General features: G+C 43.9%; 48 protein-coding genes and 1 pseudogene (1 of these 49 running past the window's edge). 27 read left to right on the top strand and 22 right to left on the bottom strand.

Annotated elements, in window-relative coordinates:
• From CWO27_RS19360 to CWO27_RS19380, 5 genes and pseudogenes are all read right to left on the bottom strand, one after another.
• Positions 1-132 (bottom strand): annotated as a pseudogene (locus CWO27_RS19360) (alpha-ribazole phosphatase); the annotation flags it as partial.
• Between the two features lie 9 nt (positions 133-141).
• The gene (cobU, locus tag CWO27_RS19365) at positions 142-744 is read right to left on the bottom strand and encodes a bifunctional adenosylcobinamide kinase/adenosylcobinamide-phosphate guanylyltransferase (RefSeq protein ID WP_102433230.1); all 603 of its coding nucleotides are present in this window, start codon (positions 742-744) and stop codon (positions 142-144) included.
• A gap of 9 nt (positions 745-753) precedes the next feature.
• Complete coding sequence (locus CWO27_RS19370) at positions 754-1,560, bottom strand: adenosylcobinamide-GDP ribazoletransferase (protein WP_107899391.1); 807 nt, start codon at positions 1,558-1,560, stop codon at positions 754-756.
• Positions 1,560-2,606 (bottom strand): nicotinate-nucleotide--dimethylbenzimidazole phosphoribosyltransferase, encoded by a 1,047-nt coding sequence (gene cobT, locus CWO27_RS19375; protein WP_107899392.1) that lies wholly within the window; start codon positions 2,604-2,606, stop codon positions 1,560-1,562. The genes CWO27_RS19370 and cobT overlap by 1 nt, the downstream gene beginning before the upstream one ends.
• A 43-nt stretch (positions 2,607-2,649) precedes the next feature.
• On the bottom strand, positions 2,650-3,261 hold the full coding sequence (locus tag CWO27_RS19380) for a flavin reductase family protein (protein ID WP_102433227.1): 612 nt from the start codon (positions 3,259-3,261) through the stop codon (positions 2,650-2,652).
• 637 nt (positions 3,262-3,898) lie between these two features.
• Here CWO27_RS19380 and CWO27_RS19385 point away from each other — a divergent pair.
• The 7 genes from CWO27_RS19385 to CWO27_RS19415 all read left to right on the top strand — a co-directional run bounded on the left by CWO27_RS19385 (position 3,899) and on the right by CWO27_RS19415 (position 13,620).
• Positions 3,899-4,594, top strand: a complete 696-nt coding sequence (locus CWO27_RS19385; RefSeq protein WP_107899393.1) for an NAD-dependent epimerase/dehydratase family protein — start codon at positions 3,899-3,901, stop codon at positions 4,592-4,594.
• A gap of 185 nt (positions 4,595-4,779) precedes the next feature.
• Positions 4,780-6,153, top strand: a complete 1,374-nt coding sequence (locus tag CWO27_RS19390; RefSeq protein WP_048611859.1) for an L-cystine transporter — start codon at positions 4,780-4,782, stop codon at positions 6,151-6,153.
• Between the two features lie 314 nt (positions 6,154-6,467).
• On the top strand, positions 6,468-7,229 hold the full coding sequence (locus CWO27_RS19395) for a YdcF family protein (protein ID WP_107899394.1): 762 nt from the start codon (positions 6,468-6,470) through the stop codon (positions 7,227-7,229).
• Between the two features lie 462 nt (positions 7,230-7,691).
• Complete coding sequence (locus tag CWO27_RS19400; protein ID WP_102480592.1) at positions 7,692-9,164, top strand: aerolysin family beta-barrel pore-forming toxin; 1,473 nt, start codon at positions 7,692-7,694, stop codon at positions 9,162-9,164.
• 175 nt (positions 9,165-9,339) lie between these two features.
• A complete protein-coding gene (locus CWO27_RS19405) occupies positions 9,340-11,619 on the top strand; it encodes a hypothetical protein (protein ID WP_107899395.1) in 2,280 nt (759 codons plus the stop codon).
• A 4-nt stretch (positions 11,620-11,623) separates the two neighbouring features.
• Positions 11,624-13,243: a M91 family zinc metallopeptidase gene (locus CWO27_RS19410; protein ID WP_107899396.1), complete on the top strand. Its 1,620-nt coding sequence runs from the start codon at positions 11,624-11,626 to the stop codon at positions 13,241-13,243.
• A 194-nt stretch (positions 13,244-13,437) separates the two neighbouring features.
• Positions 13,438-13,620, top strand: a complete 183-nt coding sequence (locus CWO27_RS19415) for a hypothetical protein (RefSeq protein ID WP_102433221.1) — start codon at positions 13,438-13,440, stop codon at positions 13,618-13,620.
• A 273-nt stretch (positions 13,621-13,893) separates the two neighbouring features.
• On the opposite strand, the gene CWO27_RS19420 is transcribed toward CWO27_RS19415, so the two are convergent.
• Positions 13,894-14,415, bottom strand: a complete 522-nt coding sequence (locus CWO27_RS19420; RefSeq protein WP_004734880.1) for a DUF2058 domain-containing protein — start codon at positions 14,413-14,415, stop codon at positions 13,894-13,896.
• Positions 14,416-14,817: 402 nt separating this feature from the next.
• On the opposite strand from CWO27_RS19420, the gene CWO27_RS19425 reads away from it, so the two are divergent.
• The gene (locus tag CWO27_RS19425) at positions 14,818-16,152 is read left to right on the top strand and encodes a sphingomyelin phosphodiesterase (protein WP_107899397.1); all 1,335 of its coding nucleotides are present in this window, start codon (positions 14,818-14,820) and stop codon (positions 16,150-16,152) included.
• A 39-nt stretch (positions 16,153-16,191) separates the two neighbouring features.
• The gene (locus tag CWO27_RS19430) at positions 16,192-17,142 is read left to right on the top strand and encodes a chromosome partitioning protein ParA (RefSeq protein WP_107899398.1); all 951 of its coding nucleotides are present in this window, start codon (positions 16,192-16,194) and stop codon (positions 17,140-17,142) included.
• 24 nt (positions 17,143-17,166) lie between these two features.
• On the opposite strand, the gene CWO27_RS19435 is transcribed toward CWO27_RS19430, so the two are convergent.
• Entirely contained in the window at positions 17,167-18,201 is a 1,035-nt protein-coding gene (locus CWO27_RS19435) for an AraC family transcriptional regulator (protein ID WP_107899399.1), read from the bottom strand.
• Between the two features lie 170 nt (positions 18,202-18,371).
• Between CWO27_RS19435 and CWO27_RS19440 the strand changes: the two genes are divergently transcribed.
• Positions 18,372-19,385: a DUF2804 domain-containing protein gene (locus tag CWO27_RS19440; protein ID WP_107899400.1), complete on the top strand. Its 1,014-nt coding sequence runs from the start codon at positions 18,372-18,374 to the stop codon at positions 19,383-19,385.
• A gap of 90 nt (positions 19,386-19,475) precedes the next feature.
• Positions 19,476-20,324, top strand: coding sequence for a sterol desaturase family protein (locus tag CWO27_RS19445; protein WP_107899401.1), 849 nt, complete (start codon positions 19,476-19,478; stop codon positions 20,322-20,324).
• Positions 20,325-20,379: 55 nt separating this feature from the next.
• On the opposite strand, the gene CWO27_RS19450 is transcribed toward CWO27_RS19445, so the two are convergent.
• Positions 20,380-22,209 (bottom strand): ricin-type beta-trefoil lectin domain protein, encoded by a 1,830-nt coding sequence (locus tag CWO27_RS19450; protein ID WP_102433215.1) that lies wholly within the window; start codon positions 22,207-22,209, stop codon positions 20,380-20,382.
• 281 nt (positions 22,210-22,490) lie between these two features.
• On the opposite strand from CWO27_RS19450, the gene CWO27_RS19455 reads away from it, so the two are divergent.
• On the top strand, positions 22,491-23,237 hold the full coding sequence (locus CWO27_RS19455) for an ADP-ribosyltransferase (RefSeq protein ID WP_107899402.1): 747 nt from the start codon (positions 22,491-22,493) through the stop codon (positions 23,235-23,237).
• 50 nt (positions 23,238-23,287) lie between these two features.
• Here the strand turns inward: CWO27_RS19455 and CWO27_RS19460 are convergent, their stop codons facing one another.
• From CWO27_RS19460 to CWO27_RS19475, 4 genes are read right to left on the bottom strand one after another with little or no spacing between them, the layout of a single operon-like run.
• Positions 23,288-25,738 (bottom strand): carboxypeptidase-like regulatory domain-containing protein, encoded by a 2,451-nt coding sequence (locus CWO27_RS19460; RefSeq protein ID WP_107899403.1) that lies wholly within the window; start codon positions 25,736-25,738, stop codon positions 23,288-23,290.
• A 54-nt stretch (positions 25,739-25,792) separates the two neighbouring features.
• Positions 25,793-26,503, bottom strand: coding sequence for a fimbrial biogenesis chaperone (locus CWO27_RS19465; RefSeq protein WP_102433212.1), 711 nt, complete (start codon positions 26,501-26,503; stop codon positions 25,793-25,795).
• Positions 26,500-26,937, bottom strand: coding sequence for a DUF4402 domain-containing protein (locus tag CWO27_RS19470; RefSeq protein ID WP_102433211.1), 438 nt, complete (start codon positions 26,935-26,937; stop codon positions 26,500-26,502). Before CWO27_RS19470 ends, CWO27_RS19465 begins: the two co-directional genes overlap by 4 nt.
• 52 nt (positions 26,938-26,989) lie before the next feature.
• Positions 26,990-27,424 (bottom strand): DUF4402 domain-containing protein, encoded by a 435-nt coding sequence (locus CWO27_RS19475; RefSeq protein WP_017104493.1) that lies wholly within the window; start codon positions 27,422-27,424, stop codon positions 26,990-26,992.
• 885 nt (positions 27,425-28,309) lie between these two features.
• Between CWO27_RS19475 and sbcB the strand changes: the two genes are divergently transcribed.
• From sbcB to purT, 5 genes are all read left to right on the top strand, one after another.
• Positions 28,310-29,734, top strand: coding sequence for an exodeoxyribonuclease I (gene sbcB / locus CWO27_RS19480; RefSeq protein WP_107899404.1), 1,425 nt, complete (start codon positions 28,310-28,312; stop codon positions 29,732-29,734).
• Positions 29,735-29,758: 24 nt separating this feature from the next.
• Complete coding sequence (locus CWO27_RS19485; RefSeq protein WP_017080643.1) at positions 29,759-30,130, top strand: CidA/LrgA family protein; 372 nt, start codon at positions 29,759-29,761, stop codon at positions 30,128-30,130.
• 2 nt (positions 30,131-30,132) lie between these two features.
• Entirely contained in the window at positions 30,133-30,810 is a 678-nt protein-coding gene (locus CWO27_RS19490) for an LrgB family protein (RefSeq protein WP_107899405.1), read from the top strand.
• 286 nt (positions 30,811-31,096) lie between these two features.
• On the top strand, positions 31,097-31,984 hold the full coding sequence (cdd, locus tag CWO27_RS19495; protein ID WP_048664862.1) for a cytidine deaminase: 888 nt from the start codon (positions 31,097-31,099) through the stop codon (positions 31,982-31,984).
• 167 nt (positions 31,985-32,151) lie between these two features.
• Positions 32,152-33,327: a formate-dependent phosphoribosylglycinamide formyltransferase gene (gene purT / locus CWO27_RS19500; RefSeq protein WP_102479947.1), complete on the top strand. Its 1,176-nt coding sequence runs from the start codon at positions 32,152-32,154 to the stop codon at positions 33,325-33,327.
• Positions 33,328-33,457: 130 nt separating this feature from the next.
• Here purT and CWO27_RS19505 read toward each other — a convergent pair whose 3' ends face one another.
• On the bottom strand, positions 33,458-34,111 hold the full coding sequence (locus CWO27_RS19505) for a thiopurine S-methyltransferase (protein ID WP_102479949.1): 654 nt from the start codon (positions 34,109-34,111) through the stop codon (positions 33,458-33,460).
• A gap of 324 nt (positions 34,112-34,435) precedes the next feature.
• Between CWO27_RS19505 and CWO27_RS19510 the strand changes: the two genes are divergently transcribed.
• The gene (locus CWO27_RS19510; protein WP_102431769.1) at positions 34,436-35,215 is read left to right on the top strand and encodes a RelA/SpoT domain-containing protein; all 780 of its coding nucleotides are present in this window, start codon (positions 34,436-34,438) and stop codon (positions 35,213-35,215) included.
• 272 nt (positions 35,216-35,487) lie between these two features.
• Here the strand turns inward: CWO27_RS19510 and ihfA are convergent, their stop codons facing one another.
• Positions 35,488-35,784, bottom strand: coding sequence for an integration host factor subunit alpha (ihfA, locus tag CWO27_RS19515; protein ID WP_004734853.1), 297 nt, complete (start codon positions 35,782-35,784; stop codon positions 35,488-35,490).
• 639 nt (positions 35,785-36,423) lie between these two features.
• Between ihfA and CWO27_RS19520 the strand changes: the two genes are divergently transcribed.
• The 4 genes from CWO27_RS19520 to CWO27_RS19535 all read left to right on the top strand — a co-directional run bounded on the left by CWO27_RS19520 (position 36,424) and on the right by CWO27_RS19535 (position 39,946).
• Positions 36,424-36,897, top strand: a complete 474-nt coding sequence (locus tag CWO27_RS19520; RefSeq protein WP_048664859.1) for a Fur family transcriptional regulator — start codon at positions 36,424-36,426, stop codon at positions 36,895-36,897.
• Between the two features lie 68 nt (positions 36,898-36,965).
• Positions 36,966-38,348, top strand: a complete 1,383-nt coding sequence (locus tag CWO27_RS19525) for a dihydroorotase (RefSeq protein ID WP_107899406.1) — start codon at positions 36,966-36,968, stop codon at positions 38,346-38,348.
• A gap of 37 nt (positions 38,349-38,385) precedes the next feature.
• Complete coding sequence (locus tag CWO27_RS19530; RefSeq protein ID WP_107899407.1) at positions 38,386-38,946, top strand: carbonate dehydratase; 561 nt, start codon at positions 38,386-38,388, stop codon at positions 38,944-38,946.
• Entirely contained in the window at positions 38,936-39,946 is a 1,011-nt protein-coding gene (locus CWO27_RS19535) for a CobW family GTP-binding protein (protein ID WP_107899408.1), read from the top strand. Before CWO27_RS19530 ends, CWO27_RS19535 begins: the two co-directional genes overlap by 11 nt.
• Before the next feature lie 188 nt (positions 39,947-40,134).
• On the opposite strand, the gene CWO27_RS19540 is transcribed toward CWO27_RS19535, so the two are convergent.
• Positions 40,135-41,031 carry an EamA family transporter gene (locus tag CWO27_RS19540; RefSeq protein WP_107899409.1) on the bottom strand — a complete coding sequence of 299 codons (897 nt, stop codon included), beginning with the start codon at positions 41,029-41,031 and terminating at the stop codon, positions 40,135-40,137.
• A 103-nt stretch (positions 41,032-41,134) separates the two neighbouring features.
• On the opposite strand from CWO27_RS19540, the gene CWO27_RS19545 reads away from it, so the two are divergent.
• Entirely contained in the window at positions 41,135-42,523 is a 1,389-nt protein-coding gene (locus tag CWO27_RS19545; protein WP_107899410.1) for an aminotransferase-like domain-containing protein, read from the top strand.
• A gap of 244 nt (positions 42,524-42,767) precedes the next feature.
• Entirely contained in the window at positions 42,768-43,949 is a 1,182-nt protein-coding gene (cqsA, locus tag CWO27_RS19550; protein ID WP_102480589.1) for an alpha-hydroxyketone-type quorum-sensing autoinducer synthase, read from the top strand.
• A 150-nt stretch (positions 43,950-44,099) separates the two neighbouring features.
• Here the strand turns inward: cqsA and CWO27_RS19555 are convergent, their stop codons facing one another.
• The 4 genes from CWO27_RS19555 to CWO27_RS19570 form a co-directional block, all read right to left on the bottom strand.
• The gene (locus CWO27_RS19555) at positions 44,100-46,148 is read right to left on the bottom strand and encodes an ATP-binding response regulator (protein WP_107899411.1); all 2,049 of its coding nucleotides are present in this window, start codon (positions 46,146-46,148) and stop codon (positions 44,100-44,102) included.
• Between the two features lie 413 nt (positions 46,149-46,561).
• Positions 46,562-48,331 (bottom strand): ABC-F family ATP-binding cassette domain-containing protein, encoded by a 1,770-nt coding sequence (locus CWO27_RS19560; protein WP_107899412.1) that lies wholly within the window; start codon positions 48,329-48,331, stop codon positions 46,562-46,564.
• A 311-nt stretch (positions 48,332-48,642) separates the two neighbouring features.
• The gene (locus CWO27_RS19565; protein ID WP_102431760.1) at positions 48,643-49,458 is read right to left on the bottom strand and encodes a TauD/TfdA dioxygenase family protein; all 816 of its coding nucleotides are present in this window, start codon (positions 49,456-49,458) and stop codon (positions 48,643-48,645) included.
• A 469-nt stretch (positions 49,459-49,927) separates the two neighbouring features.
• The gene (locus tag CWO27_RS19570; protein WP_102431759.1) at positions 49,928-51,520 is read right to left on the bottom strand and encodes a S8 family peptidase; all 1,593 of its coding nucleotides are present in this window, start codon (positions 51,518-51,520) and stop codon (positions 49,928-49,930) included.
• A 477-nt stretch (positions 51,521-51,997) separates the two neighbouring features.
• Between CWO27_RS19570 and CWO27_RS19575 the strand changes: the two genes are divergently transcribed.
• Entirely contained in the window at positions 51,998-52,399 is a 402-nt protein-coding gene (locus CWO27_RS19575) for an ACT domain-containing protein (protein ID WP_102431758.1), read from the top strand.
• A gap of 5 nt (positions 52,400-52,404) precedes the next feature.
• On the opposite strand, the gene CWO27_RS19580 is transcribed toward CWO27_RS19575, so the two are convergent.
• Positions 52,405-53,292, bottom strand: coding sequence for a LysR family transcriptional regulator (locus CWO27_RS19580; protein WP_102431757.1), 888 nt, complete (start codon positions 53,290-53,292; stop codon positions 52,405-52,407).
• Between the two features lie 98 nt (positions 53,293-53,390).
• On the opposite strand from CWO27_RS19580, the gene CWO27_RS19585 reads away from it, so the two are divergent.
• On the top strand, positions 53,391-54,239 hold the full coding sequence (locus CWO27_RS19585) for an alpha/beta fold hydrolase (RefSeq protein ID WP_102431756.1): 849 nt from the start codon (positions 53,391-53,393) through the stop codon (positions 54,237-54,239).
• 120 nt (positions 54,240-54,359) lie between these two features.
• Here the strand turns inward: CWO27_RS19585 and CWO27_RS19590 are convergent, their stop codons facing one another.
• A complete protein-coding gene (locus tag CWO27_RS19590; RefSeq protein WP_102431755.1) occupies positions 54,360-56,246 on the bottom strand; it encodes a methyl-accepting chemotaxis protein in 1,887 nt (628 codons plus the stop codon).
• Positions 56,247-56,588: 342 nt separating this feature from the next.
• A complete protein-coding gene (locus CWO27_RS19595; protein WP_107899413.1) occupies positions 56,589-57,305 on the bottom strand; it encodes a DUF1826 domain-containing protein in 717 nt (238 codons plus the stop codon).
• Positions 57,306-57,537: 232 nt separating this feature from the next.
• Here CWO27_RS19595 and CWO27_RS19600 point away from each other — a divergent pair, with 232 nt between their 5' ends.
• A protein-coding gene (locus CWO27_RS19600; protein WP_107899414.1) for a YceI family protein crosses the window boundary here: on the top strand, positions 57,538-57,671 show its 5' end (the start). The gene runs 439 nt beyond the window's last position; the window shows 134 of its 573 coding nt (coding positions 1-134); its start codon is at positions 57,538-57,540; its stop codon lies beyond the right edge, outside the window.

Genomic DNA, 57,671 nt, shown 5'->3' on the forward strand with positions numbered 1-57,671 from the left:
AGCAAGCGCCTGACATATCTGTTCTTGAAGCTCAGGGCTCACCAATACATCAGATACACCATTCAGTGCAGCTTTTCCTTCGACTTTGCCATGTCTTAGCAGATAGATGTTTTTGGTTGTTCCATTGACCATGTGCGTGACCTAGGCTTGAGTATCAAGCAAGTGATTGGATGGTTTTAAGCTCAGTGGTAACCCTGCTGCGACCAGAGTGACTCGTTCAACAACGCGAGCTAGTGATTGGTTCATGCGTCCCGCATTGTCTACAAACAAGCGCGACACTTTACCCAGCGGCACGACACCTAAGCCGACTTCGTTAGAGACCATGATAATTTGCGCCGGACTGTGCTCGACGCTTTTGACCAATACTTCAACCACGGCTTCAACCTGTTCATTGGTTGCATCTTCGCCGAGTTCAAAGATGATGTTGTTCAACCACAATGTTAGGCAGTCAATCAACACCACATCTTCTTTCTCAAAAGACTGCAGTTTTTCGGCTAACTCAACGGGTACTTCATGCTCGATCCACTGTTCTCCACGACGTTGTTGATGGTGCGAGATTCGTTCTCGCATTTCGTCATCAAGATACGTCGCTGTCGCAATATAATTGAGGCGTCCATTTGAACATGCTTCAAACGCACATAATGCTTGTTGCTCTGCAAAACTCGACTTACCTGAACGAGCCCCGCCCAATACCAGATAGCTGTTTCGCTGTCTTGTTTGACTAATTTGATTCGTGTTTGTCATAGGAAACCGTTATAGAAAGCCATTGTAAAATGCAGTAATGAATACCAGGTAAATCAATAACTCCATCAATTGCTGTGCTGCCCCCAAACAGTCGCCAGTAAAGCCACCTATTCGAGCCGTTAACCACTTTTTGAAACCTGCTCTGAACAGATAGGCGACGACCGATAAAACCATAGCGAATTCAAGACCAAACCACAGGCTAGGTAGTACGCCCACAAACAATAAAAAGACAAGTTCACCTTTAGTTTGCTTGTTGGCCAATGGCTTACTCTTGCTCGTGTCCAAATCACTGACATAAGGCATGTCGTAAATCAGCGATGCTGCGATCGCTCGGCTAAAGGTGTAGCTCGTCACGATGACCATAAACAACCCAGTCGAGCTGACGAGTTCATGCAGCAGAACCCACTTACCAAGCAATGCCATGATCAGCGCAGACGCACCATATGTACCAATTCGGCTGTCTTTCATGATGGTCAAGCGGCGTTCAAGTGTCATACCGCCACCGATGCCATCCGCCATGTCAGTCAAGCCGTCTTCATGGAAAGCGCCAGTGAGCATTAAGCTGAAACTCATCATCAAGAAGATGGCAATCGAACTCGGTAATACTGTATTAAGCAGCAAGAACACACCGCCACACAACAGACCAAGTAACAAACCAACCGTTGAAAAGTAGCGACCAGAACGATTCATTCGCTCTGTTGAATAAGGCGTGTTCTTTGGCATTGGCAATCGAGAAAAGAAACCCATCGCCAGCGCAAACAGCTCCCATTGATAAGTGACTCGATCTTTCAACGATCCTTCTGGAGTATCACTCATTAAACCGTGACTCCAGCGCTTTCGAAGCTCGCCATGTTGTTATAGAACTCGGCCGCCGCACGAATAATTGGCATCGCCAAAGCTGCACCAGTGCCCTCGCCCAATCTCAACCCAAGATCAAGCAACGGCTCAGCGTCTAGTAGCTCTAACAGAATTTTGTGCCCTGACTCTTCAGAGCGATGTGCAAAAATCATATAGTCACGGCAGTTCGGTTCAATTAAGGTCGCGACATACGCCGCAACCGACACGATAAAGCCATCGACTAATACTGGTGTTCTGTTTTGGTAAGCACCAAGGAAACCACCGACCATTTGAACGATTTCATAACCGCCGACTTGTGCTAGTACCTCTTTAATATCTTTAACTTCAGTCGCATCTAAACCTTTGCAACGCGCAACACCTTGCTCAACCACAGCCACTTTACGTGTAAGCTGTTCATTGTTGATGCCAGTTCCGAGGCCAACACATTCATCTGCAGAGCGATTCGCTAACACACTTAAAATCGCTGACGCGCTGCTGGTATTGCCGATGCCCATTTCACCAAACATGATGATATTAGTGCCATTCGAAATGGTTCTAGATACAAGCTCGCTACCTAGGCCAATCCCACGTTCCACCGTTTCTAAACTCATTGCCGCTTCATTGGCAAAGTTATTGGTTCGCGTACCTAAACGCTGAGAGATCAACATGTCACTGTCAGATTCCACAGGCAACAATATCCCCGTGTCGACTACTGTGATATCGATGTTATTCACCGCACAGAAGCAATTGATCGCCGCGCCACCGCTTAAGAAGTTCAACACCATCTGTTGTGTGACGGCACTTGGAGCAATACTCACACCTTCATCTGCTATGCCATGGTCGCCAGCAAAAATGATGATACTTGGCTTATTTAATTCAATGTGTTCAACCGCAGCTTGTTTGCCTTGGCTCTGAATCAATGCCAGTTGATGTGCGACTTTTTCGAGTAAGCCAAGCGCACCGAGCGGCTTGGTTTTTTGGTCAATACGGTGTTGGATGTACTGCGAGTATTGGGTATCTAACATAGTTTTAAAAACGCTTATTCTGGGTACGGTTTAGTTAGGAAAGCTATTTAGGGCGTGCTACAGAGAACACATTAGAAAGCGTCGCGTATTCACCGCCGCCCAGTCGAGATAAAGGATCAAGTGCTAGTGCATCAATCTTCAAGCGATCGCTCTCTTTATCGATCACACCTTCAGAGATATACACCTGTTCAACTTGAGCAAAGATAAGGCTTTGCGGTACTTCACCGACTTCTTTAACTTCATACAATGTGCAGCCAAAAGCCACGGCGCACTCTTTCACTCTCGGTAAAGAAAAGCCCTCAAATTCAACCAGCTCAATATTATTCGCGGTTACTTCAGAATCACCATGATCGAGAGTGGCAGCTGTTGCCGTCATTATTTCTGCAGAACTTGAAGAGGCGATATGGATCACCAGCTTACCCGTTTCAAGGGCGTTACGAGTGGTATCTTTGATTTCGCCCGTTGGCTTCTTCCCGACCGACAACATCAGTAGCGGTGGATTGCTGGAAACGGGTGTGAAATAAGAGAAAGGCGCTAGGTTGTACTCTTGGTCAGAAGATTCCGTCAATGCCCACGCAATAGGGCGAGGAACAACGGTTTGTGTCATCAGGTGATAAATCTGAGTGGGAGCAAGAGTATCAAGCTTGAAGTTCATAGCACGTCCTTGGTCTATGTGAATTACGACTCAGTTTACGTGTTAAGAAGAGTCGTATCTATGGCTAAGTACTAGAAACCGCAGAGAGTGTTCTTAATTTAGACAGATCACGTTAGTTTTTTCTCAAATTGACAATCAAATTGACGAACCCTATAACACCAACAATTCTGATAATAGATTTATCAATAACTTACATTTTGGCATCGTTTATGCTTTATCTAAAACACTTGTTAATCTCTCCATTGATAAGTACCCATACAGTGAATTCCCACAACACTGACGCTACACAAAGAAACACAAGCGATAGAAATACTCAACAGAACAGCGATTTAGGAGGTGTAATGATTCCGAACTCAAGTAAAAGAAAGCCAAATAAATCAAATAAGAAAACCAGCAAAAAGGTAAGGAAAATCCCACTGTCCTTCACCTAGTAAGCAGCAAAGCAAGTAACAAAGCCCGTCGCCCAGCGGGCTTTGTTATGTTTGAGACTCAACCAATACCGGATTCAGATCCCTACTATATTAAATACGTCATTAGCCACTCAGCATTCGCCCCTCATTTATCAAACTTTTATTCGCTTAAAATTCAAACACTGTTTATATTAAACAAGCACTTGTGAAGCGAGTAAGGGGTTAGGATGAGCATTTCTGGAGACAAAACATCGGTCGTAGTGGCTGGTGCTACTGGGCTAATTGGCCAACATGTGATGAAACTGCTCACCGACGAACCTGCCGTCGAGCATATCTATGCCCTATCTCGAAGAGCACTAAATTCACAGTTTGACTCCAACAAGCTCCACACGCTTATTCACAGCGACCTGCAAGTCACCAGTTGGGACGATAGCCAAGCCACGCCAAATCTTGGCGTTATCTGCTTAGGTACGACTAAGAAAAAGGCAGGATCAAAAGAAGCACTGCGCAAAATCGATGTGGAGCTGGTTAGCCAAGTCGCTCAGTCGATGAAATTTCTTGGGGTTCAACGCGTCGCGGTCGTTTCTAGCTATGGCGCTTCACCAGATTCCTATTCGCACTACCTTCGTTGCAAGGGGCAAATGGAGCAAAACTTAAAACGTATTGGCTTCAAGCAACTTTTCATCGCACGCCCCGGACCGCTGGTTGGTGAGCGTGATGAACCAAGAGCTGATGAAAAACTCCTGCAAAGTGTCTTTCCTCTGCTGTCTCCATTTATGTTTGGTAAGTTCAAAAACCTACGCCCTATTCAGTCGGAAGACGTAGCTAAAGCAATGTTGTTCCGATTATTCGAAAATAATTTCCAAAATATCGAAATTTACTCGTCAAGTGACATGCTCAATTTATTGGCAAAATATCGCTAAAAAGCTCACCTATTCATCACAATGTTGAATATCCACCCATCCTATTGAGTGGATATTACTAATCGTTCTATTAAATTACTTTTCCTTATTTTACGTTTTGTTACAGGTCGCTACTGTAGCTAACAGTATTTGCGCCCATATATCTAAGCGCCCTATCGATTTAAAGAAATTCATAAGGAAAACAAATGTCATTTTCAGCTATCGCTGCCTTAGCGGTATTCACTGGTATCCTCTTCTTTCTCTACGGACAGCAGAAAAAAGAAAACACGTTATCGCGCTTAGTTCTATTAGGTTTAGTTTTTGGTAGTGCTTTCGGCCTTGGTCTTCAGCTGCTATTTGGTGAAGGCAATCCTGTTATTAACGAAACGCTAGACTGGGTAAACATTGTTGGTCGTGGTTACGTTGGCTTACTGAAAATGGTCATCATGCCATTAGTACTAGTTTCAATGATTGCGGCGGTAGTTAAGCTTGAGAAAGGCGGTTCACTGGGCAAGATTTCTGGCATCACCATTTCTGTCCTGCTAGCAACCACAGCAATCTCTGCGATTGTTGGTATTGTTGTTACGCAAGCATTCGGCTTATCTGCGGAAGGCTTAACAGAAGGCGCTCGCGAAACAGCACGTATCGCAACACTAGAAAGCCGCATTGGCAGCGTTTCAGACCTAACAATTCCGCAGATGCTGATTAGCTTTATTCCGACTAACCCATTTGCAGACCTAACGGGCGCTCGCTCTACGTCTATTATCGCAGTGGTTATCTTTGGTGTGCTAACGGGTATCGCTGCTCGTAAAGTGATGGCAGAGAAAGAAGAACTAGAATCTCCAATCCGTACCTTCGTTGAAGCGGCTCAATCTATCGTGATGCGCTTAGTTAAGATGATCATGGCACTAACACCATATGGCATCGCAGCGTTAATGGCGAAAGTAGTGGCAACATCAAGCGCTTCTGACATCTTAAGCCTACTAGGTTTCATCGTAGCGTCTTACGTAGCGATTCTACTGATGTTCGTTGTACACGGTGTGTTGGTTTCTTTTGTTGGTGTGAACCCGAAAGAGTACTTCCAAAAGATCTGGCCAGTACTGACGTTCGCTTTCACGTCTCGTAGTTCTGCAGCAACGATTCCACTGAACGTTGAAGCTCAAATCACTAAGCTTAACGTACCACCAGCGATTGCTAACCTGTCTGCCTCTTTCGGTGCAACGATTGGTCAAAACGGTTGTGCGGGTATCTACCCTGCAATGCTTGCAGTTATGGTTGCACCTACGGTTGGTATTGACCCAATGGACATCAACTTCATTCTGTCTCTGATTGCTATTATCACAGTGAGCTCTTTCGGTATTGCTGGTGTGGGTGGCGGTGCAACATTCGCGGCGCTTATCGTACTGCCAGCGATGGGGCTTCCTGTAACTATCGCAGCACTGCTTATCTCTATCGAGCCACTTATCGATATGGCACGTACAGCGCTTAACGTATCTGGTGCAATGACAGCCGGTACTATCACAAGTCGCCTATTGGGTAAGAAAGACAAGCAACAAGATCTGGAACAAGCGAACGCTTAATTCTGAATCAAACAGCTCGACCAACAAAAAAACCGATGCATGTGCATCGGTTTTTTATTATTACCGTTTTTATATGGAGTGAATTAGATTTAAATAACCCTATTAATTTATATGCCAATATTTAGAAAGGTGTTGTCGAACAATAAACAAGCGATTTTTAGAATGATCTCATTGATAATTGTGTTTAATAGAAAAAATCGTGCATTTGTTCAATAAAACAATGAGTTAGCTATGAACGATTAACATAACTGATATATCATGCACCGCTTCAGTATGTCACATCATTTTGGCACCAGTTCGATAACAGGATCCTCATGAGCTTTATTATACTTTTACTTCTTCTACTCTTCGTTTTCATAACACGCTTACTTCAATGGCGAGCAACTTCCACTTTTTTATCTCTTGTTCTTATATCGTCATTTGTGTTGATTGGTTCAGGTTTTATCCCTCGTTATTTATTAGATGACCTGCAAGCAAATTACGAAAGTAAGCCTGAGATCCAATGGTCGGATAATAATTCGATTGTTCTTCTGGGTGCAGGCACGCAGCTAATTAAAAGCAGACAAGAGTTCGAGCCTGCCTTTTTCTCTTATGGCCGAATCAGCGAAACAGCCAGCCAATATAAAGATTGTTCGGAAACGCAAGCCACTTGCAAAGTGATCATCAGTGGTGGCGATGCACAAAACAACGGTGTCACCGAAGCAGAAGTTTATCAACAACAATTGCTGAGACTTGGCGTTCCGATGGGTGACATCATTCAAGAGCCAAATAGCGTCAACACTTGGAAGAATGCACAGCTTACTAGTGACCTAATGAAGCATCATAAATTCGACAACATTGTACTGGTTTCATCTGGCCTACATATTCGTCGCAGCGAGCTCTACTTCAACCACTTCGGCTTGAATGTTGTTCCAGTGAGAGCCGATTATATGGCGGCTCAAATTTCATGGCTGCCATTGTGGTACAACTTTGCGGTCACAGATTTTGCTATGCATGAACAGATAGGATTTGCTCGTTACAACATCTACAACTTTATGGGCTGGAACAGCAAACGCGAAAAGCCAGGTGATGCGTAATAAGACACTTGCCGATTACCGAGGGCTGCTCTAAGTAAGGTAGTCAAATCACTATAAATGAAAATGCAGCGATAACCCTTGGGTTATCGCTGCATTTTTGTATCTGTTTTGTCTATGTTCTTTACCAACTATGCAAAACAATCAGTATCAACCTGTTTGTTGAACTCGCCACCTTTCATCATTTCATCGAAAGCTTTACACACACCTCAAAAGGTATCCCGTACCTGAGTACGCACCGCTCAATAAAAAAGACAGAGAATAAAGAGAAAAATCTTTATCAAATGATACTTTAATCATTAAATGAGCCTGAAATTAAAGAGAATTTCTTTTCAATTCAATTCAGTATTTTTGCGATCGTTTTATATGACAGAGTACACGCCGCTAGGAGCCCTCGGCTTCAAAATAACACATATAAATAATATCTAATAAAAAAGCCAAACAATGGCAATTAGGAACTCATTAATGTTCAACGTCAGTAAAACTGCGCTCTTTATCGCTGCCACATCATTAACGTCTTATTCTGTTAATGCCAAAATCTATTCAGACCAAGTCGTGTTGGATAACCTCGGTGAAGATATCTGCCGTTCCGATTATCGTCCGCTCAGCAATACAGAAGCTCAAGAACACAAAACCTCCCTACTATCTCGCATGAATGTATGGGACATTATTGGCCTTCAAAATGACTGGGTGATCATGGGGTCTGGCTACCACGGGCTCATCAAACATGGGCAACCAAGCGACAATACTTGGTGCTACCCCAACACCCCAGACGCAGGCCTGCCATACTACGAAGCGCAAGCCATTGAAACGAACAACAACCTTGATGTTCAAAACGCTTTAGTCAGCGACAACACGAACTTTATCAGACCACTGAGTTACTTAGCCCATAACCTGGGTTACGCTTGGGTTGGAGGCGATAGCGCGCGTTATGTGGGTCAAGATATGGCGATTAAACCGCTTAACAATGGTTGGGAGATTAAAGGCAATAACGATGGAAGCTGTGCCGGTGATCGCTGTAATGAGAAGGCAAGCATCACTGTAGATAACTTCGCTTACACGCTCGATAACACATCGTTTTTACACGGCTCTATCACAGAGACCGACCAAGAGCTGATTGAAACCGTCTCGGCTTATGCGATCAATGATGGAGATCAGCCTAAACAAATCATCGTTGACCTTCATTTTCAGCAATCCACACAATGGCGTAAAACACAGCGCTTCGACCTTGCTGATTCAGTCGTCATTGATGAAACCTTTCACTGGCCACAAGTTGGCAAAACAGAGGTAAGAGTCGCGCTAGAAGAAGGCCAACGTTTCTCTGATACCAATAGTGGCGCTCATTTTGAGCCGACGGATCTACAAGCCATCATTACCGTCCCTGCTCATTCCGTGCTGCCTTTTCAAGTCGAGTTCTTACGCTCTACCATCTCTTACCCATACCGTATCAAGACAAACATGAGTTACGACGTGAACTTTACAGGTTTCCTTCGTTATAGCGGCAACGCGCTAAGCTCACACCCAACCAACCGCCCTACTGTCTCACACACCTTCACCATGGGAGCCACCAGCGAAGATCAAGCCAATATCCGTTACCAGTGGGATCACCGCTATATTCCTGGAGAGATGAAATGGTGGGATTGGAGTTGGGCAATCAACACCAATGGCTTGAATAGCATGCAGTACGCCGCAGGTGCCAGTGTGCGTCCTTTCTACACCTATGTTTCAGGCCAGTTTAGTGCGGAGTCACAATATTCTGGAATGATAGATATCGGCGCTGAGCACGCTGCTAATTCATTTGATGTCATAGAGGTATTAACTAACCACACAACCTACTACGCGGGTGATATTAAAGTGGTTACTGATTTTAACCCTGCGACTCTTGCTCGACTTGGGTATGAAGATGCTCAGCTTGTGATAAACCCTTTACAGCAGTAAACAAACTCATATCTCCCCCCTTACCTAAGCTCATCACTCTGGTGGTGAGCTTTTTTTGTAATACCTCTATCAACACAACCAAACCTATCTTGAATCTCAGAAACCAAACAAGGCTCGTACCAGTTGGTGAGAAGCTATCTCGATAGATACAGCTAACTATCCAAAAAGAAATACTATGAAAAACAAAAACACGTTATGGCGGTTCGCTGCGATTATATATAGCCCCATATCTGTCGCATTTTGTCTTAGTGACGACGTCCAAGATACTCAATCATTAGATGCGATTAACCAGAATCGTATAACGTCATGGGCTCGGAACGAAGTTTATTCAGAGCCACAGTTTGGGATTGCACTAGGCGAACTCGAGCAAGATGCTCATACGAACTCTTTTTCGGCAGCTTGGCCACAAACAGAACAAGCACTAGCGAGCGTCCCTCAAACTTTTGAAAGTCCACTAAGCGAACAAAGTCTATTCAGTCGCCTCGGTAAAGCGGGCTCTTCTACGTTGGAAGTTTTAGGGCCAGTTGGAGATGCGGTCGCTGTGGGCTTTTGGCTAGACAACATGGTAAGTACATTCTCTAAGGAATCCTCTACCCGTCTTGATGAAGCCGCTTCTGTTTTTTCCATCATTCCTCTCGTTGGTGACGAGTTAAACCTATTGTCGAATGATATTAAGTACTTCGCAGCGAAAGAAAAAATTGAAGAGTTTGAAAGCCAATCACATTACGTGTTTAGTGACCACTCGTCAGAGTTTTATCGCTTCCATCACAAAAAAGAGGACGCAATTACTCTACTTAACAAATACGACAATCACGTATTACAGAGTGCCAAAATGTATGTCGACCACTTACTTCTTGAAGCTAACACAGAATATCGCCGACTGACCGCTGCATACGATAGGCAACTTTCTAAGCAAATGGCACGCATTGATTTAGAAATGTTGAAATCTATCGCGCATGTATCGCCTGAATCAAATCTGCACCAACCTATATGCCACAACGTTCACTCCTCTTTAACAGAACTAGAACGCTGTATTCGCACTGAAGGGCCCTCACGTATTGGCAATTTAGTTAATAACCTAAACGAAGATGACTACCACGCGCTCGCTTTAAAATTACATAGCAAGAAAAGAGAGCTCGTTGAAATCGCTTTACGCCGACTATCCACGCACAGAATGAACATAGTTAAAAGGCTAATAGAAAGGTCAAAACCTCACGTCGCATCGATCATAACACACAGCAAAATCAACCGAAGTACATTGGAATTTCAAGTCAGGCAAAGTGGACTGAGAGAGTATGCAAACGAAGTTTGGGGACTTGATTATCTCAGTGAAGAGCAACTTAAAACTGCTACCTTACTGATACGCCCAGCCAGAGAATGTTGGGGAGTTCCTGCCATTGTACCAGGAGGCATTAAAGCCTCTGTCGATGCGTGTAAAGACTCTGGTGCATTATACGATACTTACCACCCTAAAAAGGACCCAGAGTTATCAGAAGTGTTGCTAAGAAAGGTTGAACTTAATGTCGAACAGTATATTGCATCAAGAGTTATTGATGGTTGGCCAGCTGGCTTATTTAAAACTCACTTAATCAACACTGCTAACGCCTACATATCAGGCCAGTCGTCGAACAAACTATTTGAAGAGCTCCTGTCCAAGTTAGCAAACCAGGAGGCTCTCCCCTACCAAACGTCTTTCAATGATTACCTAGAGAGCAAAGGAGTTGACAGCTCTGACCCCAATAATCGCAACAGTTGGTATCAGATTAGCCGTTGGTACGAGTTGCTGCTAACAGAACGACCAAGTGGTGGGGTATTAGATCAAATCAAACAATATGAAATTTTTAAACACTTTATTCAGCCTCAATTCAAGATAGCTATTACCCTTTCTTACATACGCTCTCTCAATTACTCAGTACCCTACCCAAGCGTATACTCTGCAGCAAACCTTAGGTTTTATGCCCCTCAAATGGCAGACATACTCGATAACGTGATGTCGCAACCTGGCGCTCACTTTGAGCGAAACTTTCAAAGCGCCATTGACAGCATAACGGAAAAGGCGATGAAAGCGACAAATGCCAACCAACTTCAGTATTTATTGGGCGATCTTTCTCTCTATCTTCAAATCGCACAGCATCAACAGTCAGAATCAAATATATCAACCAACAGTAAACATCAACTGTTCAACAGCACGCTATCACCTCTTCATCTGAGCTACCTATCACAAGACCATCAAGACACCATTGCGTTTCAAATTGGGGAGATCTCTACCCACCAGCTTTGGTCACAACTTGCCGATATCAAGAGCACGTTAAGCCAAGGGGATATTCAAACGGCAGTTACACAACTAGGAGTCATCGTAAAGGAGGATGACTTTACTATGCTTCCACACATCAACCATCTGCTGCTTAGAGAGCTAGAAGATTGGATTGAAATCCAATTGGCACTAGAGGAATAAGTCTATGAAACATAACATTACACGAATCTTCTTGGTCTTGTTGCTGATCATTAATTCAAGCGGTGCATTTGCTGGAAAAGGTTCTGAATTTGGACTCTTTTATGATGATCCAGACGGCGTAAAAGTCATCGAAGGATACAATTCCACGGCTTATGGAAACCTCTATCGCATGTCCAGAAATCTATACGTGCAAACCAAGAGTGACGCCTACCTTGCAGACATGAGCGTGTTAATTCGCAACCTGCAACTATCGCCAACAGGGCGTGAGATTTTGCGACAAATCGCGACCTACGAACCAGTAAATGCACCCGATGATGCTGTTGAACCGTTAGTTGAACATACGGTTGGAGTCGATCAATCAAAGGCCACTGTTGTCACTGTGATCAGGGAGCCTGAAGGCCCAGGCCGACTATTCGAGACAGTACCTTCGATATTCGAAGATCAACAAAAAGCTTCACTGGCATGGCAACGACAATTCAATGGTAAAGGTGTATCGAATACAATACTCTTCTCCACCACAGAAATGGTTAACATTCCAGGAAAGAACACACCATTTGATCAAACTGTCGCTTTAGGACATGAGCTCATCCACGCTCGAGACTTTGCTTCTGGCGCTGTTCCACAAGGCAGTACACCTTTGTCTCATCGACATCCCGACACCAACCAAATCACAGAATATGTCATTCCGAATTATGAGTACCAAACGACAGGAATTACACACTACAACAATGCTGAAAATGGGCGAGATCCTGTAACGGAAATCAGTAGTGCCAGACAATCAATGATCACCCTTCGCGAAGAGATGTATTTCCATTGGAAAGCACTGGGACAAGAAAAGGCTAAGGCGTATTTAAAAAATGAAAAAGTAGTGAGCGAGTTTCATTTGGCTGATGATCTAGGAAAAACGAAGCGCAATACTTATTGGCCAAAAGAGCACTACGACTATCAACCCTATGCCCTTGAAACTAGACCATCTGCAACACCTCAGCATGCCCCTAAATGGGATACCGTAGAAGGAAAGCAAGCTCATATAGAAGTTAAACAAGCACTCCAAAAGTCATTAAGTGAAGGGAACAAGCCAGCGATTGTTATCGTTGACGCTACCGAACAGCGTCTTTCTCAAAGCCTGCAAAACTCGCCAGCGCTTACACGAAGAGGCCTTAGTAACCAAAGTTCCATTTTAAAATACGCAGCTCAGAACGACATTAAAGTGGTCAACCTATACAGTGCCGCGAATGAAACGCCACTGGGCTCGCTAAAGAAACGGAAAAAGAACCTGCTGTATCGAGCAATTTCCGGCCAAAGAACAGGCGAGACACAAGGTTATCGAGATGTTCAGTACAACGAAGGCAACCAAACAGCCCTAACCTCGGCACTGGAAGACAATGACGAAGTGTTAGTGATGGCCTACTCCGACGGCAAAGTAACAACCAATATTATCGACAATCTTTCAGAAAACATGCAAAAACAAGTAGTGGTATCGCGATACGCTAACTTGGATTACCAGCCATCAAACCTCAGCGCAGAAGAAAGCACTGCCTGGAAATCGCTAGGAAGAAAAGACAATGTAAGAATGCTTGGAGGTGGCAGTCGCTCTCGCTTCAATATATGTAGCATCCAATAAAAAAGGCTTAAAAAGCCAGTTTGCCATCAATAAACGTCGTATACAACTGGCCCTTTGTTAGTGATTAACCGCAATAGCAAAGGGCTGGTTTATGACAAATAAACCCGTTGCGTGACTTAAAAATGAAATCACAACGAAACAAAAGTTTGAGTTAATGGGGCCGGTTATACACTGGGATTCCATCAGGAGGATCTATGAAACACTGCCCATCTTGTTCAACTGAACTGGTCGCAAGAGACGATGTACAAATTTGCCCACGCAATGAAATCGGCGACTGCTATTTTGATGGTTATGAGCAATATCAGCTCGAATATCATCAGTTTAAAAACAACCAACAAGACTCAACGTTCGACATCGTAGACATTGTTGCCGATTAGCAGGCCAAAGCCTTAGTCGGTAACCTACTTACCTACTTACCTACTTATCTACTTATCTACTTATCTACTTACCTACCAGTAAAGCGGTCGTAAGTGAGACACTGGCAATGAATTATTTCTCAAATATAGAGACACGACCGGTTCAGATGAGCCCGTAAATAATTCTATGCAGTTGCCAACATTGAAAAAGCCCCGATGCAAGACGCATCGGAGCTTTTAATACTTCTTCACGCCACAAGTAATTGACGAATTAGATAGCGGTTTAGTCGAGGACTACCACATTAGATCATCAGGGATCACGAAGTCTTTGTACGGGTCATCTTCGTCTACTTCATCTGAGCTTGAAGCTTGAGTATCAACGATAGATTCTTCGTCACGCATCGCGATCTTGTTCGCTACTGCAGTAGGGATAACAACATAGCTTTCGCCTTGACGCGCGATACTTAAGATACCTTTACTGAGTTGCTTTTGAGTCAGATCTTCTACGTAAAGATATTTAACTAGCGTACCATCGGTGAAGTTGTATTTGATCTCACCATTCTTCTGTTCGATCTTGTTCATCTCAATCAGTTGCTTCACTTGAGCTTTAATTTCTTTGCTCAACTGTTGTTCTTTCAACTGTTGGTTTAACTCTTTGTCTTTCGCTTGCTGCGCCAGTTTAGTTTCTTCTGCTGCCGCTTTTGCTTCACGAGACTGAACGCGAGACTTTTTAGAGCCCTTCTTCGCCTTCTTTAATTTTTTCTCATTTACCAAGCCAGCTTTAAGCATTTGCTCTTGGAGTGTTAACTTTGCCATGACTTTCCCAGTTCAGGATTAAAAACGACACTATCATACCTGTTTTTGAGGAATCTGTTTACTGAACAATGGCAAAATTTATGCTGATAGAGCAAGGCGGTTAGCGTTATCCCTTATCGTGATTCACAGCATCCATTTCTGGTTATTTCCCGACCTATGATTTCCACGAAAACACACCACTAGTGACTTAGCCTTAAATCCAAATCGTTCTTCTGTTTGTTAGCGTGCGCGCGTATCACTTATCATTCCGACAAAGCAATATGTTAATTATCAATGAGTAATCGAATTTATAAAACTATGGCATATATCTAATATTTGGATAATTCTGATAGAGTTATAACTCCAATGTCATAACTCTTTACTACGTTATTCTTTAAACCAATCAGTAAGGATAACGTGAAAATGAAAACTCAATGGACTTGCCTGAGTGCATTACTTGTATCAGCTTCATTCATCTCAACCTCGGCTATTGCAGATACCGATGTGTACCTGACCAACAACACCAACCAAGTGATGACGATTCAAACCATTCATACTGGTACCGACCTACTTCAGTTAGGTGATGAGTGGCAGCAACATGTTGAACAAATTGGCCCGTGGGAAACCAAAAAGCTGATAAGTTTCAACCGCTGGACAGGCGTGAAGTCCGGTAAGACATACGAGTTTGACACAGTAGTCTCAAATTCTATTGGGGAGAGCGTCACACTTAATCAAATCATGGAAGGACATTGGTACAACTCAACACTGCAACACGGTTTGAGCGCAGCAGACGTCGACTTAACACTGCATGATGATCGTAATATTCACCGTAATTCAACCGATGCTTTTGATGTGAATACGGAGCTTGCCTCCAAAGCTGATAGCACCGCTCGCTACGATGATATTTACTATACCATCACCCCAGAGAAAATCGATGAGCAACCAGAGCCAGATGCCAACATATTGAAAGTGATGACCTACAACATTTGGGCTCTACCCGCTATCGCTTCGCACATCGGCGATCGTTACTACCTCATCCCTCAATACGTTAAGGGCTACGACGTATTGGCGCTTCAAGAAGTGTTTGCCAACGGACGAGATGAGTTCCTGCGTGAACTGGCAAAAGAGTATCCTTACCAAACTAAAATGCTCGATAAAGAAGGCATCAACATCTACGACGGTGGCGTGATCATTGTGAGCCGCTATCCTATCGTCAACGAAGCACAATACGTATTCCCTGATTGTACGGGCACAGATTGTTTCGCTGACAAAGGGGTGAATTACGCTGAGGTCATCAAAAACGGTCAGGCTTACCACGTGTTCGGTACTCACACCGCTTCGTTCGATACGGACACAGCGCGTGACTATCGTCAGCGTCAATTTAGACAGATGCGTGAACTCGCTCAATCACTGAATATACCAACCTCAGAAACGGTGATTTACAGCGGCGATTTCAACGTGAACAAGCTTAAGTTCCCAAGCGACTACCAACAGATGTTCGCCAACCTGCAAGCCGCCGAGCCTGATTACTCCGGTTATACCGCTTCAACTTTTGATCCTCGCATCAATAACTTTGCGGGTGCACCTATGTCGGGTGGTGAGAACGTCGAATACTTGGATTACGTGGTGGTGAGTTCAGAGTATGCACAAAAAGCTCACAACAATAACCGCGTTGATGTTCCTCGCTCTACCAGCAGTGAATTATGGAAGCACTACAACCTTTCAGACCATTTCCCTGTTAGTGCTGTCATCAAGTAACGCGGTGAACGAATAATGCATCGAGTTATATTAATCCTAATGCTCGTCTTAACGGCGAGCATTATTGGCTATTCATGGTCATCAAAATCGATTGAAACACCGCAATCCTCTGTTGAACACACAGAGGCAGAACAATACGTTTCTAAAGCGACAGATGACTATAGCCCCACATCAAACACAGTTGGTTCTTCAGGCAATCCCGTTTCGCAAGGTAAACAAGACCATGCTGACAAGCTGCACGGACAAACGTATGCAGAAAACCTAACTGAACTAGCAGGTAAGGCGCTGCTCAATGAGCTCGAAGAGTTTTGGACGCTTTGCCAACAAGCGGGCAATTGCACAGAACAACTCGCGCAGTTGAAATCTGAGTTACCGATGGAATGGTTTGAGCTATTAAGTAATTACCCAAAGCTCTCGGCCGATTGGCAAGTAAGAGAAAGCACAATACCACTCGAATCCATCGACTCTTTAGAAGCCCGTATTGAACTGTTTAAGCAGTCTGCACAAGAGATTTGGGGAGAGTTAGCCCACCAGCTGTTTGCCGATCAATTTGCGCATTTGAATTTTACGCTTAGTGCAAACACACTTGAGGAAGTCGAAGCGACTGAGTTTGTCTCACACTACCAAGATTTACTCGCTGAGTGGGCAAACAAAACAGGGACATTAAATGCAGAAACTCCGGCTCAACAATACGAGCTTGCTATATCGCTGTTACCAAACAGCTACAGTTCTGCCGAGCTAGCGACCATCAAAGTTGAACTTCAAGAGATATATTTAGATGCAGAACAGGCCGATAATATCGTCGCGCGTGAACAACAAGTGGTGCAACAACAGCAGACTGTGATGACGTATCACGAACAGCTGGATCAATTAAAATCGAGCTTAGACTCTCAACGCTCTGCAAGTCATGCCAATTGGGATACTCAGGAATGGAACAGTTACTATCAACAACAAGTAACTGAATTTCGTGAGCAGTTCTTCAGGAAATAAAGAGAGACAAAAGTTATAACCAGATTAAGTGAGGCCTTTACGAAACTGCGCCGGTGTTTTATTTAGCCAGCTTTTGAATGCTCGTCTAAAATTAGCGGGGTCGCTATACCCTAGCCTTTCACCGATGTCATCGATACTCATTGCTGTGCCGAGTAACAACTCTTTGGCTAATTCGACCCGGACTTCAGTAAGTAAGGCTTGATAACTGGAATTATGAGAAACCAGTTCTCGTCTGAGTGTGCGAGAACTGCAACCAAACTCTAGTGCGAGTTGCTCTATAGTCGGAAAGCTACCTGCGGTTTGATAAAAGATCGTTTTGATCTGATTCGTTAATAGATGTTCAGAGTCCAGAGTCTCCACTATCGACTGGCAAGACGCAAGATAGCGCTTCAGTGTCGCGGCATCATGAGTCAATAAGGTTTGTGATAAAACCGAGGCATCAAAGCGCAGTTCACAATGGCTTTGCTCAAAAATCACCGGGCACTGAAAACGGTCGTCATAGAGCTTGGCGTAGTTAGGGCGAGCATAAGGCAAAGCCAAAGTGTGAATATCCAATTCATGACCAGTCAGTTCTTTGAACAAAGAGACGATTGAACTTAAGAAATATTCACTGCAGAAAGGCAGGAGATCACCCACTTCCAAGGTGTTCTCAATCTGAATCACTGCTTGCTCGGAATCTAGAAACAATTTAACCGAGAAGATAGGACCGTTCAGGCGGAGATATTTAAAGCCCGACTTGATGGCCTCCCCGACATTTTGACTGGTCGATAGCGCATAACCCAACACACCAAAGTGGCTCAGGCTCGCGTGTTTTCCCAACCAAAGCCCTAAGTCATCGTGAGGAAAGTTCTGGTTGGCCGCACTGAAGATGGACAGTTTATCCGCGTAAGTCAGCTTCCCATTGGGGTTTTGCCAATCTAGGCTTTCTAACCCGGCACCAGCAAGTAGCGCTTCAATATCCACGCCTCTTTGCGCCAGTGTATTCAGCAATAACACGACATCCAATGTTCCCAATTGGTGGCGATGCTCCGTTGGCATGTACTCTGCGATAATTTCCAACTAAATCCCCTTATACTGAGCCGATTCCCACGCTCATGACCATACAGATTCGATAACCCACACTGACAGAATCGTGATTGATAACCTGCTCTTGTCCGATTATGACCTCCCAATTTTACGTTACTCGTCGCACAATGTTGTTAATTGTTAAATTTATGTGAACCATCGCAATGATAAAAACAAATCCGGCTCCATACAGTTTGATTGATTCTAATGGTCAGCCGATCATTGGACATTTCGATGGCATCCCCAAACACCTGAACATCGAGAGCTTTGACTACCGAAACTCGATGGATTCAAAAGCAAACTCTTGGCAGAAGCACTTCCACTACAAACAATTCCAATTTGTCAGCATCGTCACCGACACACACATTATTGGTGTCGCTATCGCGGATATTCGCTACTTGGGCTCGGCATTTTGTTATCTGTACGATATTGAAAACAACCATCTAGAAGAGTCATCTTGGTTGAGGCCATTAGGGTTTGATAAACAAGTTACCGCTTCACCATTTGACGGCACGACAAACATTGCAGACCAAAGCATTACCTTTGAGATTGAAGGCGGACAATGGCAAGTTCGCTTGAATACCAAACTCATCAAGGCCGATATCGCTTTACAGCCTGAAGCCGACAACTTGCCCTTGGCGATGTGCAGCCCAACCGGTTATTCAGGTTGGACTTACACCCAAAAGCACAATGCTTTGCGCATCAGCGGCGACATCCAAATCAAAGGAGAATCACTCGTTCTCGAACAAGCTCGTGCCGGTTATGACTTTTCAGCGGGCTACATGAGACGTGAAACCAGTTGGCGCTGGGCAAGTATCAATTCACTTGCCGGACAGAAAAGTATTGGCTTAAACCTCGCGGCAGGCGTGAACGAAACCGGTACTTGCGAGAACGTATTGTGGGTTGATGGCTCTAGACACCTACTTAACCCCGTGCACTTTATGTTTAACCGAGATGATATCGACCACCCTTGGACAATCACATCGCAAGATGGGCGCATCAACCTGACGTTTACCCCTGTTAACCAACGCAGTGAAAAGCTCAATTTATGGGTACTTAAAAGTAACTTCCGACAGTTCGTTGGTCATTTTTCTGGCTCGATTCAAGACAACAATGAAGTGACACATCAACTCGATGATGTTCTTGGCCTAACAGAAGATCACTTTGCTCGCTGGTAGCGAAATTCTGCTGAACACTGAATCTCAGACGACCAAGTCTAAGTAAACTTGATACTAAGAACGCGTATGGCGTCTCAACAAGGATAAAAAATGAATATCGACGCATTAATCAATCACCCAGAATGGCTGCTGCTAGTATTGGCTCCGTTGTTCATGATCTGTATGTTGGCCGAGTATTTCATTGGTCAAAAGCAAGGCCGATTGCCAGACAATTCGAGTTACAAACTATCGGAAGTCATGTGTAACTTCACGCTAGCAGGCATGCACCAACTCTCCGATTTATTGACCGGGCTGCTAATCGTTCAGCTCTATCTGTGGCTGTTTGGTTGGCGCTTAATAGACATTGAAATGGGTGTGTTGAGTTTTATTGTCTTGATGGTTCTACAGGACTTTTTTTATTACTGGTTTCACAGGGCAAGCCACCGCGTTCGCTGGATGTGGGCAGCACACGTCGCACACCACAGCTCTGAACACATGAACTTCAGTACCGCATTTCGTCAAAGCTTAATGTACCCACTTGCGGGGATGTGGCTATTTTGGGTACCGTTAGTCATCATAGGTTTCGACCCTAAATGGGTGATCTTTGTGGTCCTTCTCAATCTGGGTTTGCAGTTTTTTGTTCACACACAATGGATACGAAGCTTGGGGCCACTGGAATACATCTTTAATACCCCGTCGCATCACCGTGTGCATCACGGCAGAAACCCGCATTACATCGATAAGAACTACGCTGGTGTTCTTATCATCTGGGATAAGCTATTCGGTACCTTCGAACCTGAAGTCGAAACGGTGCGTTACGGCGTCACTAAACCTGTAAACAGTTTTAACCCGATAACGGTGACCTTTCAAGAGTGGAGAGCTATATGGACAGATCTCAAGAATACACAGCTCTCGCGAATGCAGAAAATCAAACTGATGTTTTCCCCGCCTTCCGATTAACATGTGCAAGTTGATAGAATAAAAAAGCCCGCATAACGCGGGCCATCAATTCAGTTTATTTCCAACGCCACTGGCTACCGTTGATATCAGCACCCACCAGCCAAGTACGATCATTCCATTTCAGGGAGTTCGCCAAACCATTCTTCAGCTGGCCATTATCCCAACGCCATTGTTGAGTCTCGTGATTACGGCACTCCTCTAAACTGATATCTATGCCGTTTTGGTCAAGGCAAATATCCGGTGCCGCTTTGTTGATCAACTTTCCATCCACATTCATTTTCCACTTTTGATTGTCCCCATCGTGACAGCTCCAACCATAAATGAGTAAGCCTGAATTAGAGCCAGCAACTTCGGCATCCAGACATTTCAATCCATCTTCTGAATCAGTAACAATACCTCGCCATTCATCATCGGACTGAATACCGCTCGACGCTTCAAACAAAGCGTTTACGACCGATGTTAGTGGTTGAGTACTACGCGATGCTCTGCGAGCGTTATCTTGCCAAGATTGAGGAACGGGCTGTGTAATATCCCACTGACCTTGGCCATCGTAGTAAGACTTAGCCACCGCTTGAGGAGTGGGTGTCCATAAAAAATCTGGATGTCGATTCTGGTACCATTCGCCACCGATTGCGTTGCCATTCTGATCAAGTTCCAGATCGTAGTAATAAGTGACGTTGGTAATGCCATCGAAACGAGGCGAATCACTATCTCTATGAGTTGGAGATGTCTCAACCACATAACTGACTACCATCTGAACCCCAACCACACTTTGAGCATTTGAAGAGCGGTAATTAGAAAACCTGTCTTTACGGTAATCCTGCAAATCAATGGTTACTGCTGATGGTTGAGAAGCTGTTTGGTTCGTTTCTGGGTTAAAATAGGTCACCTTGTAGCCAACAACGGGCTGATTCCAAACTTGATAATCATAGGTTGCGTCCATGATTAAGCTTCGCTTAGAAATGCCCAATTGATTTACGATAGATAGATGCCAACTTGCTGGATTTGTATCCGCGCAATTTGGATCAATAACACGCCCATTTTCGTCTCTCATTGGATCTTTTATGTTGCAGCGCCCACCAATAAAACGAGAATTAAACGGCGCTTCAGACCATAGCAATGTCCCGAGTGCTTTAATATCTGACGGGTAGAAAGTAAGGAGCTCACCATTTGCGTCAGGTACAATCAACGATTGCTTTGGTCGTGGAAGCATATATGCTGCGGGGGCCCATCCGTGACAAAGCCCCATCCAACGCTCCACATGTCCACGAGACTCATAATACCGCTTGCCAGAATCCCACGAACGTTGAGTCAGAGTGAAATCCCCATCTCCAACCAGAAGATCGTACTTTTCTGCTGGCGACAGGTCATCACGGTCTTGACCCTGATAGAACGCTAAGGGCTTTTGCGTATTACTAAAATCGAAATACGCATTCCAATTATTCGCTCTAAGTTCCTTATCTGCATAACGCCAAGCGAGTGCACCAGAATACAAAGGCCAATACGTATCTGACCACGGCTGAACATCGAGTCGTGTTTGATTTGGAGCCACTTGAGACAATTGGTTTAAATTGCGAATTAGACCATTCCCAGAGTCAACTAAACGAGCAGGGTTATCGTTTTGTTGAATCGGTGATAATAAAAATTCTGATATTCCCGAATTTATCTCTCCCCTTCTAATTATGGATTCTCTCATCAAGTCTCGGTGACTACTCATAAATTCAGAATTCTTGGAAAAGATAACATGGCCACTTTTTTCAGGAACAGCATCCATAACCGCCTCGGGCGATCCATGAAACGCCTCCATGAAATCGGTTACTTGTGAATCACTAGCGGCTACAGCATATGGGAGCATCGCTGACAATAAAGTTACGATCGTTTTCATTAAAATTTCTACTCACTCAGTTACTATCATTAGTGATAATAATTACCATTAACAGGACAAGGTAAGCAGAATGGTTCGCTTTAAGGGATAAATCAATTTCACGATCGTGCCAGTAAATAAAACTGTGATTCGCTTTCAAATAACACGTCCAATTATCTTCTTTACTAATTAGAGCGTAAATTATCTATAAATAATCAGGTAGATACGGAATATTTATTATTAAACAGAGGGCATATCACATATAATAGAAAACTATTAATACAACAATTATAATTACTAAAATGAAGAATTTGCACATTCGCTACTTACTTGCCCTTTGCCTTACGGCGATACCTTTTACTTCTCTTGCTGAACTCAAATATAACGCTGAGTTCTATAGTGCCGATAACATTGAAGCCATTATTGAAGATATGTCCGACCCAGGAATTGAATCGAATTATGGGGACTTTGCTAAGATTCGATCGCAGCTTTATCAGCAAGCAGGAATGCAAAATCAAGAGCTGAGCTATAGTGAGATCGAAGCCTTAGAAAGGTATCAATACGATGCTTACCAGCCAATAAGAAGGGGCTTAGCACAAGGTAGGATGGATGAGGAAACAGAATCGTTAGTGAAAGAAATCGATTCTGCGTTCAAAAATGGCATCAAATACCAAGGGACGGTTTTTCGCGGTGAGAGCTTACTCTCTCCTTATGGATCGAACGTAAAGGTTGGAGATATCGTCAGCCCCTCTTCCTACTTATCGACGTCTATCTCGAAAACATCCTCTTATACTTTTCATAATGGGCAACTTTCGCGCTTTGAGCTCAATCTTGGTCAACACGGTATCGTGATACCCACGGTGCGCGATGATGAACTAGAAGTACTCATTAATAGAAACTCTCTGTTTGAGGTCACTGCTATCAATACCACGCCGGAGGGAAATCAGGTGATCTATCGTGAAATGTCAGCAGAACAAGTCGGCATACGCCCTATAAAAGATCTCCATTCAGGAGAAACCCTCACGGTAGCGGAAGCCTGCGTCTACTAGTGAGCGTTAAGATAAAGGCTGAGAACATCGATTCTCAGCCTCAACTAGCATTAATAGACCTTATGAAAGTCGATCAGCTGGAATGTTAAGTCGCTTACCCAAAAGTCACCATCCAAGTCGGCACCTTGCACGTATCTTTTGTCGCCCATCTCTAAGGTGATAATGTACTTTCCAGCGATCAGCCCTTCTACCATGTAAAAGCCATCGCTCTCGATTTCGCTCGAATACTCAGTCCCTTTCTGAATGTGTTTGAAGTGCAGATATGCATTGCTCTCGATAGCGCCCTCCACTATGCCATCTACCCCAAATGACACCACCATTTCGATATTCGCATGAGTTAATCCAACCTGTTTGGTATTCACAAACACAGGGTTTTGAATCGGTGTGAGGTTTAGGTCTAACGCCCCTTCATCGATATAGATGGGCAGATTGCTTCGAGCAGGAACACTCGAAAATTCAAAACGCCCTTTTGCATCGCTCACCGCACGTTGGTCCAGTATTTGTAAGCTTACACCCGCGATAGGCTGCTTGTGGTGGTCATAAACAATTCCAGTCAGCTTAGAATGGTTGTATCGGTTCCATTCGACAAACTCACCGAAGTCTTCATCAAAATAGGTTTTAGCGCCAAATTCAGTGGTCACCTCAACACCATAACGGTCTTCGTTTCCTTCCAATTTGAAGAGCAGATAAGGGTTCACACGCGCTTCTAGAGAAGCCGAAAATGACACCTCTTGCTTTTGATATCTTGCGGACACATTAGTCGTAAGTTCTTGAAAAGCATTAAGTGGGTCCAATATGCACTCTTTGCACGCGTTCCTTAACGAAAACTCGGTTCGTTCATGGTGTCCAGAGCCATTCACTGTGCCCGAGACATTCCAAGATGTGTCTGAAAATCCGCTCTTGGCTAACCCTATTGTGTGTAGATAATCGTCTTTATGGGAGCTCTTGATATAACGATAGTCTCCAGCATAAGAGAGAAACAGATTACTCGACACCTTGGCGTTCACTTTTGGCTCGACACTCAGCTCATCTTCGTCGTCTCTCACCGTTAAAAAGGCCGTCAGATTTGCAAGCGAAGAGTTGTATTTGAATACGTCATATTCCATTGACTCTGAATCCAGTTCATCGGTTTTATTGAGCTCGATTGACGCAGATTGGTCGCTACCGAGTAAGATATCAAACTCCATTGGAAACCGATTAAAGTCAGGTAACCAACCGATATGACCTGCAAACCAATGTGTCGGTAAATATCGCCCTTGGAAACCAACCAAGTCTTTGCCATGTTGCCTCCTAAAAGCGCTACCCACAGTAAAGTAATCAGCAAGTCCATACTCCAAAGATACAGCACCCGCTCTGTCTGCACCTTCATTCCCGACTACCTGTACGCCCCACTCATTGCGTGGCAGAAATGCATCTTCTAAACCGGCAACGGTGATCTCTTCTTCCTGCCAGACTCCTTTCGATAAATAGTAGCGAAATTTAATGGTGTCACCAGGCGAGATGTTGTCTTCTTCAACAACAAAGCGTCCAAACTCATCAGAACGATACGTAGTTTGATAGATGCCATTAACCAACACATCGATGCTGATGTTCGGTTTAGTAGTACGTTCCAATTGTAAGTTGCCAAATTCGGGCTGACGCTTTCGATTGGTATAATAAAGCCCATCTTCGAGTGTTTGATTGACGGTAAATACGCTGCCATCTAACAGCACGTGCCCAATTTCAATTGAACCTTCTCCATCATGCGCCTCAACCGCAATGTTGTAATAGACGACAGGCTGATCTTCTCGCGAATCAATAGACAAGCGAGATAAGGAATGTTCGGTGCTTAGGATAGTGTCGGAAATGACGTAAACATCGCCGCCGGTTTCACTATCGTGGTAAACAGAAGCCGCCAATCTTGTTGCCAAACCCACGGTCGCAAGTGGCTCTATAACTGGAGTATTACTGGCACGCTTCAACTCTTCGGCTTTCTTACGGGATTCATTTTTGATCTTAGAGATCACTGCTTCCAACTCGGTTAACGAACTGAATTCCGGGGAAACGGTTAGCCGATAGTCATCAATGTCCCATCGGATTTTGGCAGGGATACAGGCTTGTAAGCTGTACCAGTGGATGTAGGTTTCTGAGTCAATCACTTCAAATTTGATCGACTGGATATTGTTGTCATCGCGATAACAAAGCGCTTGCTCAGTGTCAACAATATAAGGAGGTGACTCTCTGCCTACATCTTGTGGCAAGTAGATTTCGCAATAGCCGTTCTCATCGCACTGCCCATTCATCTCTAGCAGAGAAAACGCGGCATTTGATATCGAAATAAACGGCTCTTCGTAATCATCCATCATGACACGATAGAAACTATCACCGACTTGCCCTACTCGAACTTCGATATGAGCAGGATAAAGCTCAATCGCCTCACTTTCCCCTTCTGACTGCGAAAGAACGACAAATGGAAACAGTGAACAAAGCAAGGCAAATCGACAAGCCAAATGTTGAAACATGGATCTTGTCGTCACTCAGTTGAGCGCACAATCACTGGCAACACACAGTTCAAGCTACAGAACACATTCGTACAAAGGCTGGTCGTTCTGCACCAATGAAACCTTCGAGCCCTTTGGTAGCGGTTTGGTTAATTCTGCATTTCGAAGTAACACCACCTTTTCGCTGTGTTCGTCGACATTCAGTTTAGCGCTGAACTGGAAATTACCGTCATTCGTGATCTTGAGGTTCTGATCATCACATTGAAACTTCACATCTTGTACCTGCTCACCTTTTTGTACATAAACCGGGACATAACTGTTGATATGAAAGTTGAGTTTAAACGCAGAACCGTTGTTAGAACGAACCTTTCTGGATAAATCAGGCGGTGAGGCTTCAACAGCCTTCGCGATAGGCGAAAACCATAGGTAAGCTCGATATTCGCCATCTGGCATGTCGTCTGGCAATGCGTTCATGCGTAAGCGAACAGTGCGTCTTTGGTTGGGTTTCAATTCACGAATAATCGGCGGTGACACTTTAATCCAATCAGCGATATTTTCAGACTCAGCAATATTCGCGTCGGTACGAACTAACCCACTGGCCTTGACTGGTCGATAGATTGGTTTGATCTCCAATCGAATCGGTTCATCCGAATTGTTCTCCACCACGATTTTTTCCGTCACAGAGGTATCAGCATCTAAGACAAAACGAGTTGGAGCGATTAGGAGTTGAGCAGAGGCTTGTGCCGTGAAAAGTAAGCCGAGAACACATGAGATAAATAACTTCATTTATAATTAACCTCAAAAGGAATTGTACTGGTATAAACGCCAGCGGGATGATTAGCGCCGATTTTCACTCGTGCACCAATACACAGTAGTTTGCTTCTTCCATTGCCTTTGATTTTGGCTCTGCCTCGCTTTGATAAGCCGCAACCAAAATAGAACTTTTTAATACGAAGACGTTTGGATTTACGAGAATGGTTGAGGTACTGCTTAGAGGGGAGCGAAACCACGATCTTTTTACCAGGCTCGCCTTCAACATAAAATCGAACTACGTAAATCTGACTATTAGCCGGATTAGCATCAGCATTTTGCCCCGAGCCAGAGATATACATACCCGGAAATTTCACCTCCATATTTTCAGGAATGATTTCCAGAGCATGAAACGGGCTTGAATAAAACGTCAGACCGATATAAATCGCGTATTTGAATAGAAACTTCATCGTAAAAATGGCTGCTCTACAACAGCCAAAATATTATACTGATTTCATTTGATTACTGGTAAGTTACATCTACTGCAACGTTTGCAGTATAAGTACCAGCAACTAATGTTGCACTTGAAGTACGTGCTGTGCCACCAATATTAAGATCCGCACTACCACCAGTAAGAGTAATAGCGTTATTAAAGTCGAATTCTGCTGCAATCGTATTTACACCGTTAACTAAGTTAGTATCAGAAATACTTACTGTTACTGCATCACCAGACTCTCCTGAAAGCGTAAATGCCGCAGCTCCTGCATCACCTTGAGCGATAACAACATCTGTTGTGTTATCTGAAGTGATGATACCAAAATCAAGATCACTTGTTTTTGTCATCGTAATTGCTTGTTTTACTTCTAGTGTTGCATCAAAAGTGTCACTCACAGCGAAAACGTTCGCTGAAGAGATAGAAAGTGCAGAGACAGCAACAACCTTAAAAATTTTGTTCATTTCTTTAATCCTTTATATAAAATCGGCTTTATTATTAGGGTTACCTAATAGTTAATCAGAGTTAACAATTAAGTAACAGCAATCCTATTTAGAAAATATATACATTGACACTAATTTATAAAGAAATGAGGCGCAGTGAGAATAAGATCACGCAAATTGACACAAATAACACTAGAAAAAATAGTGGTATTTAGGTGTTTTTATTAATTATATATAAAACTGGTTTTACACTTAATCCCTTTAATTTTATACGTCATTATTTTTATAAAAAACGTTTTATTTAAAATGTCTGCACAATAAACAAAAGTAATAACCAAGCATTTTATTTAAATGAATCACTATATAGATCACCGTGTTGCAATATAGTCTCATAAATGAAACAAACCAGTATTAACATTGATCTGTAATAAAAATGAAATATTAAGTTTCTGTATTAGCCAGTTTAAACATAAGTTTTAAACAGTATTAAAAATGAGACACGTAGAACTATCCAACATGATTACCCCTACACTCATAAATACTCAATAAATCGTCAAAGCTAAGTGAATTATATTGCCGCAAGACAACTAAATTGGGGAGAGCATTAGGCATGAAGATGTAACGGTTTAAACGGTCGTCTGATAGCTTAAAAATCTGTACCTTGATAGTGACCCTGACTCTCCACCACCGCCGCTCATCTAAACCGTAAACAGGCAGAACCGTTACGAAGAAATCGCCACAATTCGATTCAAAAGCTTCCCTGTTGACTCGATTGAATAGTAAAGCACCGTTTTCCGGCAATTTATTTGTGATCTGGGTTGCACGCGTACCGCATACTATCAGATACTGAACAAAACTAACCTTCAGCCACAGTAAACGTCGTCCGCTTACTGTTCAGGAAATTCAATGAGTTCAGATAATCAGCCAACCTACTTCTTTTTCGATTACGAAACATGGGGCGTGAGCCCAGCGAAAGATCGTCCGAGTCAATTCGCAGGTGTTCGTACCGACCAAGATTTCAATGTTATCGGAGAACCTTTGGTTATCTACTGCCAACCTCCTGCTGATTATCTTCCTGCACCTGAAGCTGCGCTGATCACTCGCATCACACCACAAAAAGCCATGTCTCAAGGCTTACCTGAGCCTGAGTTTATCGCCAAGATTCATGCAGAGCTTGCAAAACCAAACACCACAAGCCTTGGCTACAACAGCATTCGATTCGATGACGAAGTAACGCGTTACACCTGTTACCGTAACTTCATCGACCCATATGCGTGGAGCTGGCAGAACGGCAACTCACGTTGGGATCTACTGGATGTAATGCGCGCTGTTCACGCACTGCGCCCTGAAGGCATTGTTTGGCCAGAGAATGAAGAAGGTTACCCAAGTTTTAAACTGGAACACCTATCTGTGGCAAATGGCATTGAACATGAGAACGCGCACGATGCGATGGCCGATGTTATCGCAACTATCGAACTCGCGAAAAAGCTGAAAGCCGCACAACCTAAGATGTTTGATTACCTCTACAACATGCGCCACAAGCGTAAGTTGAATGAGCTTGTCGACATCGTCAACATGACACCGTTAATGCACGTGTCAGGCATGTTTGGTCGTGACTGCAACTACACAAGTTGGATTGTTCCTATGGCTTGGCACCCGACCAACCAAAATGCCGTTATCGTTGTGGATTTAGCGAAAGATCCTAGCCCTTTACTGGAAATGGATGCGGATGAACTAAGAGAAAGGCTTTATACCAAGCGCAGCGAGCTTGCTGAAGACGAACTGCCAGTACCAATCAAACTGGTACAACTCAACAAGTGCCCAATTCTCGCACCAGCAAAAACCCTGACAGCTGAAAACGCAGAAACGATCGGCATTGACCGTCAGCAGTGCTTGAAGAACCTAGCTCTATTACGTGAACATCCAGAGATTCGTGAAAAGCTGATTGGCTTGTACTCACAAGAACGTGAATACGAAAAAAGCGATGATGTAGACACACACCTTTACGATGGCTTCTTCTCTCCAGCAGATAAGACCGCGATGAACATCATTCGTGAAACTGACCCGAACAACTTGGCCGCTTTAGACATCACTTTCAGTGACGAGCGTATTAAGCCGTTGTTGTTCCGTTACCGCGCTCGTCATTTCCCATGGACACTTGATGAAGCTGAGCAGCTGAAATGGGCGAACCATTGTCGTGAGTTTTACGAGAGTCGCTTAGAAGAGTACATGCTGAATCTAGAAAACCTCGCGCATGAACATGAAAGCGACGAGAAGAAAATGGCTATCTTGAAAGCGGTTTATCAATACGTAGAAAAGCTAGCTAGTTAATTCATTATCAAGAGATGTGACACTTTGAAAGAAAGATTGATCAAACTCGTTTACTGCTTAATCTCCTTCACCTTAATCATAGGTGCTCTCACTGCAGGCAACGCGTTACAACAATATCTAGAGACCTCAATTCCAGGCAGTATTTTTGGCATGTTGATTCTGTTTACCGCCATGGTGATAGGTATTGTTCCATCACACTGGGTACAACCCGGTGCCAGTCTGATTATTCGTTTGATGATCTTATTGTTCGTCCCAATCAGTGTTGGGTTAATGGATCACTTCGACATGCTTATTGCCAATGCATTGCCAATCATGGCCAGTGCCGTTGGCGGTACGCTCATCGTATTGGTGTCTTTATCATGGTTCTTAGACCGCTTGCTTTCGAGAGGTAAATAATCATGTGGATTCTACTGACCATCGTGGTGTTCCTGTTTGCTCGCTGGGTAAGCCAAAAAGTGAACTCACCACTGTGTAACCCGTTATTGATCAGCATTGGCATCATTATTCCAATTCTGTTGTTCTTCAAAGTCCCTTTCGAGACCTACTACACAGACAACACTTGGATTACTTACATGCTTCAGCCTGCGGTTGTGGCGCTTGCTTATCCGCTATATGAACAGTTACCTCAAATTCGAGCGAACTGGCGCATCATCACCTTTGCTTGCACGCTGGGCAGTGTGATGTCGATGACAACAACAGCACTGATTGCGGTCGCCTTTAAAGCAGATCTGAGCCTAATTGCCAGCCTACTAGGTAAATCGGTCACTACACCTATAGCAATGGAAGTCTCAAGTCATTTAGGTGGTGAAGCGGCTATTGCTGCGATTCTGGTTTTGATTGTTGGTCTGTTTGGGGCAATTTTTGCGTACCCAATCTATAACCTGATTGGTATTAAGAGCCCAATCGCCAGAGGGTTAACAATGGGAACGGTATCTCACGCATTAGGTACTGCGACATGTGCTGAAAAGAATCAAGAAGATGCGGCATTCAGTTCTCTAGCGCTTGTTCTCTGTGGCGTCATTACCTCGATTATCGCACCGAGTATATTTTCGCTTGTAGTTTGGTTCTATTCTTAATCGAAACAATCACTACGCGATTCAGCCCAACCAGAATGCTGTTACTTACAGTGTCTGTTTGGGCTTTTTATTCGCATTTATTCAGCAAGAGCAGTCAAGTCACGGTCATTTACGAGCAATAAGTGCGATATCAACTGTATAAATGGCTCTTGTAATCGATTTCAAGTGTGACCTCACTCTAATTATGCAAACCAATGTAACAACAACAATTTAATAGTGATCCTTGTCACAGAAAATTCCTGAGTATTGCATAAACTTAAAGCCTAAGGTCAATTAAGGATTCAACATGAACAGTCGTATTACCCTGGCGCTGGAAAGTGCTCCAACAGAAATCAAAGCACTTTTGAGTGACATCGTATTAGCAGACAACTTTGACGCGACATTGTCTCCAGAACAATTTGCTAGCTTACTGCAAGCAAGTGGTTTAGCGGATGACGAGCTACGTATTGCGCTACTTCCTTTTGCCGCAGCGTATTCTTACGCTCCGTTATCTGACTTTTATGTTGGTGCAATCGTGCGCGGTTTATCTGGTACTCTGTATTTTGGTGCAAACCTTGAAATCGCCGGAGCTCAACTTGGTCAAACGGTTCACGCAGAGCAATCTGCAATCAGCCACGCTTGGATGAAAGGCGAACAAGGTATCTCAGATATCACGATCAACTTCAGTCCTTGTGGTCACTGTCGTCAATTCATGAACGAACTGACAACAGCAAAAGAACTTAAAGTTCAGCTTCCACAGCGTGATGAAATGTCTCTGCAGGAGTACCTGCCAGACTCGTTCGGCCCTGCAGACTTAGGTGTAACAACTGGCCTAATGACTAAGCTTGATCATAAGTACACGACCGAAGAAACAACGCCTATTGTTGTAGAAGCGTTAGCAGCACTAAACCGCAGCCATGCTCCTTACACCAAAAACCTAAGCGGTGTTTCACTACAACTAACGTCAGGTGAGATCTTCACGGGTGCTTACGCAGAAAATGCTGCGTTTAACCCGAGCCTGCCCCCTCTGCAAGTGGCATTGATTCAACTTAAACTGGCGGGCTTCGATTTTGAACAAATTGAAAGTGCTGCTTTGGTTGAAATCGCAGAAGGTAGCATCAGCCACCTAGCGGATACGCAATCTACATTAGAAGCGATTAATCCCGACATTCCAGTGACTTACTTAGCAATCTAAGTACATCTAATTAACAAAAATTTAAATAAGCAGCCCTATTTAACAGGGCTGCTTTTTTTATATCTGTAATTAACGCAACAACTTGCGCAAACGTTTGCTTTTGTCATTGAAATAAGTATGATCACCCCGTTTTCAATCAATCGTTCAAAAGATCGGAAGGAATTTCTATGTTTGGTACTGCTACTCGTGAAAATGCTACTCGTGTACTTCTATTAGGTTCAGGTGAACTCGGCAAAGAAGTTGCTATCGAGTGCCAACGTTTAGGTTTGGAAGTTATTGCTTGTGACCGTTATGCAGACGCACCAGCAATGCAAGTTGCGCATCGTAGCCATGTATTAGACATGTTAGACGGCGATGCACTTCAAGCTATCATAGAGCTAGAAAAACCTGATTACGTGGTTCCTGAAATCGAAGCTATTGCCACCAGCAAGTTAGTTGAGCTGGAAGCACAAGGTTTGAATGTCGTTCCAACTGCGAATGCAACCAAGCTAACCATGAACCGCGAAGGTATCCGTCGTCTAGCCGCAGAAGAGCTGAAACTGAGCACGTCCCCTTATCGCTTCGCAGACACCTTCGAAGATTTCTCAGCCGCTGTTGAATTCGTAGGCATGCCTTGTGTTGTGAAACCAGTAATGAGTTCTTCAGGCAAAGGCCAAAGCGTTATCAAAACACAAGAAGACATCCAAAAATCTTGGGACTACGCACAAGAAGGTGGTCGTACTGGCGCAGGTCGTGTGATCGTCGAAGGCTTCATCGACTTTGATTACGAAATCACACTGCTTACCGTTCGTGCAGCCGACGGTGTTCATTTCTGTGCGCCAATCGGTCACCGCCAAGAAGACGGTGATTACCGTGAATCATGGCAGCCACAGATCATGTCAGATAACGCTCTGAAAGCTGCGCAATACACGGCTGAACAAGTGGTTAACGCACTAGGTGGTCGCGGCATCTTTGGTGTCGAGCTGTTTGTTAAAGGCGATCACGTAATCTTCAACGAAGTATCCCCTCGCCCACACGATACTGGCTTAGTAACATTGATGTCTCAAGATTCATCGGAATTCGCACTGCACGTACGCGCCTTTACAGGTATGCCGATTAAATCCATCACGCAATACGGCCCGTGTGCTTCAGCGGTTATTCTGGGCCAAGGCACTTCAACTAACATTCGTTTTGAAGGTCTTACAGAGGCGTTAGACGCGCCACAAACGCAAGTTCGCCTGTTTGGTAAACCTGATATCGATGGTCGCCGTCGTCTCGGTGTAGCGCTTACTCGTCGCAACAGCACTGAGACAGCGATTGAAGATGCTATTGAGAGCGCGTCAAAAGTAAAAGTGATCTACTAGCTAGCTATTCAACTCTGAATAATCGCGACTTCAAATCTCAACAATAAAAAAGACGGGCTATCGAGCCCGTCTTTTTGTTGGTGTTATCTTATTTATTTGAGCGCTCTTTTCGCTTGAAAGCTTGCGGAATTTAAGCGTCTGACTCAATCAAATACACTTCTTCACTGAATCGAGATAAGCCTTTCTTTGCAATCTTCGGATGTTCATCGTCTGCGATGTCCTGGTTCAACAATGTAATCTTGTAGCCCACGAATAACTGATCGATCTCTAGTTTAGGTACGCTAAACGGAGGCCCCGCCATCTCGCTTTGGTCGTAATCCAGCGTCACCAGGAGGATCTTACCGCCCGGTTTCAGCAGTTGTTTCAAACGCTCTACATACTGCACTCGCATCTCTTCAGGCAATGCGACCAAAGACGCTCGATCATAAATGGTATCGACAGGCTGGATTGGCGCTGTGAAGTAGTCGCCTGTATAGATGTTCAATTCATCGAATTGGTACAGCTCGTGCTGACCGCTAATTTGAGTCACAGTCGGCGTGTAAAGGTGCTCGGCAAAAAATGCGCGAACCGCAATCTGGCTTAACTCGACACCTTGAACATCTTCATGCTTTGAAGCTAGCCAAATTAGATCTTCACTTTTGCCACAAAGTGGAACAAACACACTCTTCTCGTAGCTAGGCTCGGTCTTTTCCCAAAATTTAATCAGAAGTGGGTTTACATCTTCGAGGTGGAAACCAATTTGGTTGGCTGCCCATTTATTGTGCCAAAATTCAGGATTATTCATCTTTCGTTCATGTTAAACAGTCATAATGCAAGGGTACAGTATAGAGAGGTAAGAGCAACCTTAGCGTGGTTTAAAGTACCACATTGGTTTCGATAAAATCAGAAACTGGCTAAGTTCAAAGTTCTGATAATTGCGGAACTAACGGTTGGATTATTTGTCTATATCTTCACATTTTAAAGCAATATTAAACGTTAGAGTTGGTTTCTGTCTTAGCTAGCCCCACTTAATATCTAGTGAGTTTAGTTAAGCTGTTTTTACTCTTATGCGTTACTGGTTACCCCTTTTGACTACCCGTTTTTTGTAACCTTGTATTTTGGAGTTTGAATGAGTGTATTTCTCCGTACGACGGCCCTAATGCTTCTGGTATTGAGCCGAGCGCCTGCATTCGCAGCAGCACCTGTTTCAACAAGTTCAACTGATCAATCACGCACAGCGTCATCGCAAAACCAAGTTTCATCAAATGTATTCCGCCATAGCCTAAGCGGCTTGTATGGCATTAAAGCATTCGACTCACGTCCGACTCAACCTTATACCGACTTCGATATTCTGTACAGCAAAGCGCATCAAGGCCAAGCTGAACTAGAAACTATCTGTAAAAGCACAGCCCTACTCACCAATTCTGAAGCGCTCTTTGCTGGCGTTAAATCTCAAGCTCGTGCAGAAGAAAAAATCGCTCTTGAGCTTGATGGTGACGTAACAAAAATTACCGACTTAGCCCGTGCAACTATCATCGCGAACGATGTAGAGAGCTTGGTTGAAGTTTACGAAGCGCTAAGCCGCGAAGCAGACGTTGTTAAGCTGAAGAACAAGTTTAAATCACCGGCTGATTCTGGATACCGTGACCTTAACTTATTGGTTCGTTTGCCAAAAACCAACATCATTGCGGAGGTTCAACTTCACTTAAAAGCGATTGCTGATGTGAAAAGCGGCCCTGAGCACGAGCTATATGAAATAATCCAAGGCATTGAGCGTCACGCGATTGCAGAAAAACGCCCAATCAACGATATCGAAGCGGCGCAAATCAATAGCCTAAGACGCCAATCTTTAGAGCTTTACCAACAAGCATGGCAACCGTACATTACAACGCACATCAAAGCAGCTTAGTCACTGGCTAAGCAATTATCATAAACAAGAACGACAAAGGGCTGCATAATCGCAGCCCTTTCTTGTTATTGGTGTTCTCGATTTGCTTTCCTTACTCCATTCCTATCAGACAGCAAAATATAGAGATTTCACTAATGGTAATTAACGAGGAGAGCAACGAAAAAAAGAGAGTAAGGTCATGCTACTAAGGGGAACTAGCGACAAAAAAGTCAACAGACGATGTATGAACCGCAAAAACAAAAAGACCACGCTTGGCGTGGTCTATTGCTTGGCTACTTCTCGATTTTAATATTCTCGACTCGGGCCTTTAATTTTTGTCCCGGTCTAAAAGTAACAACACGTCGAGCAGAAATTGGAATGTCTTCACCAGTTTTCGGGTTACGACCAGGTCGCTCGTTTTTCTCGCGAAGATCAAAGTTACCAAAACCAGACAGTTTTACCTGTTCGCCATTTTCGAGTGCTTTACGAACTTCTTCGAAAAACACTTCCACCGTTTCCTTGGCATCCCGCTTGCTGTATCCGAGTGTCTCAAACAGGTTCTCAGCCAAATCGGCCTTCGTGAGTGCCATAAAACTTTCCTCAAAGCTATGTTAAACATTGCTACTATCGCCAGTAGCGCCAAAGCATTTACCCTATTCAATCAATGAGATAAGGTCATTTACAAGGAAAGTGTATGCCAAGCTTCTGATTTTCGCCAACTTTTTTATCTGAACTATTGAATTATTCTTTCAAATCAGAAAGATAACTCGCTCCTAAATTCACACATATAGCTGAAAAACCTCTACTTCTCGGCCATCAAACAGAGTTATACTCCAACCAAACTAAATTAGCCAATATTTAAAACTTTAGTTTTCTAAATATTAATTTCTGAGACTTTTCTCCGATACCCAATAAAATCAGCCACTTGATTTGATATCGAACTCAACAGAGGTTACTAAATAAGCGTTATTAAATATGAGATTCGTATCATTTCAGCATTTAATTCGATTGTGTCAATATCGGAATGCAGATATGCGTCACGCTCGTTGACGTTTTAAAACGGTATTACCCAACGGAAACTCCGTATCCAACCTAAAAACGTCGCATTTCCTTACTTCATTTAAAACTAATAATAGTCACACTTAGTACTAACAAAACCAAAAGTACGTTTCACCACTCAAATTGTTATGTTATAACATCTCTATATTGTTTTTAATTTAGTGGATTGAATGCGAGACGTCGAAGCGATCATTAAGCATGTAAAACACGGCTGCAAAACCAATGGCAAACAGTTTACGGCAAAGAGACTGTTGATATTGCGTGCGTTGGTACACGCTGACAAAGCGCTGTCTGCCTATGAAATTGTCGATTACTGTAAAGAGCACTTTGATCAGAATGTTCAGGCGATGTCGGTTTATCGAGTGTTGGAGTTCTTAGAAGAGCACCACTTGGCGCATAAACTGAAAGTCTCCAATAAATTCATACTTTGCGACCATATTCTTTGTGAACATGAACATGGCATCCCCCAATTTTTGATCTGCTCCAAATGCGACAAGATCAGCGAGCAAACCATCCACCCTGCCATTATTCGCGACCTTCAATCTCACGCTAAGCAAGAAGGCTTCACCGTTGTTAGCCCTCAGTTAGAGATAAGTTGTGTGTGCGATGAATGCGCTAACCAAGATGCGACCGCTTCCACTTAATGATGCTCCTACTCTCTTAACCATTCCCAATAGTATTTGCCCCATCAACAAGGAGAAAGTGAAACGTTATGTCTGCAACGCTCATAAAGAATGCCCGCGTGGCTAACGAAGGCATCGTCACCGAAACGGATGTATTGGTCGTAGACCAGCGAATCGAAAAGATCGCAAACCACATTTCACCGAGCCCAAACGATGAGGTCATTGATGCTCAAGGCTGTTACTTAATCCCTGGAATGATTGACGACCAAGTTCACTTTCGTGAGCCGGGTTTGACACACAAAGGCTCAATCGCCACTGAGTCACGAGCTGCGGTTGCAGGCGGTATTACCAGCTATATGGAGATGCCAAACGTAAACCCTGCCACAACGACCATTGAAGCCTTAGAAAAAAAATTTGATATCGCAGCACAGAATTCACTGGCTAACTACTCTTTTTACCTAGGTGCAACTGAAGATAACCTAGAGCAAATCAAGCTGCTCGACCCGACCAAACACTGTGGTGTAAAGGTGTTTATGGGCGCTTCAACGGGTAACCTGTTGGTTGAAGATCCTCAAGCACTCGATGCCATATTTCGTGATTCTCCCGTCCTGATTGTCACCCATTGTGAAAGCGGGCCTGTTATCGCTAATAACCAAGAAGAATTGAGAAAAGAGAAAACGGTTTTCACGATTGAAGATCACCCTATTCTAAGAGACGACAACGCCTGCTATGCCTCTTCTTCTTATGCGATTGAGCTAGCTACAAAACACAATAGCCAACTTCATGTGTTGCATATCACGACAGAAAAAGAACTCGCTCAGTTTGAAGCCGGATCCATTCAGGGAAAACGTATTACCGCAGAAGCTTGTGTCCATCACTTATGGTTTAGCAATAAAGATTACACAACGCTCGGTAACCAAATTAAGTGTAATCCAGCCGTCAAATACCCTAGTGATAGAGACGCTCTATTAACAGCGTTGAGCACGGGCCAAATCGACATCATCGCAACAGACCACGCGCCACATACATGGGAAGAGAAACAAGTTCCTTACGAACAAGCACCAGCAGGGTTACCTCTGGTACAGCACGCCTTGTTGAGCCTATTTGACCACGTACATGCTGGAACCTTGACTGTTGATCAGGTGGTCGAGAAAACCGCACATAACCCAGCGACCCGTTATGCGATACAGGAACGCGGCTATATCCGTGAGGGCTACTTCGCCGATTTAGTATTAGTCGATCCACAGACACCAACTCTAGTCAGCAATGAAAATAGTTTGTATCAATGTGGATGGTCACCGTTCGCAGGGCACGAATTCTCAGCTCAGATCAAGCACACCTGGGTCAATGGCGCCAAGGTATATAGCAATCCAGAATCCCCTGAGAACCAAGATACGCATACCGCTGATACATCAAAAGAAATATCGAGTGACATGGTCACTCCTGCAATGAGGCTCTCATTTGAGCGTTAGTTCAGCAGTTATTACCAATCAATAAAAAGAAATCAATATGTTAAGAAGAAATCCAAGCGGTCACATGCCAGAAGTATCGGAGACCGCTTTCATTGACCCGACTGCCATTATTTGTGGCAAGGTAATCATTGAAGACAACGTGTTTATTGGCCCTTACGCTGTGATTCGAGCTGACGAGGTCAACGAACAAGGTGACATGGAAGCCATCGTGATTAAGCGCGACACCAACATTCAAGATGGTGTGGTTATTCATTCAAAAGCTGGCGCAGCCGTCACTATTGGTGAACGCTCATCCATCGCTCACCGATCGATCATTCATGGTCCTTGTCAGGTCTGTGACGACGTATTTATTGGCTTCAACTCAGTCGTCTTTAATGCGGTGATTGGCAAAGGTTGTGTAATTCTCCATAACTGTGTGGTGGACGGGAACGACTTACCTGAAAGCTTCCATGTACCACCAATGACCAACATCGGTTCAGGGTTTGATTTGAACAATATCTCAAAGGTACCACCTGAGTATTCTGCGTTTTCAGAGTCTGTTGTTTCGGCCAACCATACCCTTGTGCAAGGTTATAGGAGAATTGCCAATGAGCTCTGATAACAAACCTCTCTTGGGTATTCCAACCAATATCATTACCGGTTTTCTCGGCGTAGGTAAAACTACCGCGATTCTCAACCTAATGAAGAACAAACCCGGAGATGAAAACTGGGCTATTTTGGTAAATGAATTTGGAGAAATTGGCGTCGATGGAAGCTTATTCGAAGGCAATCAAACCAAACAGCAGCGAGTTTTTATTCGTGAAGTACCCGGTGGCTGCATGTGCTGTGCCGCAGGGCTACCGATGCAGATAGCACTCAATCAATTGCTTTCTGAGGCGAAACCAGACCGCTTATTGATTGAACCTACTGGGCTCGGTCACCCAAAAGAAGTGTTAGAAGTCTTGTCTTCTGAGCACTACCGTAAGGTGTTGTCACTTCAGAAGAACGTGACTTTGGTCGATGCCCGCAAACTGTCTGACACACGTTACTCTGAACACGATACTTTCAACCAGCAAATTACCATTGCCGATACGATTGTCGGTAATAAAGTAGACCTATATAACAATGGCGATGCAGAAAAGCTGGCGGAGTACATTGCTCAGGTTTGTCACCCTGACACTAAGCTGATCTTTGCTCATCACGGTAAGATCCCATACGACGAGTTTGATGGAAACAGTAATTTCTATCACCACCAAGCTCACGGGCACCATCACCACCATCATAAGCAAGATAAGCCACTCGCTTCAGAATTACCGATGCCAGAGAGCGGTATGATAAAGGCGAGCAACCAAGGTGAAGGGTTTGAAAGTATTGGTTGGCGATTCGCGGCTGACAAACTGTTCGACCACCAGCGTTTACGACGATTTCTAGTCGGCTTGAAAGTAGAACGCATGAAAGCAGTGTTCATTACTCCAAATGGTATCTTTGGCTACAACTTAACAGAGGATGGTTTGACCGAATCAGAACTCGATGAGTGTGCCGAAACTAGAATTGAAGTGATCGGGCACCAAATGGATGAAGAACTAGAGTGCCAATTACTCAAGTGTATGGTGACTTGATCGCTTAGTTAATAGAGTTATTAATTAAGAGCTAGTTCATTGAGAGCAAGTGAATAGAGTGCTGTTAATTAATTCTTTAAGTAACTTCACTTCTTCGACATAGAGTAAGACCTCGCAAGTGCGAGGCCTTATTGTTATTCAAAGCATTTGAACTCTATCCGTTTCATTGAATACTGTCCGATTATCAATCACTTTTGTTCTGCGAGTTTCGTTGTAGCTTGAGAATTAGAAGCCTTAGCAGGCTTCACAATCAAACCGATACCGATTAGAAACAGCACCGATGCAACCACTTGAGCGACTGACAATACTTCGTCATACATAAAGTAACCGCTGATCAATGCAAAGATTGGTACTAGTAAGATTAACGGTGCCGTTGTGCTTAAAGGATATTGGATTAACAACTTATTCCACACCCAGTAACCAAACAATGTGGTCGGGTAAGCCTGAAACAGAACAGCAATCGTCGTATTCCAATCCCATTGTTCGATGCCCTGCCAGATAATTTGATCACCGTGTAGCATCACTGCAAATAACACTAATGGTACTGGAGCAAACAACATCCCCCAGACATTGAACGCAAAAGCTTGAGTGGTTTTAGATGCCTTAACAATCACGCCCATTAGCGTCCAACTACACGCTGCAATCATAATCAAGATCACGCCATTAACGGTGATATTACCCTGTGCCGCCGAGACTAAGACTGCGAGTGCAAACATGGCTAACATCGAACCAATTAACTTACGAACCGACGCACTTTCTTTGAAAACCCATACCCCAACGGCCATACCAATTAATACGTTGGTAGAAAGCAATACAGACGACAACCCTGATGAGAGCCCCGCTGTGATTGACCATGAAGCCATGCCCCAAATACCCACACCGAACACAAAGCCATAACTGACTAAATAGCGCCAAGCGACATTCGGTCTCGCCACAAAAAATATCACTGGAATCACCGCTAGCGAGAAACGCGCAGCCGTTGCCAACAAAGGGTGCACATTGGTCACGCCCATTTTGATCATCGAGAAATTGAATCCCCAAATTGCCATGACGAACACCGCTAACAACAAATCATTTCTTTTCATACTGACCCCTCCTTTGTTTTAAAAGAGTATCCCTTGAACAATAAAACCGGTACAGATACAATTTTTACAATAAAAACCAGTACAGTTAATAACGGTCGTGACAATGAGTATCTACAGAAAGCTAGCCAATCAGTTTATCGATGAGATAGAAACAGGCAAAAGGCCGGAAGGCGGACGCATGCCTTCACTGCGCCAATTAGCTAAGCAACAGGCGATCAGCATGTCGACCGTAGTAAGCTGTTATCAAGAGTTAGAATCACAGGGCTGGATTCATTCTCGCCCGCAAGCGGGGTATTTTGTCTCGCCTCACAAGCCTGTTCATTCAACACCTGAGTGGGCGCAGTTTGAAAGTAAGATTTCCAAAGTTAAGCAAACTTCATCGACTCACAACTCAATCAATGGGCCTTTAGGGGTCTCTAGCACCACTAATGATGAACAATCGATTGTTGAACTAGAACGCAGTTTCCGCCGTTCTATCAAACGTATGGGCGACAGGCTTAATCACTACCCTGATACGCAGGGCGAGCCGATGTTAAGACAAGCTTTGTCCACCCACTTTGCCAAGCTTGATGTCCACTTTGGACCTGACGAAATGGTGATCACGGCAGGCTGTATGTCGGCGATTAAAGCCGCTCTCGAATCCTGCACCAAAGAAGGTGACACCATTGCCATCAGCTCTCCTTGCTTCAACGGTATTCTGGACTTGCTCGGCAAGATGTCACGCCAGATCATCGAGATCCCGTCTTTGGATGACGGTGTCGACCTAAAACAGCTAGAAACACATCTGAAAAACAAACGTGTGGATGCAGCAATCTTCTGTACCTCCCATATGAATCCTCAGGGGATCAATATGTCTGCCAGTCAAAAGCAAAAACTGGCTGAATTAGCGAACCACTATCGAGTACCCATCATTGAAGACGATGTGTATTTGGAGCTGTCATACTCATCACACACGCCTCTGCCAGCAAAATACTATGACAAAGGCGGATACGTGATGTGGTGTGGGTCGGTATCGAAAAGCCTTTCACCCAGTTATCGTTTAGGCTGGTGTTTGCCTGGCAGATACATAGAGGAGTACAAGGCTCAGTTTTCTGCTGCTAGCTATGGCGTCGCCCTGCCGACTCAACTCGCGGTTGCTGACTTTATCGAATCAGGCCAATACGCCAAACACGTTAGAAGAAGATGCTCTCAAATCCTCTCTTTGCGCCAACAATACCTCAGCTATTTAACCCAACACCTGCCTCCAGATGTAAAGATCAGTAACCCACAAGGTGGCATGGTACTTTGGCTACAGATTCCAAATCTGAATCAACCAATTTTTGCTCAAGCCGTTACCGAGAAAAAGATTGATATTCGACTTGGACACCTATTCAGCACTCTTGATCTCTATAGCAACTGCTTACGCATCAACATTGGTTATTCGCTAGAGGGAGCGGCCAAACAACAGCTAGATGACTTGATTAAACTTCTCCGACAATGTGTCAGCAAATAGCTTCCACCCAAGCTTTGAACTTTAGTTTTTTCATCGTTATTTATTATAAAAAAGGCATTTATTATTCTGATTTTAACGGGGCTAAAGCTCGTTACCGTAAGGAAATCCACTCACCTTAAAACCCATAAATATTGAGTTTGCAAGGGTGTGCCCATTTATGCAACTTAGCTAATGACACCTCATTTTTTGTCGTCAATATACACCCGTCAGCGCTGGCGTTATCCTGTATATGAAGAGAATAATTATGAGTGATAAAACCAAAAATAAACCACTACCTTCCTTTATTGAAGAACGCTTAAACCATTACATTGAAGACCTCATTACCCAGAACGAAAGCCAAACACACTTAGTTCTGGGTAAACGTCCTAGGCTCAATTCAGTTGTGATGCAAAGCAACGATTACCTCGCGCTGTCGCACAACAAACAGATTCAACAAGCCCACCAGCAAGCGATTGGTGAACATGATGACAACATCGTCATGTCGGCGATTTTCTTACAAGACGAGGATTCAAAACCCGCCTTTGAAAATGAGCTAGCGAGCTATGTAGGAATGGAAAGCTGCTTGCTCTCTCAGTCTGGTTGGGCGGCGAACATAGGCTTACTGCAAACCATCTGTCCACCACAAGCTCCTGTGTATATTGATTTCTTTGCCCACATGTCTTTATGGGAAGGTATTCGAGCCGCAGGTGCGAGCGCGCATCCGTTCATGCATAACAATATGAACCATCTGCGCAAGCAGCTTGAGCGCTATGGCTCTGGCGTCATTGTTGTAGATTCGGTCTATAGCACCATTGGCACGATTGCCCCACTCCGCGACATCTACGAAATGGCGCAAGAGTTTGATTGTGCACTCGTGGTTGATGAATCGCACTCTCTGGGGACTCATGGCACCAAAGGTGCTGGACTCGTTGAAGCACTTGGGCTCACTAACCAAGTCGATTTCATTACTGTCAGCTTGGCCAAAACTTTTGCGTACCGTGCTGGCGCGATCCTAGGCCCCAAACAATTGTCTGAGACACTGCCGTTTGTTGCTTATCCTGCCATTTTTAGCTCAACCGTATTGCCGCAAGAAGTGATTCGTTTAGAGAAAACATTGGAGGTGATTAAAGGTGCAGATGACAAACGAGAAGCCATGTTTAAGCGAGCACAGTCGCTCATTACGGGTCTAAAACGGATTGGCTTTAACATCCGTAGTGAATCTCAAATCGTCTCGCTAGAGTGTGGTAATGAAAGAAATACAGAGCGAGTGCGCGATTTCCTTGAAGAACGTGATGTGTTCGGTGCAGTGTTCTGCCGCCCAGCGACAGGGAAGAATAAGAACATCATCCGATTTTCAGTGAATGCCGACATGACTCCACGAGACATTGACCATGTACTCACGGTTTGTCATGAGGCGTACCATCACCCAGAGTTAGAATTCGTATAGCTCTGAACACACTAATTCTTTAACTAAAAACGGCAGGACTGAATGGACGCTACCATGTCGCTAAACAAAAAGAGCCCAGCAATTCGCTGAGCTCTTTCTTGTATTTGAGTCGCCGACACGATGGTCGTGTAGTTCAACCTATAACATTCACTAGATCCAGTGAGCAATCTTATCGAACAGTCGGTTTTTATCTGCGGGTTTGACGATGAAATCAGACATGCCTGATGATTCCATTTTCTCCAAAGTGACGGGCGAACTGTCACCGGTATGGGCAATAATCGGCACTGAAGAGTATGCCTTGTTGGCACTTCGAATTCGGCGAGACGCTTCCACACCATCCATGATTGGCATTTCGATATCCATGAGAATCAGGTCAATATCGTCGCTATCCAACGCATCTAACGCTTGCTGACCATCTTCTTTCTGCACCACATCAAAGCCCTGCTTTTCCAATAACATCGCAGTAAAACGGCGCAAAGATTCATTGTCATCCACCACCATAATCGTACGTTTGTTCGCAGCCTCTAACGGTTTTACTGGCACAGACGGCATCACGTAATTGGAATCGAACAGTAAACGGTCGATGGTCGCTTTGGTATTGAGTAGCCAAACTTGTGTTTCCACCCAAATAGGCTCGAAAGAGACGTTACATACACGCCTAATCGGATGATGCTCATAGAGGTAAATGATTCGAGCTTCGGTAAACGAAAGCAGTGATTCAATCCTCTCCAAGCAGCTAGCTCGTAGATCCAAGCTCTCCATATCAACGAAAACCAAATCAAATTCGAACTGATATTCCTTATTTTTAAGCGCAGAAGCGACATCCATAATAGTGAGGTCAAAGCCCATAAAACGCGACATCTCGGTCATTTTACTGGTCAGAACCTTCTGATCACTGATCATCACCACACCCTTTAACTTAGTCAGTTCGCTCTTAATCTCTTTCACTGAGTTGGATGTCAGAGCTGGGAACGTCATCGTGAATTGCGTCCATTGCTCCACTTCCGACTGACATTTGATTTCGCCACCAAACGAGCGCATTACCTTCTGACAAAATGGCAAGCCTAAACCGTAGTTACCCGATTGGCCTGTGGTGTAGAAGTCTTGGAAGATACGGCGAATCACATCACTTGATATGCCAGAGCCGTTATCCGTCACCATGATTTGATTGGTTACTTCATCACTGCACATCGTGACATGAATATGGAAATCTTCAGGGCTGCGATGATGGAATGCGTTCTTGAACAGGTTATACATCACGTACTTCAACAAGGTATCGCTTCCTAAGAAGTCAAAGTCGCTTTGTACGTCTAAAGAAATGGCAGATTTATCGGCTGCGCGCTTGTAATTAAAGCTGGCAATCGAACCCTCCACGACCGCTTGCGCCGAATGCTTTTTAAAGGTCGAGCGAGAGACTCGGTTTTCGTCAATTGAAGTCAATAACAGATCAATCGTTTCGTTACCTGAGTGAATGATCTCCATCGCTTCATCACCCACTTCTCGCAACTGGATAACGTCTTCATTACTCAGCGCATATTGCCCTTTGTGGTCGCCACTTTTTGGGTCCGGCAATATGGATTGCATGACATCAATAGAGGTCAACAAACCACTTAATGGGTTTCGCATTTCGTGGGCAATACCGGCACCAAAAGACTTCGCCAGTGATACCTTGTTCTCGTGTTCCACCTGATTACGGAAGTAGAACAAGTTACCGAACAGGTAGATAAACAAGAAGATGGGTACATGCGTCCAATCCATTGTGATTTCGAGGTAGAAGCCTTGTGCCACCCAAGCACATAACGTCGCAATTCCAATTCCGGCAAAAGTTTGAGCGAACATGACTTTAGTGACGTGCACCAACAAAATATGCAGAAATATAGCCGACATAAAAGACATGACCCAAACGTTGGACCAATTGTTCATCAGCAGCATGTAAAAGAAGAAACACGGCAAACAGAGGGTTACCGCAACTTGGTAATAAGCCGGAAGGTATTTGCGCCATTCAAATGGCACACGATTACGGGAAATGATGCCTAAAAATAATACCGAACACGCTAGACGCAGCGGTAGGTTTTCATATGGTTGAGGGAACAAAAACTCCCATATAATGTAGTAAATGGGAAAGCCGACAAAGCCCATCCAACCTACAAGGGTGAGATTAGGTTCTGCGTATTGATAAACTTTGCGAATAGCGTTCATACGAAATACTTTGTTCTCTAAGCCCTAACGTTTACTGGTTCTATGGTTTAATTTTTATTCTTATATTTAGGCGCCGATTATATTACACATCACCTCCGAGCAGTGAGGTTTGAATCAAATATATATCAAGGTTTTTGCTTTTAAACTTGAATTTGGAGTCAGTATAAATACTGACAAAAGTAACAAAAGCCTTTAGCGGATTCAGAATAACTAAAGAACCTTTGGCCGATTCTGAATAAATAAAGCCCCTTTGGTCATGCGTGCTCAGCGATCACAGCCGAGCACACACAACTCATCAATGTTATATCGAGTCAACTGGCGAGCGCAGCTAACCAAGATTTTTAGCAAACTAACACGCGCAGCTAATTGAAATTTACAACTAATTGATATGTAGAACTAACTGATATGTAAAGCTAACTAAGCTCCAATTTCATATTGATAGTTTCTATTTCTTGCTGCCATTTATGTTGAAGATCTGGCTTTTGATGTTTTGCTTTTCGAGACTGGTCTTGTGTCAGTAACTCTTCCAACTCCAACAGCCTTTCCAAAAGCAACTCTTCATCGTTTTGTGCCGTATTTGAGTGGTGATTTTCGATAAACTCAGATTTGGATAACAACACCGAGCTTGGCGCTGTGTCATTCGCCTCTAAGCTAACGACCTGATTACCGACAGACATCGCCTCATACACCGCATCTAAGTAAGTCATTTCCACAAGTTGACCATCATTGATGTACCAGAATCGATTGCATGATTTTTCAATCAACTCTCGATCATGGCTGACCAACAGTAGCCCCCCTTCGAATTGAGTTAAGCAATTCACCAGCTCTTCCTTACCTTCAATATCAAGGTGGTTAGTGGGCTCATCCAACAACAGGAAGTGATACTTCGCTAGCGATAGCCCAACAAACAGCAGTCGAGAACGCTCGCCACCGCTAAGCTCTGCGATCTTTTGCTCGTGTCTTTCATAGGAAAAACCCGCGCTAATCAAAGCCATTTTTCTAGCTTCCTCCGAAACAGGATAAAATGAGTAAAGTGAATCTATTAGTGAATGGTCATCACGTAATTGGTGAAGGCTTTGGTCGTAATACCCGACTTCAGCATTTGGGTGAAAATAACCATTATCTCCAAGTTGAGACGCCTGATAATTCGCCCACAATACTTTCAGAAGCGATGACTTACCCGCCCCATTTTTGCCTAGCACAGCAACACGGTCACCGCTCTTTATCTGTTGGAACAGCACTTCAAACAGTGGCGCTTGGTCGTCAGCGGCGGTAATTGGCACCTCCGACAATTCAAGTAGTCGATTGGCCTTCATGGATTCACCGGACAAGCTTAGTGTCCATGGTTCAACGGAATCTAAACGAGTCATGGTCGAGCGTAACCCTTCAGCGCGCTTTTCCATGCTTTTTGCTTTTCGTGACAGACCTTCATTGTCAAAGTCACGCCCCCAAATCGCTAAACGATGAGCGCTCTTTTCGATGCGGTCGATCTCTTTCTTTTCTGCTTGTTGCCTTTCAGCATCCGTTCGATCTTTATCTTCCAGTGCTTTTCTAGCTTCGGTGCATTTTTGGCTAAAGCTAAGTATCCTTTTGTCACGTAACACCCAAGTAGAATCGGTGACGTGGTCGAGTAATCGTTGATCATGCGAAACCATGACAAACGTCCCTCTCCAATCTTTCAGAAACTGCTCTAACCAAAGTAACGTCGGTAGATCTAAGTGGTTACTTGGTTCATCTAGCAACAGGACATCTGGCTCAAGAATCAATGCTCTCGCGACTAACACTCGCGCGTATTGACCGCCACTTAAAGTGCCTACCGGCTGGTTCCAATAGCTTTCATCAAACCCTAAATTAGAAAGAGTAATTTGTGCACGCCATTGCTCTGTTTGCTGCATGTTTAAAGTAAGGTTGTCGGTCACAGCATCGAGCATTGTTAGGCTTAACAGTCGCTTAGGTAAGTGTTGCTCAATCAAGGCAACTACGGCATTCGAGGCGAAGGAAACATTCCCTACACAGTCAGGTAAATCTTTGTTTAACAGACGTAATAAGGTGCTTTTGCCACAGCCATTACTGCCAATAAGGCCAATGCGGTCACCTTTCTTAATGGTAAAGGAAAGCCCATCAAATAATCGGCATGATGTTAGATCGTAAGAAATGGATGATGTAGATATTAATGTAGTCATTTGTTTACTCAAGTTTCAAGCGCAAAAAAGCGCTGTCGTCATTCGCTGACAACAACCAAGTAAACTAGAGTGAAGAAACTCTATTGAAGGTTATATTGAAATGCTTCGCTCAAGTTTTGGTTATCGCAGCACGATAGTGTTAAAACTTGAGTTTTGGTCGTACCAAAAAATATGCGCGAAGTTAAATTCACACACTTTCATAAAAATCCTCCTTATGTTTGTCTTGAGTTGAACATTAGCGCTAAAAATAAATCACATTAACCGATGAGTCAAAATATTTAGGCGCTTCGACTTGTACTTGATTTACAACCTTAGGTCACTGTTACTCGGTGCATTTTTCTTGGCGTATCACCGTAATCAATCACAGCATAATGCTGAGTGACCCTGTTGTCCCATATCGCCATTGAGCCCCTGTTCCATTTGAAACGCACTTGATACTCTGGTCGTCGTGCAATTTCAAAAAGCTGGCGAAGTAGTGAATCACTCTCTTCACGTTTGAGTTCATTGATGTAACGGGTAAATTGCTCGTTGATATATAGCGTCTCTTTGCCCGTTTCTGGATGAACTTGTACTAAAGGATGTTCTACTGGAGGATTTTCTTGCGCGGTTTTCAGCAACGACTTATGCCAATCTAGCTCAATTTGGTCCGATTCAATACCCTCAAACGCGACTAACGAATGCGTTGCCGATAAGCCTCTTAGCTTTTCTTTCATGCTTTCATCTAATGAATCGAACACTGAGGTCATCGAACACCAAATCGTGTCGCCACCGACATCCGGTACATGTTGAGCATGCAATAGAGAGGCTTTAGATGGTAGCTCCCGCCAGGTTAAGTCGGTATGCCAATAACTCTCCATTGGCGCATTACCTCGAGTAGTTTCTATCACACTGACTTGCGGGACTTGTTCTACACGCGGAAAGAAGGGATGAGCGGGTTCGAGCTCTCCGAAACGCTTGGCAAGCGCTAAGTGTTGTTCAGGCGAGAGGCTTTGTTCATCCAAGAAAATGACTTGATAAGTAATAAGCGCCTTGTACACATCATCAAGTTCATACTCACTGCAATCCGAAAGATTTAATCCATGAATACGAGCGCCAATGTGAGGGGTAATAGGTTCAATTTTCAACATACTTTCGCTTATCGGTTAAGAGATATTAATAGGGAGTCATTTAGCTACTCGTTATTAAACCGGACAAAACCGATTTTTCTTTCCTTACCATGCAAAATAAAACCGGTTTATTCGAAAAACAAAAGAAAAGAGCCCCTACACTGGAGCTCTTTTTGTTTGTTGATACTTCCTGTATCCGTAGACAAGTCCAATCTGTAGTACTTTCACCGAAAGCCAGATCATCGATATCTCCAGTTGTGTATCACTATTAAATCTAGCATACACACTTCAAGCTTTTCTGAGACGTAACCGAAAGTTCGTCTAAGTACCGCCAATTCCTGCTTATCAACCTAAGAAAGCAACGCCATATCTTTTTGTTGTCAGCTACAAGCCAAGAACAAAGCCCACAACAAGGTGGGCTTTGGCTATCAGTCTTTTGAACCGACTAAACTAGTGAGTAACTTTTTGAAACCATTGTTCAAACCTAAATTTAAAAGTTTGCTTGAAGCGTCAAACCACTGTAAGCCGAGTATGCATTCAACATAACGTGGTATCTGCCGCTTTGGGTGACATTCACCGTACAAGTCTCGCTGTTGCCCGATCGGTAAGGTCGGCAGTCCCACGTACTAAGCGTTGGTTTATCCCCGAAACGAAGATACAGATCCGCATCGCCTGTGCCACCAATGGTGACCACTGTCAGCTGTTGGCCCTGTTCTAAGTCCATGTAGAAGTAGTCCTTTTGTCCTCGGCTGCCACTCAGTCCATTAACCGGCACGCCAGAGACTAGTTTTCCATCTGGATCTGGTCCTGGTGTTGGACCACCGCAATCCGGTTCACAACCACTATCAGTCAAACTATACAGCAGTTTATTGGTGGTTCCTCTTGTGTCAGAAACCTTATTCTCCGAGGCTCTTGAGTTCAGTAACCCTGCGAGTTGAAGCGGTGTTAAGCCGTTGTTTTCTTGTAAGTACAAGGCAGCAACGCCGGCAACATGTGGCGTTGCCATGGAAGTTCCGCTAATCGTTTTATAGCCGCCATCATACCAAGCTGACTTAATTTGAGACCCAGGTGCGAATAGGTCAACACAACTGCCCCAGTTCGAGAAACTTGAACGCGAATCAGAGCTGGTCGTTGAGCCTACCGTTACACCACTTGGTACACGAGCTGGTGATGTATTACACGCATCGGCATTTGAGTTACCTGCCGCCAACATAAAACTCACTCCAGATTGAATCGCGCCTTGCACCGCGCTATCTAATGCAGTGGATTGACCTCCACCTAAACTCATGTTGGCGACCGAAGGCCCTGATGCATTTTGTGCTACCCAATCCACACCAGAAATCACGCCGGATGTGGTTCCTGAACCCGAACAGCTAAGTACTCTTACCCCAACAATATTAACGTTTTTAGCCACACCATACTGGCTGCCACCAATCGTTCCTGCAACGTGGGTACCATGCCCATTACAATCGCTCGAATCAGCATCATTATCTACGAAGTCATAGCCAGAAACCGAGCGCCCGCCGAATTCCTCATGGTTGTTATTAACTCCCGTATCAATCACATATGCTGTGACGCCAGAGCCATCAAAGTTAGCATTGTAGTTTCGATCCAAAGGAAGGTTTCTCTGATCTATTCGGTCTAGCCCCCAAATCGCGTTGCTTTGAACGGCTTCATTTGAAACAACAGGATCGATACTGAGTATTTGGTCTTGTTCAATGTATTCCACCCGAGAATCACGTCTGAGTTGCTTTAATTGAAGTGCGTCTAGATTTGCCACAAAGCCAATAATGGAACTATCAAAAACATCGTCTGTTTTGATTGAAAACGAATTGGCCATGAGGCCTACCGTTTGTTGAGTGAACTGCTGTAATCCAGCCGCGTCATTCATTAGCATCTGCGGTTGTTTCAATACAACAATATAGCGATCAGTGATCGCATCATCTGATGAAGCCAACACCAGTGGAGCAATAGGTTGTTGTGAGTTTTCAGTCGAATTTATAACAGAACCTTGAGCCAGACTTGATGCGGAATAAATACCAAATGTGGCTGCAATACAACAACTTAATACTTTCTTTAACATAGCTTGTTCCTTGATATTTTAGGTTTGTTGGTTGTTACCTACGACAAACACGAAAATGCAGACAGCTAGCGTTATACGCTCAATACGTGAAGCAACAGTGTTACAAATTCAACCTAAGACAATACCAATGAGGTTGCTTATTAATTTATATTCATCTCACTAGGAACTTCGAGTTGGGACAAATTATTTTGAAAAGCTTATGCAAGCGCAATTTATATAATTTGATCAAAAGCTCTAATTTCAACAAAAGTTGAATGCATAGATAAAAATGGTATATGGAAGCGGAATGACCTTCACTATTGACACATAACACACCAAAACGCTGCAAAAACCGGAAAATACAGAATTAAAATTACGGGCGATTAGTCGTGCTTATAGTGAATAAATATTATTAATTGTACTCGCCGACAGCTTACCTCTATCTTGACTGCACTATCCAACACCATAAACAAACGCGATTACGCAGGGAAAAAGACGATGACCGCCATTACCGATTTAAACATTCTGCTAAAGTCCATGTCACCAGAACTCATTGAAGGCAACTATGTTTTCTGTACGGTAGAGGGAGAATTAGCCGACTATGTCCACCTCAATCCGATGGCGACCTTTCGAGAAAAAGAAGGGTTAACTTTAGTACTAACAGAAGAAGTGGCGACTCAAGCGCAGTTAAGTTTCGATGGTGTGTTTAGCTTGATTACTTTGTCTGTACACTCAAGCCTTGAAGCGGTTGGGTTAACCGCTGCTTTCGCCACAAAGCTTGGTTCATACGGTATTAGCGCCAACGTGATTGCTGGCTATTACCATGACCATATCTTCGTTCAGAAAGACAAAGCTGAAGCCGCAATGAGCGCGCTTAGAGAGTTTTCAGAAGCCGAATAACTCGATCAGTTTGCTCGTTCACGTATGAAGTTGACTAACAGCTTAGTTAGATGTGTGTGATAACTCATCGAACGGTAATGAATATATATCGTCAGGGGCGCTAATTGGTCATCTAAGTACTGTTCAACCAATGTGCCCCGCTCTATTTCCTCACGACAAAACTCTTTGGGTAACGCAACAAAACCAAGCCCGCGGATCGCAGCGGCTTTCGCAATAAATCCACCATCAACATTAATGTTTGACTTGATATTCAGTCCCTTCGAGTCGTCGTCTTCCCCACTAAATACCCAAGGATTGCCACCAAAAGCTTTATAACTAGAGATACATGGCAACGAGATTAAGTCTTCAACTTTACTTGGTGTTCCATGTTCCTCTAAACAAGTTGGAGAAGCCAAAACTACGCTCTCCCATTGGCATAAAGGACGAGAAACCCAATCCCTATCATCAAGCGATCCTCGCTCAAAGCTGATCACGATATCAGGGTCACTATTGAGAGCACTTTCTAAGGACGTACTGTGTTCGCAGAACAGAGAAATATTTGGATAGTCGACCACAAAGTCAGCAAGAATATCGCCAATGAACGGAACGTCTGGCGTGCTTAAGCGAATACTTCCTTTTACTGATTCAGTGGAAGTGGTGAGATTTTGTAACGTCTGGCTCAAGTGGCGAAGCGGTTCTCTTATCTCATTATACAAAGTATCGCCAGCCGAGGTAGGCGTAACCTTACGTGTAGTCCGATAAAACAGTTTATTGCCAATCTCATTTTCAAGTTGTTGAACATGACGACTGACCGTAGAGCTTGGAATTAGCAAGCGCTCCGAAGCCTTGATGAAGCTGTTCTGCTCATACACACAAAGGAATGAGTTTAACCAAGCGTTATCGATTCTTTCCAACCCGATTATCCCAAAATCATTAATAGTGAATCTTATATTAGATTATTTATCAGGATTATCCATCACGATAAAATTTAAAAAAATGATGGGAGTGAATAATGATAAAAAGTAAGAACCAGGCAATTTTCGAGCGCGATGGGTATCAGCTCAAAGCCGAACAACACGGCGAAGGACCAAACTTATTAATTATTGGTAGTGTTGATTACTACAAGCGAGTGATACCGAAGGCGCTACACGACCACTTTACTTGCCTATATCTAGATCATCGTGGGTTTGCTTTAACAGGAAAAGATAACCAGACAATTAATTTGGATATTATCTCTGACGATATTGAAGCTATCTGCGAGAGTTTTAATATACAGAAAGCCAATGTTCTTGGTCATTCAGGGCATGCTTACATGGCTCTTCACTTCGCCAGTTCTACCAAAATTCGTATTGAGAAGGTTATGGTTGTTGGAGCATCACCAAGCTTATCTGAAGAGATGAAAGCCAAACAGTTTTCACACTGGGAAAGTCATGCGTCAGGTGAACGAAAGCGCCTATTTAAACAAAATATTGGAAAGCTCGAACACGACATAAACAAAGAACCACATAAAAAGTTTGTCCATCTATGTAATCGATTAAGCCCTATGCGCTGGGCAGATCTCAGCTTTAATGAACTTCCCCTTTGGGAGCGAGTACACACCAACACAACAGTACTTGACGCACTATGGGGGGATATTTTTAACAGTATAGATGTAGCGACTCTGCCTATGGTTAATCAGCTAGAAGTTATTGTTGCTATTGGCGAACTCGATTTCAGTATCGCACCTTTGAGCACTTGGCTGGATTTAGGAGGGGCGTTTAAATCATTAGAACTCATTGAGCTTGAAGGCGTGTCGCATACCCCAATGCTTGAATCGCCAGTCAGTTTTATTGAACTGATGTGCCATCATCTACTCGATTAATTCAGTGACTTATCTTGTTCTACCATCTAACAATCGCCACAAAAAAAGCGACGTAATCTACGTCGCTTTGGCTTATTGCTTACCGATTACTCACTGATCAGGCATCAGCGAATGAAACCGTTAAGCAAGCTTAAAAGTCGCCACTTTGTCACTTAAACCAGCGGCTTGGCTCTTAAGTTCGTTCGACTCAGTTAAGCTGTCCTGCGCGCCCACAACTAAGTGGTCAGTGACATCTTTAATGGTCGTAATGTTTTGGGTAATTTCACCCGTCACGTGCGTTTGCTCTTCAGCGGCAGTCGCGATTTGAGTCGCCATATCACTGATCAAAGCAACTGCAGTATTGATCTCTTCAAGCGCATGCGAAGCTCTGTCTGCATCTTCTACGGAATGTATTGCCAGTTTAGAACTGCTCTCCATAAGCTCAACGGCTTGGGTCGTCGTACGCTGCAGAATATCAATCGTTGATTTGATCTCTTCCGTTGAAGAGTGAGTGCGCTGAGAAAGCACACGTACTTCGTCAGCTACCACAGCAAAACCACGACCTTGTTCACCAGCACGGGCAGCTTCAATCGCTGCATTCAAAGCAAGTAAGTTAGTTTGCTCTGCAATGCCTTGGATTGTCGCTAATACTGTTGAGATCTCTTGAGCGTGCTTGTTTAGCTCGCTGATCACGTTGCCCGCTTCGTTCACTTCATTGGCCAAGTTATTGATTGAGCCTTTAGTGTCGACAACCAGAGCGTGACCACTGTTAGTGCTTGTCGCTGAGTCTTGTGCAGCTTTCGCTGTTTGCTCGGCATGTGATGCAATCTCTTGAGTTGCACAGGCCATTTCAGTTACCGCCGTCGCCACCATCGTGATTTCTTGCTGCTGGTGGTTTAGCTCATCCACAGAGCGGTTCGCACGCTGAGCACTTTGCTCTGACTGACTGTTGAGCTGCTCTGATTGTCCGCGGATATGACCTATCAACTGCTGTAAGCTACCAACAAAGGTATTGAAGTTCTGAGCAAGCTCACCCACTTCATCCTGATTATCAACATGAATACGTTGAGTTAGATCACCACTACCATTCGCGATTTGCGCCAATGCTTGAGATACATGATTAAGCGGACGGAATAGAATCGTACACAGTAGGTTGAACAACACAGTACATACGATGACAACCAGCAAAGTCACCAACACTTGACCAATCACGGCATCAAATAACGGTGCTACCAAAGAGTCATGGTTAACAACGCTCACAGTAATTAGGCTCGTTCCATCAATCGCACGCGCATACAGAACATAATCGCTGCCGTTTAAGTCGATCGAAGTATCTTTACCACTAGCTAATGCCTTTTGTACATCCGTAAAATCTAACCCAAGTGAGCTGATGTTCTTATTCAATAGCTTGGTATCAGGGTGCGTATAAACCGTGCCTTTATTAGTCGCGATGAACATGTAACCTTCACCTGGAAGAATCACTTGCTCTAGGCTATTAAGAATGTCGGTAATTTCAACATCCGCACCCAACACAACCTGTTGACCATGTAATTGCATGGCAGTACCCAGTGACACAACATTCGCCCCAGTTGCAGCAGCAACGGTTGGGTTATCCATGAACACCTTGTTTGGGTTTGCAACCGCATTGGTGTACCAACCCCATAAACGTGGGTCATCATTACCCGGCGGCAGTACCACTCCATTCGCATTCTTTTGCGAACCGTCAGGAAACGCTAAGAAGACATTATCAAAAGACGCAGAATCACGAACCTGTTTTAGGTGAGTCACCAAGCTTTCTTGTTTGGATTCTTTCGAAAGAGAAGTAAGCGCACGCTCTTTGGATAAGATCCAATCCGATACATATTGATTGTAAGAAGCCGATGCGCCCTCTAAGCGCTGCTCAACTTCAGTATCCAACCTTTGCAGTGAAGCACGAAAAGACAATGCCTCGACCAAAATCCCCCCCAGGATAATGGCCATACTGGCTGAGATCGCCAGTTTATTTTTAAGCGAGAGTTTCTTGAACATAGGAAACCTATAATTTGGAAGTAAAAAACCGTGGCGAACAAATTGGTTGCCAAAGCGGTTTGCAAGCGGGATATATTTTACGCTTTAAAATAAATTAAGAAACCGATGAGGAACTGAAATATTGATATATGTGAGTAAGTGCACGCATCGTAACCCATTGATTTAGAGAATGGTAAACTCTAAATTTTGAATTAATGTGCTAAACAAGGTCAGCTGATGGGTGTCTTTGTTTGGCAGTAATAACGGCACAGCTCACGCTAGGCCGTTACCCCACTAGGAAGATATTTAAATGTGTAGAACGTCTGAAAAAAACAGGTCGCAGACAAAATAGTCAAAAGTTGATCAACCAAAGTCCAACGTTAATAGCAATCGTGTCTCATTAGATGAAGTGACTGGTGAACGATGCACAAGACCTGCATTTTCGTTGCCACTCCAGCGCTCACCTTTCAATAGCGCTACGTCACCACTCACCATTTGTTGAATATCAGATTCATGGTTGTACAAGCCAGAAGCAGAGTCTGGCTGTCCGTTGCTTCCACGACCTAACTTTGAACGATCGACCGAGTCGTTCTGTAGCCATTGAGTCGCGACACCGTGATAAGTGGTTACTAAGCGGCAAGGCACTTGGTCGAAATGAAAGCGAGGACACATTGCCTTATTCAACACCGCCAAACGCAGCCCTACTTCTTCAAGCTCAAACAAACAACAGAACATATCCACCAGCTCTGCCATGTTTTCTAATAGCGCTTTAGAGGCCGTTCCGTCCGTTGCAAATTCCAACTTATCGTAGGCGTTGCCCGGTGACACGCTAACAGACTTACTAAAATTTGGATTCGACGCGATAAACTCATCAATGTCACCTATTAAATCAGCATCAAACTTACGCTGCCAAATCGCGATGTTGATATCACTTTTGTAAATATCGGCTAATACCGTGGGCTGCTCCGAAGCACTAACGCATAGTTTGTGACTCACCTGATCTTTGATACTCACAGCCGAACTAATGTTAAGTGGCTGATTACTATTGGTTGCCAAAGGCTTCGTTAACACGGCATTCATTACGTCTTCTCCTTGATACATGCTTATCGCTTCACTCTTACTGCTACAATCGTTATTCGCAGCAAGAACGAATTGAGTTATGTTATAACATAACCAAAAATACACAAGTAAGTTAACCGATCATGGTTCCAATTATGTGGAGCTGCCTTTCTAGCTTTGGGTAATTCTTAAGATACTGATCTAAGCTTCTATCTACACTTACCAAAGAAACTCATCTATGTGGTAACCACTTATGAAAACGCTAATATCTGCACTCGGTCTGTTTTGTACCCTTATTTCTGCGCCCTCTTTTTCAGAAACAGGCTACACGTTAGATCCAAAGTTATCGAACATCACATTCGCTACCATTAAAAAGCAGTTTGTTGT

This window comes from Vibrio sp. 10N.286.51.C3 (assembly GCF_003050065.1).
Classification (GTDB): Bacteria; Pseudomonadota; Gammaproteobacteria; order Enterobacterales; family Vibrionaceae; genus Vibrio; species Vibrio crassostreae.

Bases quoted from the DNA above. Each gene is read 5' to 3' on its own strand.
- CWO27_RS19420 (WP_004734880.1), bottom strand. From the start codon at position 14,415: ATGGCAAAGTTAACACTCCAAGAGCAAATGCTTAAAGCTGGCTTGGTA.
- CWO27_RS19565 (WP_102431760.1), bottom strand. From the start codon at position 49,458: ATGTTGAAAATTGAACCTATTACCCCTCACATTGGCGCTCGTATTCAT.
- CWO27_RS19430 (WP_107899398.1), top strand. From the start codon at position 16,192: ATGCTCGTCTTAACGGCGAGCATTATTGGCTATTCATGGTCATCAAAA.
- cdd (WP_048664862.1), top strand. From the start codon at position 31,097: ATGAACAGTCGTATTACCCTGGCGCTGGAAAGTGCTCCAACAGAAATC.
- CWO27_RS19390 (WP_048611859.1), top strand. From the start codon at position 4,780: ATGTCATTTTCAGCTATCGCTGCCTTAGCGGTATTCACTGGTATCCTC.
- CWO27_RS19595 (WP_107899413.1), bottom strand. From the start codon at position 57,305: ATGAATGCCGTGTTAACGAAGCCTTTGGCAACCAATAGTAATCAGCCA.
- CWO27_RS19590 (WP_102431755.1), bottom strand. From the start codon at position 56,246: ATGTTCAAGAAACTCTCGCTTAAAAATAAACTGGCGATCTCAGCCAGT.
- CWO27_RS19465 (WP_102433212.1), bottom strand. From the start codon at position 26,503: ATGAAGTTATTTATCTCATGTGTTCTCGGCTTACTTTTCACGGCACAA.
- CWO27_RS19535 (WP_107899408.1), top strand. From the start codon at position 38,936: ATGAGCTCTGATAACAAACCTCTCTTGGGTATTCCAACCAATATCATT.
- CWO27_RS19410 (WP_107899396.1), top strand. From the start codon at position 11,624: ATGAAACATAACATTACACGAATCTTCTTGGTCTTGTTGCTGATCATT.
- CWO27_RS19455 (WP_107899402.1), top strand. From the start codon at position 22,491: ATGAAGAATTTGCACATTCGCTACTTACTTGCCCTTTGCCTTACGGCG.
- CWO27_RS19585 (WP_102431756.1), top strand. From the start codon at position 53,391: ATGATAAAAAGTAAGAACCAGGCAATTTTCGAGCGCGATGGGTATCAG.
- CWO27_RS19560 (WP_107899412.1), bottom strand. From the start codon at position 48,331: ATGACTACATTAATATCTACATCATCCATTTCTTACGATCTAACATCA.
- CWO27_RS19575 (WP_102431758.1), top strand. From the start codon at position 51,998: ATGACCGCCATTACCGATTTAAACATTCTGCTAAAGTCCATGTCACCA.
- cobT (WP_107899392.1), bottom strand. From the start codon at position 2,606: ATGTTAGATACCCAATACTCGCAGTACATCCAACACCGTATTGACCAA.
- CWO27_RS19440 (WP_107899400.1), top strand. From the start codon at position 18,372: ATGATAAAAACAAATCCGGCTCCATACAGTTTGATTGATTCTAATGGT.
- CWO27_RS19425 (WP_107899397.1), top strand. From the start codon at position 14,818: ATGAAAACTCAATGGACTTGCCTGAGTGCATTACTTGTATCAGCTTCA.
- CWO27_RS19395 (WP_107899394.1), top strand. From the start codon at position 6,468: ATGAGCTTTATTATACTTTTACTTCTTCTACTCTTCGTTTTCATAACA.
- CWO27_RS19470 (WP_102433211.1), bottom strand. From the start codon at position 26,937: ATGAAGTTTCTATTCAAATACGCGATTTATATCGGTCTGACGTTTTAT.
- CWO27_RS19520 (WP_048664859.1), top strand. From the start codon at position 36,424: ATGCGAGACGTCGAAGCGATCATTAAGCATGTAAAACACGGCTGCAAA.
- CWO27_RS19540 (WP_107899409.1), bottom strand. From the start codon at position 41,031: ATGAAAAGAAATGATTTGTTGTTAGCGGTGTTCGTCATGGCAATTTGG.
- CWO27_RS19460 (WP_107899403.1), bottom strand. From the start codon at position 25,738: ATGTTTCAACATTTGGCTTGTCGATTTGCCTTGCTTTGTTCACTGTTT.
- purT (WP_102479947.1), top strand. From the start codon at position 32,152: ATGTTTGGTACTGCTACTCGTGAAAATGCTACTCGTGTACTTCTATTA.
- cobU (WP_102433230.1), bottom strand. From the start codon at position 744: ATGACAAACACGAATCAAATTAGTCAAACAAGACAGCGAAACAGCTAT.
- CWO27_RS19505 (WP_102479949.1), bottom strand. From the start codon at position 34,111: ATGAATAATCCTGAATTTTGGCACAATAAATGGGCAGCCAACCAAATT.
- CWO27_RS19405 (WP_107899395.1), top strand. From the start codon at position 9,340: ATGAAAAACAAAAACACGTTATGGCGGTTCGCTGCGATTATATATAGC.
- CWO27_RS19490 (WP_107899405.1), top strand. From the start codon at position 30,133: ATGTGGATTCTACTGACCATCGTGGTGTTCCTGTTTGCTCGCTGGGTA.
- CWO27_RS19530 (WP_107899407.1), top strand. From the start codon at position 38,386: ATGTTAAGAAGAAATCCAAGCGGTCACATGCCAGAAGTATCGGAGACC.
- CWO27_RS19475 (WP_017104493.1), bottom strand. From the start codon at position 27,424: ATGAACAAAATTTTTAAGGTTGTTGCTGTCTCTGCACTTTCTATCTCT.
- CWO27_RS19555 (WP_107899411.1), bottom strand. From the start codon at position 46,148: ATGAACGCTATTCGCAAAGTTTATCAATACGCAGAACCTAATCTCACC.
- CWO27_RS19545 (WP_107899410.1), top strand. From the start codon at position 41,135: ATGAGTATCTACAGAAAGCTAGCCAATCAGTTTATCGATGAGATAGAA.
- CWO27_RS19570 (WP_102431759.1), bottom strand. From the start codon at position 51,520: ATGTTAAAGAAAGTATTAAGTTGTTGTATTGCAGCCACATTTGGTATT.
- CWO27_RS19400 (WP_102480592.1), top strand. From the start codon at position 7,692: ATGTTCAACGTCAGTAAAACTGCGCTCTTTATCGCTGCCACATCATTA.
- CWO27_RS19510 (WP_102431769.1), top strand. From the start codon at position 34,436: ATGAGTGTATTTCTCCGTACGACGGCCCTAATGCTTCTGGTATTGAGC.
- CWO27_RS19450 (WP_102433215.1), bottom strand. From the start codon at position 22,209: ATGAAAACGATCGTAACTTTATTGTCAGCGATGCTCCCATATGCTGTA.
- cqsA (WP_102480589.1), top strand. From the start codon at position 42,768: ATGAGTGATAAAACCAAAAATAAACCACTACCTTCCTTTATTGAAGAA.
- sbcB (WP_107899404.1), top strand. From the start codon at position 28,310: ATGAGTTCAGATAATCAGCCAACCTACTTCTTTTTCGATTACGAAACA.
- CWO27_RS19525 (WP_107899406.1), top strand. From the start codon at position 36,966: ATGTCTGCAACGCTCATAAAGAATGCCCGCGTGGCTAACGAAGGCATC.
- CWO27_RS19385 (WP_107899393.1), top strand. From the start codon at position 3,899: ATGAGCATTTCTGGAGACAAAACATCGGTCGTAGTGGCTGGTGCTACT.
- CWO27_RS19415 (WP_102433221.1), top strand. From the start codon at position 13,438: ATGAAACACTGCCCATCTTGTTCAACTGAACTGGTCGCAAGAGACGAT.
- CWO27_RS19370 (WP_107899391.1), bottom strand. From the start codon at position 1,560: ATGAGTGATACTCCAGAAGGATCGTTGAAAGATCGAGTCACTTATCAA.
- CWO27_RS19380 (WP_102433227.1), bottom strand. From the start codon at position 3,261: ATGAACTTCAAGCTTGATACTCTTGCTCCCACTCAGATTTATCACCTG.
- CWO27_RS19445 (WP_107899401.1), top strand. From the start codon at position 19,476: ATGAATATCGACGCATTAATCAATCACCCAGAATGGCTGCTGCTAGTA.
- ihfA (WP_004734853.1), bottom strand. From the start codon at position 35,784: ATGGCACTCACGAAGGCCGATTTGGCTGAGAACCTGTTTGAGACACTC.